This is a genomic window from Rhodobacter sp. P2_H5, from assembly GCF_056403335.1.
On sequence record NZ_JBFUFS010000027.1, the window covers coordinates 1 to 42,261 of the forward strand.

General features: G+C 64.6%; 47 protein-coding genes and 1 tRNA gene. 28 read left to right on the top strand and 20 right to left on the bottom strand.

Annotation, left to right across the window (positions count from 1 at the left end):
* The 12 genes from tuf to AC1DVR_RS21705 all read left to right on the top strand — a co-directional run.
* Positions 1-1,176 (top strand): elongation factor Tu (tuf, locus tag AC1DVR_RS21650; protein ID WP_478002697.1); only part of this gene is annotated, 1,176 nt, incomplete at its 5' end.
* Positions 1,177-1,305: 129 nt separating this feature from the next.
* Positions 1,306-1,614 (top strand): 30S ribosomal protein S10, encoded by a 309-nt coding sequence (gene rpsJ / locus AC1DVR_RS21655; protein ID WP_168776097.1) that lies wholly within the window; start codon positions 1,306-1,308, stop codon positions 1,612-1,614.
* Between the two features lie 12 nt (positions 1,615-1,626).
* Positions 1,627-2,346: a 50S ribosomal protein L3 gene (rplC, locus tag AC1DVR_RS21660; RefSeq protein ID WP_478002698.1), complete on the top strand. Its 720-nt coding sequence runs from the start codon at positions 1,627-1,629 to the stop codon at positions 2,344-2,346.
* Complete coding sequence (gene rplD, locus AC1DVR_RS21665) at positions 2,343-2,963, top strand: 50S ribosomal protein L4 (RefSeq protein WP_478002699.1); 621 nt, start codon at positions 2,343-2,345, stop codon at positions 2,961-2,963. Before rplC ends, rplD begins: the two co-directional genes overlap by 4 nt.
* The gene (locus AC1DVR_RS21670; protein WP_478002700.1) at positions 2,960-3,256 is read left to right on the top strand and encodes a 50S ribosomal protein L23; all 297 of its coding nucleotides are present in this window, start codon (positions 2,960-2,962) and stop codon (positions 3,254-3,256) included. Before rplD ends, AC1DVR_RS21670 begins: the two co-directional genes overlap by 4 nt.
* Positions 3,257-3,469: 213 nt before the next feature.
* A complete protein-coding gene (gene rplB, locus AC1DVR_RS21675; protein ID WP_478002701.1) occupies positions 3,470-4,306 on the top strand; it encodes a 50S ribosomal protein L2 in 837 nt (278 codons plus the stop codon).
* 3 nt (positions 4,307-4,309) lie between these two features.
* Positions 4,310-4,588, top strand: coding sequence for a 30S ribosomal protein S19 (gene rpsS, locus AC1DVR_RS21680; protein WP_478002702.1), 279 nt, complete (start codon positions 4,310-4,312; stop codon positions 4,586-4,588).
* 3 nt (positions 4,589-4,591) lie between these two features.
* Positions 4,592-4,972, top strand: coding sequence for a 50S ribosomal protein L22 (gene rplV / locus AC1DVR_RS21685; protein ID WP_478002703.1), 381 nt, complete (start codon positions 4,592-4,594; stop codon positions 4,970-4,972).
* Complete coding sequence (gene rpsC / locus AC1DVR_RS21690) at positions 4,972-5,682, top strand: 30S ribosomal protein S3 (RefSeq protein ID WP_478002704.1); 711 nt, start codon at positions 4,972-4,974, stop codon at positions 5,680-5,682. Before rplV ends, rpsC begins: the two co-directional genes overlap by 1 nt.
* Positions 5,683-5,694: 12 nt before the next feature.
* Entirely contained in the window at positions 5,695-6,108 is a 414-nt protein-coding gene (gene rplP, locus AC1DVR_RS21695) for a 50S ribosomal protein L16 (RefSeq protein ID WP_478002705.1), read from the top strand.
* A 99-nt stretch (positions 6,109-6,207) separates the two neighbouring features.
* Positions 6,208-6,831: a TIGR02466 family protein gene (locus AC1DVR_RS21700; protein ID WP_478002706.1), complete on the top strand. Its 624-nt coding sequence runs from the start codon at positions 6,208-6,210 to the stop codon at positions 6,829-6,831.
* 96 nt (positions 6,832-6,927) lie between these two features.
* Positions 6,928-7,968, top strand: coding sequence for an LLM class flavin-dependent oxidoreductase (locus tag AC1DVR_RS21705; protein WP_478002707.1), 1,041 nt, complete (start codon positions 6,928-6,930; stop codon positions 7,966-7,968).
* A 55-nt stretch (positions 7,969-8,023) separates the two neighbouring features.
* Here the strand turns inward: AC1DVR_RS21705 and AC1DVR_RS21710 are convergent, their stop codons facing one another.
* Positions 8,024-8,359 (bottom strand): hypothetical protein, encoded by a 336-nt coding sequence (locus AC1DVR_RS21710; RefSeq protein WP_478002708.1) that lies wholly within the window; start codon positions 8,357-8,359, stop codon positions 8,024-8,026.
* Between the two features lie 267 nt (positions 8,360-8,626).
* Between AC1DVR_RS21710 and glf the strand changes: the two genes are divergently transcribed.
* The 4 genes from glf to AC1DVR_RS21730 all read left to right on the top strand — a co-directional run bounded on the left by glf (position 8,627) and on the right by AC1DVR_RS21730 (position 14,526).
* Entirely contained in the window at positions 8,627-9,778 is a 1,152-nt protein-coding gene (glf, locus tag AC1DVR_RS21715; protein WP_478002709.1) for a UDP-galactopyranose mutase, read from the top strand.
* On the top strand, positions 9,775-10,833 hold the full coding sequence (locus AC1DVR_RS21720) for a glycosyltransferase (protein ID WP_478002710.1): 1,059 nt from the start codon (positions 9,775-9,777) through the stop codon (positions 10,831-10,833). The genes glf and AC1DVR_RS21720 overlap by 4 nt, the downstream gene beginning before the upstream one ends.
* A 202-nt stretch (positions 10,834-11,035) precedes the next feature.
* Entirely contained in the window at positions 11,036-14,104 is a 3,069-nt protein-coding gene (locus AC1DVR_RS21725; protein ID WP_478002711.1) for a hypothetical protein, read from the top strand.
* 5 nt (positions 14,105-14,109) lie between these two features.
* Positions 14,110-14,526: a MarR family winged helix-turn-helix transcriptional regulator gene (locus AC1DVR_RS21730; RefSeq protein ID WP_478002712.1), complete on the top strand. Its 417-nt coding sequence runs from the start codon at positions 14,110-14,112 to the stop codon at positions 14,524-14,526.
* Here AC1DVR_RS21730 and AC1DVR_RS21735 read toward each other — a convergent pair.
* The 6 genes from AC1DVR_RS21735 to AC1DVR_RS21760 form a co-directional block, all read right to left on the bottom strand.
* Positions 14,523-14,930 (bottom strand): ester cyclase, encoded by a 408-nt coding sequence (locus AC1DVR_RS21735; RefSeq protein ID WP_478002713.1) that lies wholly within the window; start codon positions 14,928-14,930, stop codon positions 14,523-14,525. The genes AC1DVR_RS21730 and AC1DVR_RS21735 overlap by 4 nt on opposite strands.
* Positions 14,931-14,993: 63 nt before the next feature.
* On the bottom strand, positions 14,994-15,497 hold the full coding sequence (locus tag AC1DVR_RS21740; protein ID WP_478002714.1) for an RNA pyrophosphohydrolase: 504 nt from the start codon (positions 15,495-15,497) through the stop codon (positions 14,994-14,996).
* The gene (locus tag AC1DVR_RS21745; protein ID WP_478002715.1) at positions 15,494-16,834 is read right to left on the bottom strand and encodes a S41 family peptidase; all 1,341 of its coding nucleotides are present in this window, start codon (positions 16,832-16,834) and stop codon (positions 15,494-15,496) included. The genes AC1DVR_RS21740 and AC1DVR_RS21745 overlap by 4 nt, the downstream gene beginning before the upstream one ends.
* A 6-nt stretch (positions 16,835-16,840) precedes the next feature.
* A complete protein-coding gene (locus AC1DVR_RS21750; protein ID WP_478002716.1) occupies positions 16,841-17,980 on the bottom strand; it encodes a murein hydrolase activator EnvC family protein in 1,140 nt (379 codons plus the stop codon).
* A complete protein-coding gene (gene gpmI / locus AC1DVR_RS21755) occupies positions 17,977-19,500 on the bottom strand; it encodes a 2,3-bisphosphoglycerate-independent phosphoglycerate mutase (RefSeq protein WP_478002717.1) in 1,524 nt (507 codons plus the stop codon). The genes AC1DVR_RS21750 and gpmI overlap by 4 nt, the downstream gene beginning before the upstream one ends.
* Positions 19,501-19,612: 112 nt before the next feature.
* Complete coding sequence (locus AC1DVR_RS21760) at positions 19,613-20,956, bottom strand: esterase-like activity of phytase family protein (RefSeq protein WP_478002718.1); 1,344 nt, start codon at positions 20,954-20,956, stop codon at positions 19,613-19,615.
* A gap of 45 nt (positions 20,957-21,001) precedes the next feature.
* Here AC1DVR_RS21760 and AC1DVR_RS21765 point away from each other — a divergent pair, with 45 nt between their 5' ends.
* A complete protein-coding gene (locus AC1DVR_RS21765) occupies positions 21,002-21,124 on the top strand; it encodes a hypothetical protein (RefSeq protein WP_478002719.1) in 123 nt (40 codons plus the stop codon).
* A 31-nt stretch (positions 21,125-21,155) separates the two neighbouring features.
* On the opposite strand, the gene rlmH is transcribed toward AC1DVR_RS21765, so the two are convergent.
* The 3 genes from rlmH to AC1DVR_RS21780 all read right to left on the bottom strand — a co-directional run bounded on the left by rlmH (position 21,156) and on the right by AC1DVR_RS21780 (position 23,511).
* A complete protein-coding gene (gene rlmH, locus AC1DVR_RS21770; RefSeq protein WP_478002720.1) occupies positions 21,156-21,626 on the bottom strand; it encodes a 23S rRNA (pseudouridine(1915)-N(3))-methyltransferase RlmH in 471 nt (156 codons plus the stop codon).
* Position 21,627: 1 nt separating this feature from the next.
* Positions 21,628-21,999: a ribosome silencing factor gene (rsfS, locus tag AC1DVR_RS21775; RefSeq protein ID WP_478002721.1), complete on the bottom strand. Its 372-nt coding sequence runs from the start codon at positions 21,997-21,999 to the stop codon at positions 21,628-21,630.
* A 132-nt stretch (positions 22,000-22,131) separates the two neighbouring features.
* Entirely contained in the window at positions 22,132-23,511 is a 1,380-nt protein-coding gene (locus tag AC1DVR_RS21780) for a mechanosensitive ion channel family protein (protein WP_478002722.1), read from the bottom strand.
* Between the two features lie 212 nt (positions 23,512-23,723).
* On the opposite strand from AC1DVR_RS21780, the gene AC1DVR_RS21785 reads away from it, so the two are divergent.
* The 9 genes from AC1DVR_RS21785 (at position 23,724) to AC1DVR_RS21825 (ending at position 31,456) form a co-directional block, all read left to right on the top strand.
* Entirely contained in the window at positions 23,724-23,879 is a 156-nt protein-coding gene (locus AC1DVR_RS21785) for a DUF3563 family protein (protein WP_478002723.1), read from the top strand.
* 264 nt (positions 23,880-24,143) lie between these two features.
* Positions 24,144-25,562 carry a 3-isopropylmalate dehydratase large subunit gene (leuC, locus tag AC1DVR_RS21790; RefSeq protein ID WP_478002724.1) on the top strand — a complete coding sequence of 473 codons (1,419 nt, stop codon included), beginning with the start codon at positions 24,144-24,146 and terminating at the stop codon, positions 25,560-25,562.
* A gap of 3 nt (positions 25,563-25,565) precedes the next feature.
* Complete coding sequence (locus AC1DVR_RS21795) at positions 25,566-26,084, top strand: DMP19 family protein (protein WP_478002725.1); 519 nt, start codon at positions 25,566-25,568, stop codon at positions 26,082-26,084.
* Between the two features lie 9 nt (positions 26,085-26,093).
* Positions 26,094-26,699, top strand: coding sequence for a 3-isopropylmalate dehydratase small subunit (gene leuD / locus AC1DVR_RS21800; protein ID WP_478002726.1), 606 nt, complete (start codon positions 26,094-26,096; stop codon positions 26,697-26,699).
* A 318-nt stretch (positions 26,700-27,017) separates the two neighbouring features.
* Complete coding sequence (locus AC1DVR_RS21805; protein ID WP_478002727.1) at positions 27,018-27,827, top strand: hypothetical protein; 810 nt, start codon at positions 27,018-27,020, stop codon at positions 27,825-27,827.
* 77 nt (positions 27,828-27,904) lie between these two features.
* Positions 27,905-28,894, top strand: coding sequence for an endonuclease/exonuclease/phosphatase family protein (locus AC1DVR_RS21810; RefSeq protein ID WP_478002742.1), 990 nt, complete (start codon positions 27,905-27,907; stop codon positions 28,892-28,894).
* Positions 28,895-28,998: 104 nt separating this feature from the next.
* A complete protein-coding gene (leuB, locus tag AC1DVR_RS21815; protein WP_478002728.1) occupies positions 28,999-30,105 on the top strand; it encodes a 3-isopropylmalate dehydrogenase in 1,107 nt (368 codons plus the stop codon).
* A 213-nt stretch (positions 30,106-30,318) separates the two neighbouring features.
* On the top strand, positions 30,319-31,311 hold the full coding sequence (locus AC1DVR_RS21820; RefSeq protein ID WP_478002729.1) for a DMT family transporter: 993 nt from the start codon (positions 30,319-30,321) through the stop codon (positions 31,309-31,311).
* A 68-nt stretch (positions 31,312-31,379) separates the two neighbouring features.
* Positions 31,380-31,456 (top strand) — tRNA-Pro (locus AC1DVR_RS21825).
* 22 nt (positions 31,457-31,478) lie between these two features.
* Here the strand turns inward: AC1DVR_RS21825 and glpK are convergent.
* Complete coding sequence (gene glpK / locus AC1DVR_RS21830) at positions 31,479-32,954, bottom strand: glycerol kinase GlpK (RefSeq protein WP_478002730.1); 1,476 nt, start codon at positions 32,952-32,954, stop codon at positions 31,479-31,481.
* Between the two features lie 178 nt (positions 32,955-33,132).
* Between glpK and AC1DVR_RS21835 the strand changes: the two genes are divergently transcribed.
* Positions 33,133-33,891: a DeoR/GlpR family DNA-binding transcription regulator gene (locus AC1DVR_RS21835; RefSeq protein ID WP_478002731.1), complete on the top strand. Its 759-nt coding sequence runs from the start codon at positions 33,133-33,135 to the stop codon at positions 33,889-33,891.
* A 42-nt stretch (positions 33,892-33,933) separates the two neighbouring features.
* On the opposite strand, the gene AC1DVR_RS21840 is transcribed toward AC1DVR_RS21835, so the two are convergent.
* The 9 genes from AC1DVR_RS21840 to mnmC2 all read right to left on the bottom strand — a co-directional run bounded on the left by AC1DVR_RS21840 (position 33,934) and on the right by mnmC2 (position 41,350).
* Positions 33,934-34,848: an ornithine cyclodeaminase family protein gene (locus AC1DVR_RS21840; RefSeq protein WP_478002733.1), complete on the bottom strand. Its 915-nt coding sequence runs from the start codon at positions 34,846-34,848 to the stop codon at positions 33,934-33,936.
* The gene (locus AC1DVR_RS21845) at positions 34,845-35,468 is read right to left on the bottom strand and encodes an HAD family hydrolase (protein ID WP_478002734.1); all 624 of its coding nucleotides are present in this window, start codon (positions 35,466-35,468) and stop codon (positions 34,845-34,847) included. Before AC1DVR_RS21845 ends, AC1DVR_RS21840 begins: the two co-directional genes overlap by 4 nt.
* Positions 35,458-36,459: a DMT family transporter gene (locus tag AC1DVR_RS21850; protein WP_478002735.1), complete on the bottom strand. Its 1,002-nt coding sequence runs from the start codon at positions 36,457-36,459 to the stop codon at positions 35,458-35,460. Before AC1DVR_RS21850 ends, AC1DVR_RS21845 begins: the two co-directional genes overlap by 11 nt.
* An 88-nt stretch (positions 36,460-36,547) precedes the next feature.
* Positions 36,548-36,997, bottom strand: a complete 450-nt coding sequence (locus AC1DVR_RS21855) for a YaiI/YqxD family protein (RefSeq protein WP_478002736.1) — start codon at positions 36,995-36,997, stop codon at positions 36,548-36,550.
* The gene (fghA, locus tag AC1DVR_RS21860; protein WP_478002743.1) at positions 36,994-37,824 is read right to left on the bottom strand and encodes an S-formylglutathione hydrolase; all 831 of its coding nucleotides are present in this window, start codon (positions 37,822-37,824) and stop codon (positions 36,994-36,996) included. Before fghA ends, AC1DVR_RS21855 begins: the two co-directional genes overlap by 4 nt.
* A 75-nt stretch (positions 37,825-37,899) precedes the next feature.
* A complete protein-coding gene (gene mbfA, locus AC1DVR_RS21865; RefSeq protein WP_478002737.1) occupies positions 37,900-38,877 on the bottom strand; it encodes an iron exporter MbfA in 978 nt (325 codons plus the stop codon).
* A gap of 75 nt (positions 38,878-38,952) precedes the next feature.
* Complete coding sequence (locus AC1DVR_RS21870) at positions 38,953-39,825, bottom strand: DMT family transporter (RefSeq protein ID WP_478002738.1); 873 nt, start codon at positions 39,823-39,825, stop codon at positions 38,953-38,955.
* On the bottom strand, positions 39,822-40,688 hold the full coding sequence (locus AC1DVR_RS21875; protein WP_478002739.1) for a DMT family transporter: 867 nt from the start codon (positions 40,686-40,688) through the stop codon (positions 39,822-39,824). The genes AC1DVR_RS21870 and AC1DVR_RS21875 overlap by 4 nt, the downstream gene beginning before the upstream one ends.
* Complete coding sequence (mnmC2, locus tag AC1DVR_RS21880; protein ID WP_478002740.1) at positions 40,685-41,350, bottom strand: tRNA (5-methylaminomethyl-2-thiouridine)(34)-methyltransferase MnmC2; 666 nt, start codon at positions 41,348-41,350, stop codon at positions 40,685-40,687. The genes AC1DVR_RS21875 and mnmC2 overlap by 4 nt, the downstream gene beginning before the upstream one ends.
* Before the next feature lie 46 nt (positions 41,351-41,396).
* Here mnmC2 and AC1DVR_RS21885 point away from each other — a divergent pair.
* The coding region (locus AC1DVR_RS21885; protein ID WP_478002741.1) for an NAD(P)/FAD-dependent oxidoreductase at positions 41,397-42,261 on the top strand (865 nt) is incomplete at its 3' end.

Consider the following 42,261-nt stretch of genomic DNA (forward strand, 5'->3'; position numbering starts at 1 on the left):
ATGGGTAAGGCAAAGTTTGAACGGAACAAGCCGCACGTCAACATCGGCACGATCGGCCACGTTGACCACGGCAAGACGACGCTGACCGCTGCGATCACCAAGTATTTCGGCGAATTCCGCGCTTACGACCAAATCGACGGCGCGCCGGAAGAGCGGGCCCGTGGCATCACGATCTCGACCGCCCACGTCGAATACGAGACCGAAGCCCGCCACTACGCCCACGTCGACTGCCCCGGCCACGCTGACTATGTGAAGAACATGATCACCGGCGCCGCGCAGATGGACGGCGCGATCCTGGTSTGCGCYGCCTCSGACGGCCCGATGCCGCAGACCCGCGAGCACATCCTGCTCGGCCGCCAGGTGGGTATCCCCTACATGGTCTGCTACATGAACAAGATCGACCTGGTCGACGACGAAGAACTCGTCGAACTGGTCGAGATGGAAATCCGCGARCTGTTCTCGACCTACGAATACCCGGGCGATGACATTCCGATCATCAAGGGTTCGGCGCACCAGGCGATGATGGGCACCCGCCCGGAAATCGGCGAATCGTCGATCCGCGCGCTGATGGCYGCKGTYGACWSCTACATCCCGACCCCGGCCCGCGCCGTGGACCAGCCCTTCCTGATGCCGATCGAAGACGTTTTCTCGATCTCGGGTCGTGGTACGGTTGTGACCGGCCGGATCGAGCGTGGCGTGATCAACGTCGGTGACGAAGTCGAAATCGTCGGCATCCGCGACACCAAGAAGTCGACCTGCACCGGTGTGGAAATGTTCCGCAAGCTGCTGGACCGYGGTGAGGCTGGCGACAACGTCGGCGTTCTGCTGCGCGGCATCGACCGTGAAGGCGTGGAACGTGGCCAGGTGCTGTGCAAGCCGAAGTCGGTTTCGCCCCACACCAAGTTCGAAGCCGAGGCCTATATCCTGACCAAGGAAGAAGGCGGCCGTCACACGCCGTTCTTTGCGAACTACCGTCCGCAATTCTACTTCCGCACCACCGACGTGACCGGCACTGTTGAGCTGCCGGCCGGCACCGAGATGGTGATGCCGGGCGACAACCTGAAGTTCAACGTCTCGCTGATCGCGCCGATCGCCATGGAAGAGAAGCTGCGCTTCGCTATCCGTGAAGGTGGCCGCACCGTCGGCGCCGGCGTGGTGTCGAAGATCCTCGAATAATAAACTTGCGGCGCGTCTTGCAAGGCGCGCCGCATTTCTCTACTGCGACGCAATCTACCGCCGACCAACAACACATGTGAACCTATGAGCCGGGCGCGATGCTCCGCTTACGTTCCGAAGGAAAAAGCAATGCAAGGTCAAACCATTCGCATTCGGCTCAAGGCCTTCGATTTCCGCGTTCTGGATGCCAGCACGCAAGAGATCGTGAACACGGCCAAGCGCACGGGCGCTACTGTGCGCGGGCCGATCCCGCTGCCGAATAAGATTGAGAAATTCACGGTTCTCCGTGGTCCGCACATCGACAAGAAGTCGCGCGACCAGTGGGAAATCCGTACGCACAAGCGTCTTCTCGATATCGTCGATCCGACCCCCCAGACCGTGGACGCGCTGATGAAGCTCGACCTGGCTGCCGGCGTCGACGTCGAAATCAAAGTGTAAGGAGCGAAAACCATGCGCTCTGGCGTTATTGCAAAGAAGCTGGGCATGACCCGGCTGTTCCTTGAAAACGGCACCCAGGTTCCGGTGACCGTTCTTCAGCTCGACAACCTGCAGGTCGTGGCCCAACGCACCGCTGATCGTGACGGCTACACCGCCGTTCAGCTCGGCGCCGGTACGGCCAAGGCCAAGAACACCACGCAAGCTCAGCGCGGCCACTTCGCCAAGGCCAATGTCGCGCCGAAGCGGAAGATCGCGGAATTCCGCGTGACCCCGGATTGCCTGATCGAAGTTGGCGCGGAAATCACCGCTGACCATTACCTCGCCGGTCAGTTCGTCGACATCGCCGGGACCTCCTCGGGTAAAGGCTTCCAGGGTGCCATGAAGCGGCACAACTTCGGTGGTCTGCGGGCTTCGCACGGTGTGTCGGTTTCGCACCGTTCGCACGGTTCGACCGGCCAGTGCCAGGACCCCGGCAAGGTGTTCAAGGGCAAGAAGATGGCCGGCCACATGGGTGCCGTCCGTTCGACCACCCAGAACCTGCAAGTCGTCCGCACGGATGCCGAGCGTGGTCTGCTGATGATCAAAGGCGCCGTCCCCGGTCATGCCGGCGGTTGGGTCACGATCAAGGACGCCGTGAAGAAAGCAGCTCCCGCGGGTCTGCCGATTCCGGCAGCCGTCCGGCAAGCTCAAGTTTCGGCTGCGCCTGTCGCCGCTGAAGGGGGTGAAGCATGAAACTGAACGTCATCACGCTGGATGGGGCCGCAGCTGGCACCATCGACCTGGACGAAGCGCTGTTCGGCCTTGAGCCGCGCGCCGACATCCTGCACCGCGTCGTGCGTTGGCAGCGGGCGAAGTCGCAAGCTGGTACGCACTCCACGCTGACCCGTGCTGAAGTGTCCTACTCGACCAAGAAGATCTATCGCCAGAAGGGCACCGGCGGCGCACGCCACGGTTCCAAGAAGGTCTCGACCTTCCGTCACGGTGGTACCTCCAAGGGTCCGCATCCGCACAGCCACGCGCATTCGCTGCCCAAGCAGTTCCGTGCGCTCGGTCTGCGTCATGCCCTGTCCGCCAAGGCGAAAGCCGGCGAGCTGGTGATCATCGACACGGCAAGCCTAGCGGAAGCCAAGACCGCCGTTCTCGCCAAGTCCGTGATGGAACGTGGCTGGAAGCGCGTTCTGGTCATCGACGGTGCTTCGGTCAACGAGAACTTCGCCCTGGCCGCCCGCAACATCGAAGGCCTGGATGTCCTGCCGACGATGGGCGCGAACGTCTATGATATCCTGAAGCGTGACACCCTGGTGATCACCAAAGCAGGTATCGAAGCTTTGGAGGCTCGCCTGAAATGAGCGCGAAACCCGAACACTACGACCTGATCAAGAAGCCCGTCATCACCGAAAAGGCCACCATGGCCTCGGAAAATGGCGCGGTCGTGTTCCAGGTTGCGATGGATGCCACCAAGCCGCAGATCAAGGAAGCCGTCGAGGCGATCTTCTCGGTTAAGGTGAAGGCGGTCAACACCACCATCACCAAGGGCAAGTCCAAGAAGTTCCGCGGCCGTGCCGGCGAGCGGAGCGACAAGAAAAAGGCTTATGTTACGCTCGAAGAGGGTAACACTATCGACGTCTCCACGGGCCTCTGATAGTAAGCCGCGAATCTCCATGGCCCCGGTTCTCCGGGGCCATGGATTTTTAAGGAAGACAGTCCGCGGCCCCGGTTCTCCGAAGCCAAGGACGAGCAGATCGACGGTCTGGAGCCCGGGGTTACCGCCCTGCCAGACTTACCACCGGGGAGCTTCGGCGCCCTACACACCCGGGTCTGAAACCTCAGACCCCCCTAACGGAAGACAGAGAGCATGGCACTTAAGTCGTATAAGCCGACGACGCCTGGCCAACGCGGGTTGGTTCTGATCGACCGTTCGGATCTGTTCAAAGGCCGTCCGGTCAAATCCCTTACCGAGGGTTTGACCAAGACCGGTGGCCGGAACAATACCGGACGTATTACGATGTGGCACAAGGGTGGCGGCGCCAAGCGCCTTTACCGCATCGTCGATTTCAAGCGCACGAAATTTGATATGCCGGCTGTGGTCGAGCGGATCGAGTACGATCCCAACCGCACCGCCTTCATCGCCCTGATCCGCTACGAGGACGGCGAGCAATCCTACATCCTCGCTCCGCAGCGTTTGGCCGTTGGTGACTCGGTTGTCGCCGGCGCCAAGGTTGACGTGAAGCCCGGTAACGCGATGCCCTTCTCGGGCATGCCGATCGGTGCCATCGTCCACAACGTGGAGCTGAAGCAAGGCAAGGGCGGCCAGCTGGCCCGCGCTGCCGGCACCTATGCCCAATTCGTCGGTCGCGACGGTGGCTATGCGCAGATCCGCCTGTCTTCGGGCGAGCTGCGTCTGGTCCGTCAGGAATGCATGGCCACCATCGGTGCCGTGTCCAACCCCGACAACTCCAACCAGAACTTCGGTAAAGCCGGTCGTATGCGCCACCTTGGCGTCCGCCCGACCGTCCGCGGTGTTGCAATGAACCCGATCGACCACCCGCATGGTGGTGGTGAAGGCCGTACCTCGGGTGGCCGTCACCCGGTTACGCCGTGGGGCAAAGGCACCAAGGGCAACAAGACCCGCAAGTCCAAGCACTCGGACAAGCTTATTGTCCGTTCGCGTAACGCGAAGAAAGGGCGCTGATCCATGGCACGTTCTATCTGGAAAGGCCCGTTCGTCGACGGTTACCTGCTGAAGAAGGCAGAGACCTCGAAAGCGTCGGGCAAAAACGAAGTGATCAAGATCTGGTCGCGTCGCTCCACCATCCTGCCGCAATTCGTGGGCCTGACCTTCGGCGTCTACAACGGCAAGAAGCACATTCCGGTCAACGTGACCGAAGAGATGATCGGCCAGAAGTTCGGTGAATATTCGCCGACCCGGACCTATTACGGTCACGCCGCCGACAAGAAAGCCAAGAGGAAGTAAGCCATGGGTAAGGAAAAGAATCCGCGCCGCGTGGCGGACAATGAAGCAATGGCCGTGGCGCGCATGCTGCGCACCTCGGACCAGAAGCTGAACCTCGTCGCCGGTCTGATCCGCGGCAAGAAGGTGGACAAGGCTCTGGCCGACCTCACCTTCTCCAAGCGCCGGATCGCGGGCGAAGTGAAAAAGGTTCTGCAATCGGCGATCGCCAATGCGGAAAACAACCACAGCCTCGACGTCGACCAGCTGGTCGTCGCCGAAGCCTGGGTTGGCAAGAACCTCGTCATGAAGCGGGGCCGTCCGCGGGCACGCGGCCGTTTCGGCAAGATCATGAAGCCGTTCTCTGAAATCACGATCAAGGTCCGCCAAGTCGGGGAGACTGCATAATGGGTCAGAAGGTCAATCCGATCGGCATGCGCCTGCAGGTCAACCGCACCTGGGACAGCCGCTGGTTCGCCGAGTCGAAAGACTACGGCAACCTGCTGCTGGAAGACCTGCGCATGCGCGAGTTCGTGCACAAAGAGTGCAAGGCCGCCGGCATCTCCAAGGTGATCATCGAACGTCCGCACAAGAAGTGCCGCGTGACGATCTACACCGCCCGTCCGGGCGTGATCATCGGCAAGAAAGGTGCGGACATCGAGACGCTGCGCAAGAAGCTCTCGGTCTTCACCAAGTCCGAACTGCACCTGAACATCGTCGAAGTGCGCAAGCCCGAACTGGACGCCCAACTCGTTGCCGAGTCGATCGCCCAGCAGATGGAACGCCGCGTCTCCTTCCGTCGCGCCATGAAGCGCGGCGTGCAGAACGCGATGCGCATTGGTGCCCTCGGGATCCGTGTGAACGTCGGCGGCCGTCTCGGCGGCGCTGAAATCGCCCGGACCGAATGGTACCGTGAAGGCCGCGTGCCGTTGCACACGCTGCGCGCCGACATCGATTATGCCCTGTCCGAAGCCATGACGCCCTATGGGATCATCGGTGTGAAGGTCTGGATCTTCAAAGGCGAAATCCTTGAGCATGATCCCCAGGCCCATGACCGTCGTCAGGCTGAATCGCAGGAAGGCGCCGCACCGCGCCAACCGCGCCGCGAACGCGCCTAAGGGAGAATAGACATGCTGCAACCTAAGCGCACTAAATTCCGCAAGCAGTTCAAGGGCCGCATTCATGGTGAGGCCAAGGGCGGCTTCATGCTGAACTTCGGTTCCTTCGGCCTGAAGTCCACCGAACCCGAGCGTGTGACCGCGCGGCAGATCGAAGCGGCCCGCCGCGCGATCACCCGCCACATGAAGCGCCAGGGCCGCGTCTGGATCCGGATTTTCCCGGATGTTCCGGTCTCGGCCAAGCCCGTCGAAGTTCGTATGGGTAAAGGCAAGGGCTCGATCGACTACTGGGCGGCCAAGGTGAAACCCGGCCGTATCATGTTCGAGATCGACGGCGTCTCCGAAGAGATCGCCCGTGAGGCCCTGCGCCTCGGCGCGATGAAACTGCCGGTCCTGACCCGCGTCGTGCAACGCGAAGACTGGTAAGCACGGTGCGTGCCAGCACGCACCCTACCGAAAATGGGCCCCGCCGGTGACGGTGGGGCCTTTCTTTTTGATAAAGCCCATCCCGCAAAGGATCCTGTCATGGCCGAAATATCCTCCCTCTTCGTCACCCGCCTTTATCGCGCCGCCTTGTCCGAGCTGGGCAAGAAGAAGGTCGATTACGAGGCCCTGAAAGACGCCTGCGAGGCGATTGCCGAGGATGACGAGGCGGGCCAGGCCTGGTGCGAGGAGCACGGCTATCCGGGCTACACCTCCTATGCCTCGCTCAACGACCTGCCCTGGCGCTTTCCGATCTTTGCCGATCTGGAGAAGGCGCTCGACAAGCATGTCGCGGCCTTCTGCAAGGATCTGGGCTTCGACCTTGGCGACAAGAAGCTGAAATGCGGGAGCTTCTGGATCAACATCCTGCCGCAGGGCGGCATGCATGCCAGCCACATCCACCCGCATTCGGTGATCTCCGGCACCACCTATGTCGCCATGCCCAAGGGCACCTCGGCCCTGAAGCTCGAAGATCCCCGCCTGCCGATGATGATGCACGCGCCGCTGCGCCTCAAGAAAGCCGGGCAGGATCTGCAGAGCTTTGTCTATGTCAAACCAGAGGTTGGCGAGGTCCTGCTGTGGGAAAGCTGGCTGCGCCATGAGGTGCCGATGAACCTCGCCGAAGAGGAACGCATCTCGGTCTCCTTCAACTACGAATGGGCCTGACCCCGCCTCTGCACGGATGCGCAGAAGCCCTGCGGCTTTGCGCCTTTGCCGATGGCCGGGGGAGAGGTTATCTCTGCCCCAGCAATGGAGGCTGAGATGGCTGTTGAACTTGGGCTTGATACCTTTGGCGATACCCCGCTGAACCCTGAAGGCGCGCAGAAACGGCCGGATCAGGTGCTGCGCGATGTGGTCGAGCAGGCGGTTGTGGCTGACAAGGCCGGGGTTGATTTCATCGGCCTGGGCGAACATCACCGCCCCGACTTCGCCATCTCCGCCCCCGAGATCGTGCTGGCCGCCATCGCCGGCCGCACCGAGCGGATCCGGCTTGGCACCGCCGTCACCGTTCTGTCCTCGGATGATCCGGTCCGGGTGTTCCAGCGCTTTTCCACCCTCAACGCCGTGTCGAACGGCAGGGCCGAGGTGATCCTCGGCCGCGGCAGCTTTACCGAAAGCTACCCGCTGTTTGGCTATGACATGTCGGAGTACGAGGTCCTGTTCGAGGAAAAGCTCGACCTCTTCGCCCAACTGGTGCGCGAGAAGGAGGTCACTTGGGCTGGCTCCACCCGCACCGGCCTGAACAAGGTACGCGTCCAGCCGCCGCTCGGGCCGGAAGGCATGCCGGTCTGGGTCGGCGTCGGCGGCAGCCCGGAATCGGTGGTGCGTGTGGTGCGGCAAGACCTGCAGCTGATGCTGGCGATCATCGGCGGCGACCCGCGCCGCTTCCTGCCCTATATCGACCTCTACCACCGCGCCTGTGCCCAGCTGGAAAAGCCGGTGCGCCCGGTCGGCGTGCATTCCCCCGGCTTTGTCGCCGCAACGGATGAGGAAGCGCGCGAGATCGCCTGGCCCGCCCATCAGGAAATGTACGGCCGTCTGGGCCGTGAACGCGGCTGGCCGCCCACCACCAAGGCCCGCTTCATCGACGAGATCGAGAATGGCTCGCTCTACATCGGCTCGCCCGAGACGGTGGCCCGCAAGATCGCTGCCACCGTGGCCGACCTTGGCCTTGCGCGCTTCGACATGAAATATGCCACCGGCCCGATCGATCATGGCGCGCTGGTCACCTGTGTCGGGCTCTATGGCGAAAAGGTCATTCCGATGGTGCGCGACATCCTGGCCGCGACGCCCGCCAGCTGAAACAAAAAGGGACGGAGCGGCGCTCCGTCCCTTTCCAATTCTGCCGGTCGAAAGCTCAGGCTTCGGCGCTGACCGCTTCGGCCTCGTCAGCTTCGCCCTTGGCGGCCCGCTCGGCGATGGCCATGGTCACGCCGGCGCGCTTGATCGCCGTCAGGGCCCGGCGCATGCCGCGCAGTTCGGACTCGTTGACCGCCTGACGCGTCTCCCTCCAGGCGGCGGTGCGCTCGGCGGCGGTCTTGTCGGGGTTGGCCGCCGACCATTCCTGCTGCCACAGCGCGCGGACGAGCATCCGGGCGATCTGCAGTTCGGGGCCCTTGGGGCCGGCAGCGCCTTTGCCCTTGGCCTTGCCGCGCGGTTTGTCTGCAACTTGAAGCTGAACGTCGTCTTGCATGGGGAACTCCTGTGCGATTTGCCCCGGAATATGCCCATTTGGCCCATAGTCAACCTCTTCCCCGCTGAGCTGGGCCAAGGCCAGCCAAGCTTGGCCCGCTTTGAGCAAATGATGGTCAATTCCGCAGCGCCAGACCGGAAAACTCCCGCCTGTCGAGAATATCGGCAGTTTTCCTGCGGGGGGTGATCTGGTAAGCCCGAGACGTTGGCGCTTAGGATCGGCAAATCCGGCGGGTGATGGAATTGGAACAGGACGAAGGGATTTCGAATGGCGGGCAGATACCTGATGGTGGGTGCGGGGCTTTCAGGCGCGGTGATCGGTCGCCATCTGGCCGAGCTGGGGCATGAGGTCACGATCGTTGATGCCMGTGATCATGTCGCCGGAAATTGCCATTGCGAACGTGACCCTGAAACTGGCGTCATGGTCCATATTTATGGGCCCCATATCTTCCACACCGACGATGCCGAGGTCTGGGATTATGTGAATGCCTACGAGACCTTCATGCCCTACAAGAACCGGGTGAAGACCATCTCCAAGGGCCAGGTGTTTTCCCTTCCGGTCAACCTGCACACGATCAACCAGTTCTTCCACGCCACGATGAACCCGGCCGAGGCCAAGGCCTTCCTGGAATCCAAGGCCGACACCACGATCACCGATCCCCAGACTTTCGAGGATCAGGCCCTGCGCTTTGTCGGTCAGGAGCTTTATGAGGCCTTCTTCAAGGGCTACACGCAAAAGCAATGGGGCGTGCATCCGACCGCGCTTCCCGCCTCGATCCTGAAGCGGCTGCCGGTGCGCTTCAATTATGATGACAATTACTTCTTCCACAAATTCCAGGGCATGCCGCAAAACGGTTATACCGCGATGGTGGAACGGATTCTCGACCATCCGAATATCACCGTCCATCTGTCGACCCGCTTCACCCGCGACCAGGCGGCGGCGTATGACCATGTCTTCTATTCCGGCCCGCTGGATGGCTGGTACGAATACGACATCGGCCGCCTCGGCTACCGGACGCTCGACTTTGAACGCTTCACCCATCAGGGCGATTATCAGGGCTGCGCCGTGATGAATTACGGCGAGGTCGATGTGCCCTGGACCCGGATCACCGAACACAAGCATTTCTCCCCCTGGGAGGAGCATGAGGGTTCGGTGATGTACCGCGAGTTTTCGCGGCTTTGCGGGCCGGATGACATCCCCTATTACCCGATCCGCCTGATGGAAGAGCAGGAACTGCTCAAGCAATATGTGGCCCGGGCCGAGGCCGAAACCGGCGTCACCTTCGTAGGGCGTCTGGCGACCTATCGCTATCTCGACATGGACGTCACCATCCGCGAGGCGCTGAACACCGCCCGCACCTTCGTGGAAACCTCAGCCAAGGGCGGGACCATGCCGGCTTTCGCGGTACGCCCGATATGAACCAGCAGACCGCAGACGCTCTGCCGCCCCAGGGCGCAGAGCGGGTGCGTCTGGTGGCGCTCGTCGTCACCTACAACCGACGGATCCAACTGCACCGCACCATCGACCGGCTTCTGGCCGAGGATCTCGATGCGATCCTCGTCGTCGACAATGCCTCGACCGATGACAGCACCGAGTTCCTGTTCCGGGTCAAGGACCCGCGCCTGCATGTCATCACCCTGACCGACAATGTCGGCGGGGCAGGGGGATTTGAGCAGGGCCTGCGCGTGGTGGCCGAGAAGTTCGACCCCGACTGGTGCGTGCTGATGGATGACGATGCACGCCCAGATCCCGGCGTCATGTCGCTCTTTCTTGGCCGCGCCAGTGGGTTGGAGAAACAGGGCTTCGAGGCCGTGGCCGCTGGGGTCTACTACCCCGATGGCACGATCTGCGACATGAACCGCCCCTCGCGCAACCCTTTCTGGCACATGAAGGATTTCCTGCGCACCGCCTGTGGTGGCGGACGTGGCGGCTTTCACGTCGGCGATGCCGACTATGCCACGACCGAGCCTGTGGCGATTGATGCGACCTCCTTTGTCGGCTTCTTTCTGTCGCGCAAGGGGCTGGCGCGGGCGGGTTACCCGAATGGCGATCTGTTTCTTTACGCCGATGACGTGATCTACACGCTCAAGATGACGCGGATGGGCGGCTCCATCGGCTTCGTGCCCGACCTGCGGTTCGAGCATGACTGCTCCACCTATCGGCAGGGCGGCGGCGATATCTACCGCCCGCTGTGGAAGGTCTATTACAACTACCGCAACAGCCTTCTGGCCTACCGCGTCGCCGCCGGTCCGGTGCTGTTCTGGCCGGTCCTCGTCATGGCCGTGGTCAAATGGTACCTGCGCGCCCGCCATGCCGGCTCCGACCGGCTGGCCTATATGACGCTGTTCCGCATGGCCGTCATGGATGCGCTGCGCCACAACCTGACCCGCAAGCACACCGAGATCCGCCGCATCGCCCGCCACCCCGAGACCGAACATGACCCCAAGGCGCATCCGGCGCCGCGTCCGAAGTGAGGCGGTTTGTGCCGCGGTGCAGCAACCGCAGCGCGCCACTTGGCTTGACGCGGGCCCCCGGACTGCGCATCCTTTGGACGGGGCGGGATTTCCGCCCGCCTTCGCCGTGTTTTATCCGATGATTGCCGTTGCCGCCGGGCCCCCGCTTCAGCCCAAACCGAATGTCCGCCCGATATCTGCAGCTGTCCAACCGGGGTGATCCGTGTCCGCCAAAAAAACCCAAAGCATCCCGCGCAACCCCGCCAGGCTGGTCAGCCGCAACGCCACGGCCAGCCTGACCGCTGACGCTGTGCAATCCTGGCTCACCCTGCAGACCCTGCTTCTGGCCCAACCCGGCGTCTGCACCGAAACCGAGATGTTCTACCGCGCCTTCGGCCCGGTCTATGTCAGCGAACTGAACTCCCAGCTTCTGATCGAGCCGGGCTCGGCCCTGCATTTCTCGACTGCCTACAATCTTTTGGGGCTGGAGGCGCTGGAGGCCTCCTGCCGCCTCGGGCGCCTGGCCTTTGCGCTGCGCGGCACCGGTCTGGTCGAGGTCATCGTGTTTCAGGGTCTCGCCGGGCGGTCCTGGCAAAGGCTGGTCTCCGATATCGTGATGCTCGACCCCGAGGAGGAGACGGTCCTCGATCTGGATTGCGTGGGCCTGAACCGGCGCGAGGGCGCGCTCTGGGTCGAGCTGCGCGCCGTGGACGATGCCGAGGATGTCTGCCTCCAGTCCGGCCGTTTCCTGACCGACGCCCAGCCCGATCCCGCGACCCGTCTGGCGATCTGCCGCCCGCAGCGCGCATCGGCGGCGGCCGAGGCCGGCCCTGACCGGATGTTCGACCGTCTCGCCACCTGGGCCGCAGGACAGCAGGGCAGGGCCGCGCTCTTGACCTGCGGGCCGGTGGCGCAGACCTCCCCCGCCGTCATCAGCCTGCCCGCCACCCCCGACCGCCACACCGCCCACCAGGCCATGGTGGCCGAGGCGCAGGCGCGCGGCTTCACCCATGTCCTCCTCCTCGACCCCGACACCACCCTCGGGGTGGAGATGCTGGACCGCACGCTGGCGTGTCTCTCGATCCTGCGCAGTGGCACGGTGGCGATCGGCGCCAGCCTGCTCGACGTGGCCGAAGCCTCGCAGCTCTCTGACAACGGGTTGGTGCGCAATGCCGAAGGCAAACTGACCGCCCATGCCATGCAATTCGACATGCGCGAGATCGGCTCGGTTCTGGATTCCGGCTACGAGGCGGTGTTGGACTCGCGCTCGGGCCTGATCGTCGCGCGTTCCACCTTCGTGGCCCTTCCCCTGGCGGCCCTGGGCAGCGATCCGGCCGCCGCACTCCGGCGCGAGCGGTTCGGGGTGGATGAGGTGACCTGCCTTCAGGACGGTCTCTTGCAGGTCAATCCCTTGCCCGGTGTTCTGATCCGCCGCGACACCTATGGCCGCAAGGTCACCGGCCTCTTGACCCTGCAGAACCTGATCTTCCCCGAGCAGGGCATCTGCACCGAAGGCAACATGTTCTTCCACGGCCACGGCCCGGTCGTCTATGACGAACGCGCCGGCCTGATCACCGTGGCCCAGGGGGCGACGGCGGCGTTCGACACCTATTTCAACGCGCTCTCCATCGGCAAATGGCACGAGAATTGCGCGTTGAACGGTCTCTGGCTCGGCCTGACCGGGCGCGGGCGGGTCGAGGTCAAGGTCTTCCACGCCATCCCCGACCGCTCGTGGGAACTGCTGGCCACCACCATCGTCAGCCTGTCCAAGGGCAACGAGACCCTGATCGACCTGTCGCATTACGCCGACAACGCCACGCGCGGCGTGATCTTCTACGAGGTGCAGGCCCTCAGCCAAGGTGTGGCCATCACCGCCGCCCGCTACATGACCGAGGGCGCGCCCAACCCGGATCGGCGGCTGGCCCTGTCGATCACCACCTTTAAGCGCGAGGCGCAGGTCGAAAACACCGCCCGCCGTCTGGCGCATTACTTCGAACGCGCCGATTTCGCGCCCTATATGGACTGTTTCATCGTCGACAACGGCGATTCCGCCAAGATCCTCGCCCATCCGAAGATCCGTCGCATCCCCAACGCCAACCTCGGCGGCGCCGGCGGCTTCACCCGGGGCTTGCTCGAGGCCGAGGCGGCCGGCTACTCCCATGTCCTCTTCATGGACGATGACGCCTCGATCCCGATGGAGGCCTTGCACCGCACCTATGCCTTCCTGACGCTTGCCAAGGACCCCAAGGCCGCCATCGCGGGCGCCATGATCAACAACACCGACAAATGGCGGATGTGGGAGAATGGCGCCACCTTCGACCAGCGCTGCTATCCCCTTTTCACCGGGGTGGACCTGCGCGACCGCGACGCCGTGATCGCGATGGAGAACGAAAGCGCCCTGTCGCGGTCGTCCAAGATGTACGGTGGCTGGTGGTTCTTCGCCTTCCCGGTGGCCGAGGTCAAACGCCACCCCTTCCCCTTCTTCGTGCGCGGCGACGACGTGAACTTCTCGCTCGTCAACGAATTCGCCATCACCACGCTGAACGGCGTCGTCTCCTTTGCCGATGACTTCATCGACAAGGAAAGCCCGCTGACCTGGTACCTTGACCTGCGCAGCCACATGGTCCACCACCTGACGCTGGACAAGATGGAGGTCGGGCGGCTGGCCCTGACCCGGATCGGCCTGTCCTTCTTCAAGCGCAACATCGTGAAATTCCAGTACGAGACGCTGGAAGCCGTGCTGATGGCTTGGGAACATGTGCTTCAAGGCCCGGATTTCTTCACCAAAAACGCCGACGCCTCCGGCCCCCGCGCCGCGATCAAGGCCCTGACCAAGGTCGAAAGCTGGAAGCCCGTCGCCGATATCAAGCCCGAGCACAAGGCCGGCTTCCTTGACCGCAAACTCGGCGCGCGGCGCAAGTTCTATCCCTTGTCGCTGAACGGCCACTTCCTGCCCTTCTTCCCGATCTGGGGCAGCAAGCGCGTGATCCCGGCCTGGCAGCGCGGCCATCTCGATGCGGTCTGGGGGGCGGCACAGCTGACCTTCCTCAGCTCCAACCGCGACAAGGCCTATGTCACCAAACGGTCGAACTGGAAGGCGGCGAAGCTCTTGGCGCGGCTCACCGCCCTCAGCCTGCGCACGATCCTCGGCTACGACCGCCTGCGCGCCCTCTATCACCGCCGCTATCCTGAGATCACCTCGGCCGACTACTGGACCCAGACCCTGTCGATGCCGGAGAAAGCCGCGCCCAAGACCGAGGCGGCCCCCCTCATCGCTGACACGGCGGCCTGAGCGACATGCAGGACGACCTCGCCGAAACCCTGCGTCGCGTGATCGGCGATCTGGTCCGTCTGGTGCGTGAAGAGGCTGGCACCCCCTCCTCCGCCCAGTCCGAGACCTTGGGTCTGTTGGGCCGCCATGGCGCGCAAAGCATGGCCCGTCTGGCCACCGCGCGCGGGGTGCGCCACCAAAGCATGCGGCTGGTCGTGGCGCAGATGGAGGCGGAAGGTCTGGTCCACCGCGCCCCCGACCCTGCGGACGCCCGCGGCCAGCTGGTGACGATCACCGCCGCGGGGCAGGACCGCCTGCAGGCCGGGCGCGCTGCGCGCAGCCAGTGGATCGCCGCCCGTCTGGCCCAGCTTTCCCCACCCGACCGCGCAGCACTCGCCGCCGCCATGCCGGCGCTGCAAGCCCTGTCCCGGCCCGAGGCCTAAGCGCGCAGGCCGGCCAGCACGGCGGCCAGCGTGTTGACGCCCCAATGTTCCAGATAGCGCCCGTCGCGCAAGCGGACGATATCGATCACCTGAATCTCCACCGCACGCCCGGTCGCAGCCAGACCCAGCAGCGCCCCGGTATGCCGCCCGGTGATCGACTTGCGCGTCACCACCCGGTCGCCTTCGGCCAGCTGGTCATGGATCACCACCTTCAGCCCGGACAGCGCCGGGCGCAGCACCTGATCAAAGGTGTACCACATGCCTGACGCCCCTTGCGGCGCGCCAGGCGGGACAGAGTGGTTGATGAATTCGGGGTCCATCAAGGCGGCAAAGGCCTCAGCCGAGCCGCCCTCGATCACCTCGGCGTTGAAACGGCGCACCGCCGCCTTGTGCATGTCCTGCATCTTCTGACTCCATCGGGGAATGGAGGCATATATACAGTTATGCTGTATATATCGTCAACCGGCTCAGGCCAGATGGTCGCGGAACTCCGCGATCACCTGTTCGTAAACCGCGCGCTTGAAGGGGACTATGGCGGCCAGCATCTCCTCTGCGCTGATCCAGCGCCATTCGGCAAATTCCTGATGCGGCTGCACGATGTTGACCTGATCGTCACGCCCGGTGAAAAGATAGAGGAACCAGCGCTGCTTTTGCCCGCGGTACTTGCCGCCCCAGACCTTGCCCAAAAGCTCGGGCGGCAGGTCATAGGTCAGCCAACCGGCGGATTTGGCGACAAACGCCGCCAGATCCGGGGTTACGCCGGTTTCTTCGCCCAACTCCCGCAGGGCCGCGACGCGCGGCTTTTCGCCCTCGTCGATCCCGCCCTGCGGCATCTGCCAGGCCGCAGCCCCGCCCTTGGCCTGCCCGCCATCCAGCCGCCGCCCGGCAAAGATCAACCCTTGCGGGTTGATCAGCGTGACGCCGACGCAGGGACGGTAGGGCAGATCCTCTGCCTTGACCGCCTCGCTCACGGCTTCTGGTCCACCGCGGCCAGACCGCGCAGGATGTCGACCGCATAGGCCAACTGGAAGTCGCTGTCGCGCAGCTTGGAGGCTTCTTCCGTCCGCGCGCGGTCGGCTTCCAGCTGTTTCTTCTCGTCATCGGTCATCGAGTCGTTGGACAGGATGCCGTTCAGATCGGCTTCCGAGGTCATCTTGTTCGGATCGGCATTCGGATCCTCGGGCTTGGCGTTCGGGTCCACCGGCGGCTGGTTCACCACGATATCGGGCATGACACCCAAAGCCTGGATCGACCGGCCCGACGGAGTGTAATAGCGCGCCGTCGTCAGGCGCATCGCCCCACCATCCCGCGTCGGCAGGATGGTCTGGACCGAGCCCTTGCCGAAGCTCTTGGTCCCCACAACGATGGCCCGGTGATGGTCCTGCAAGGCGCCGGTCACGATCTCCGAAGCCGAGGCCGAACCGCCATTGATCAGCACGACCATCGGCTTGCCATTGGTCAGATCACCCTTGGTCGCGTTGAAGCGCTCGTTGTCCTGCGGGTTGCGCCCGCGGGTCGAGACGATCTCGCCCTCGTTGAGGAACGCATCCGACACCTGGATCGCCTGCACCAGCAAGCCGCCAGGGTTGTTGCGCAGGTCAAGGACCACGCCATTGACCTTGTCCAGACCGCCGGCCTGATCGACCGCCTTCTTCAGCTCGGCCTGCAGGCCCGAGAAGGTCTGATCGGTGAAGGACGAAATCCGCAGGACAACCGTGCTGCCCTCCAGCCTTCCCTTGACCGCCGCCACCTTGATCGTGTCGCGGATGATCGAGACGTCGAACGGGTCCTTGGTCCCCTCGCGCACGACAGAGATCACCACTTCCGAGCCGATCGGCCCGCGCATCAGGTCCACCGCCTGATCCATCGTCAGCCCGTTGACCGACTTGCCATCGACCTTGATGATCAGATCGCCGGTCTTGATCCCGGCCTTGTCGGCCGGCGTGCCGTCGATCGGCGAGACGACCTTGATGTAACCGTCCTGCTGGGTCACCTCGATGCCGAGGCCGCCGAACTCACCCTTGGTCTGGACCTGCATCGCGGCATTGTCCTTGGGGTTCATATAGCTCGAATGCGGGTCAAGCGAGGTCAGCATGCCGTTGATCGCCGCCTCGATCAGTTTCTGGCTGTCGACCTGTTCGACATATTGGCTGCGGATGCGTTCGAAGGCATCGCCGAACAGATCCAGCTGCTGATAGACAGAGGTGTTCTTGCCGGCCTCCTCTGCGATCAGCGGCCCGGCGAATTGGGTGACAAGCAACGCTCCCGCCACCGTGCCGCCGATTGCGGCCATCAGAACCTTGTTCATGCCTTCTTATTCCTCGTTAGCGGTGAACCAGTCCGTCGGATCGATCGGCTGGCCCCCATTGCGCAATTCCACATAAAGCGTTTCGCTGTCGCCTGCACCAGAGCCGTTGTCGGCCGGACGCAGGATATCTGCGGCATTTGCCGCCGTTGCCTCCACCGATCCGCCCATCAAGCCCAAGGCATCCCCCTGCGAGACGACATCGCCCACTTCGCCATAGACCTGATCGAGCCCGGCCAAAACCAATAGATAGCCTGCTCCCGGCTCCAGGATCATCACATTTCCGTAGTCGAGCAAGGGGCCGCGGTAGCGGATCGTCGCGGCCCAAGGGGCGGTGACCAAGGCGAGTGGCCTTGTGGCCAGCGTCAGCCCCGGTTTGGTGACGCCCTTGGCATCGGTCTCGCCGGGGTGGAGGATGATATGGCCCAGAACCGGCCAGGGCAGGGCACCCTTGGCCTCGGCAAAGCCCTGCACGCTGGTGGTCTGCGGGTCGAGGCCCTTGGCAAAGGCGGCGAGCGTCTTGGCATTGGCGACCAGCGCCTGCAGGGCGGCGGGGTCTTCGGTGATCCGCTTGGGCAGGGCGGTGCGGTCCGACATCGCCTGCGACAGGTCGGTGCGGGCCAGCTGCACCTGCCGCAGCCCCTGCGCCAGCGTCGTCTGCGCCTGGGTCTGCAAGGCGCGCAGGTCGCGAAGCTCCGTCAGATCCTGCTTCAGCCCGGCGGCTTCCTTCTGCAGGGCGGGCGCCACCTCCGCCAGCACCATGCCCGACCGCACCGTGCCCAAAGGCCCATCGGGATGGAGGAGGAGGAGCGGCCCCTGCTCACTGTCCAGCCCCGCCAGCACCCCCAGAAGTTGCGAAACCTGCCCGCGCTTGGCCTGGAACTGCAAGGTCAGCGCGGTTTCGCGCAGCTGCGCCTGCCGCATCGCCTCGCGCAGGGCCAGAAGCCCGCCCTCATAGGCCTTGATCGTCTTGGTCAGCGCCGCGACCCGGTCCTTGGCCGCATCCGCCGCCTGCAGGGCCTTGACCGAGGCCTCCAGATCCGCCGAGGCCTTCTGCGCCGCCTTGGCGACACTGCCCTGCACCTCCTGCGCAAAGACCCCCGGCGCGCCGAGGGTCAGAAGCAGGGCAAGGGCGCAGGCTTTGATCATGCCAGAAGCAGGCTCTTTCCGGTCATCTCGGGCGGCTGCTCCAGCCCCATCAGCGCCAGAAGCGTCGGCGCCAGATCAGCCAACCGCCCACCCTGCCGCAGAACCGCACCCTCCGGCCCGCCGACCAGCACCACCGGCACCGGGTTGGTGGTATGCGAGGTATGCGGGCCCCCGGTCACCGGGTCCACCATCAGCTCGCAATTGCCATGGTCCGCGGTCACGATCATCGCCCCGCCCATGGCCTTCAGCGCCGCCAAGGCCCGGCCCAGCCCGATATCCACCGCCTCCACCGCCTTGATCGCGGCGGGCAGGCTGCCGGTGTGGCCCACCATGTCCGGGTTGGCGAAATTCACCACGATCAGGTCATAGCCCTTCTCGATCGCCATCACCAAATGATCCGACACCTCGACCGAGGACATCTCGGGCTGCAGATCATAGGTCGCGACCTTGGGCGACTTCGGCATGAAACGGTCCTCACCGACAAAAGGCTGCTCGCGCCCGCCGTTCAGGAAGAAGGTCACATGCGGATATTTCTCGGTCTCGGCCAGCCGGAACTGGGTCTTGCCGTGATCGGCCACCCATTCGCCGATGGTGTTGACAATCGAGCGTTTCGGATAGGCCGTCGCCATATAGGTGTTGTGGCTTTCGGAGTACTCCACCATCCCCAGCAGCGCCGCCCAGACCGGCCGCTTGCCGGCATCAAAACCGCCAAACGCCGGATCGGCCAGCGCGGCGAGGATCTCGCGCGCGCGGTCCGACCGGAAGTTCAGGCAGAAGAACCCGTCGCCATCCTTGGCCCCGGCGTAATCGCCGATCACGGTCGGCGCGATGAACTCGTCCATCTCGCCCTTGGCATAGGACTGCGCCACCGCCTCCTGCGGGGTCGCCGCCACCTCGCCCTTGGCATGAACCATGGCCTGATAGGCGCGCTCGACCCGCTCCCAACGGTTGTCGCGGTCCATCGCCCAATAGCGCCCGATCACCGTGCCAACCCTGGCCCCGAAGGGCAGCGAGACCATCAGATGTTCGACAAACTCCGCCGCCGAATTGGGCGCCACATCGCGCCCATCGGTGATCGCGTGCAAGACCACCGGCACGCCCGCCGCCGTGATCGCCCGACAAGCCGCCAGCACATGGTTGAGATGCCCATGCACCCCGCCATCCGACACCACGCCCATCAGATGCGCCACGCCACCCGAGGCGCGCATCTTGGCTACAAACTCCACCACGCCCTCGTTCTTGGCAAAAGACCCATCCTCGATCGCCAGATCAATCGCGCCCAGATCCATCGCCACCACCCGTCCCGCGCCGATATTGGTGTGGCCGACCTCGGAATTGCCCATCTGCCCGGTCGGCAGGCCCACATCCGGGCCAAAGGTGGTCAGCGTCGCATGCGGGCATTCCGCCCAGATCCGGTTGAAATTTGGCACATGGCCCTGCGCCGGGGCCGAAACCGCCGGATTGGCCCCGATCCCCCAGCCATCCAGAATGCACAGAACAACGGGTTTGAACGCGGTCATATCGGTCTCCAACTTGCTCTTGCCGTTCATATGACCGACAGGACCCAGAAACAACAACCCCAATGCAAAACGGCGAGGCCAAAGCCCCGCCGCCCTTGCAATTCAGCCGGTTTTACTTTGCCGCAAAGCCCGGCAAATCGGCATCGCTGAAGCCCACGACGTAGAACAGGTTCGGCCCGGCGGTTTCAGGCAGAAAGTCGTTGTCATTGGCAATGTACAGCGTGTGCAGAACCGTGCCGTCCAGCGTCACGTCCTCGCCAAAGGCCATGCCTTCGATCTTCGACGGCACCTTGTCCGCCGTCACACCATGCGCACCCAGCAGCGCCACAAGATCCAGCACTTCGGTTTTCTTCACGACCGCTTCAACAGCCTCCGGCCCGGCGAGCGCAGTGATGTCCTTGGCGCCCGTCAGATCGATGCGGAACAGCTTCTTGGCTTCGGCGGGCGAACCGTCGCCCAGCCCCGCGCCATCGCGTTCATCCAGCAGGAATTCATGGTCGTTGATCGCGACAATCTCGCTGACGCCCGAACCATCGGAGAGCTTGTAGCCATATTCATGCGTCTCGCCCGAGGCGAGATCGACGGTCACCAGACGAATCAGCTTCTTGCTGGCTTTGTCGCCCGCATCCTGCTCCAAAGCGGCCTGCATCACGCCGACCAGCATCTTGCCATCCGGGGTGATCGCCAGCCCCTCCATCCCCTTGTTGGTGACGCGGCCAAGGGTGTTGCCCTTGATCTCGTCATCCTTCATCGCCGAAAGCTTGCTGATGCACAGGTTCTCCGGCAGGGCAATCGCCTTGATGCGCGCGCCCGTCGCCCGGTCGAACTCATACAGATAAGGGCCATATTCGTCCGAGACATAGACCGACTTGCCATCCGCCGAGACCCGGATGCCCTCGGCATCGAAACGCCCGTTGCCCGGGTTGCAGGAGGATTTCGCCGGGTCCATCGCATCCGACCGCCCGGTGAAGTAGTTATGCCCCGCAGTATTCTCCGCCGGCACGCCCGAGCCGATGTCCAGGCCCTCGCCCGAGCCATAGACCAGCGCATCCGGGCTATAAAGCAGGGTGGTGGCGGTCAGTTCGGGCTTCATCTCGAAGGGCAGGGCGGCGCCTGCGGCGGCGGGGGTCAGCGCCAGGGTCAGCGTGTCAAAGCGCGGGATGAAGGTCACGGTGTCATCAACCTTGGGGTTGAAGGGCGTTGCATTCGGCCCGCGGTCCGGCAGGCCCAGGAAGGTGCCATTGCCCGCATAGGCCAGACCCGAACCAAGCCCGCCCAGCATCGCCTTCGGCAGACTGTTCTCCAGATTGCCTTTGAGCCCGGACATGTCCAGCCCCTCGCCCGCCGCACTTGCGGTCATCTGGCCGATGGCCAGCAACTTGGGTTCAGCGCTGGCCGCACCTGCGGCCAGAACCACAGCAACCGTCCCCAAGAACGTCGAAATACCTGAGCGCATGTCGCTCTCCCCTCATGATGTCCCCTCCGTCCTTAGGGGTGCCTCATGACGCTTCCGCGACAGATTTTCAAAGGGAGCATGACAGAGGCGCAGGCCGGAGTCCTGCGCGGGAAGATCTTAACAAAAGATGAAGAAAAAATGCAAAGTTATTTTAAATCAATGGGTTGATGTGGATTGCACGCGTGCAATCACACAGGTTTCACGCCCTGTGATAAGGCCCGCCACCGAGGATCGTCGCGGCCCGGTACAATTGCTCGGCCAGCATGACCCGGACCATCATATGCGGCCAGACCATCAGGCCGAAGCTGACCGAGGCATCGGCCTTGGCCCGAAACGCCGGATCAATCCCATCCGCCCCGCCGATCACGAAAGCCACATCCTGCCGCCCGGCATCCCTCCAGCGGGCCAACTGGGTGGCAAACTCGGGCGAGGACATGAGCTTGCCCCGTTCATCCAGCGTGACCAGAACCGCGCCCGAAGGCACGGCCCGCGCCAGAAGCTCGGCCTCGGCTGCCATCCCAAGGTTCTTCTTGTCCTCGACCTCATGTTCCAAAACCGGGCCAAGCCCCAAGGGCCGCCCGGTCCGGTCGAATCTTTGGAAGTAATCCGCCACCAGATCGCGTTCAGGTCCGGCACGAAGCCTTCCCACCGCCACCAGATGCACCCTCATCTCAGACCGCAGCGTCCGTGTCGGTCCGATGCGCCGCCGAGGGCATCCACATCTTCTCCAGCTGGTAGAAGTCGCGCACCTCGGGCCGGAAGACGTGGATGATCACGTCGCTGCCGTCGATCAGAACCCAATCGCCGGTTTCCTTGCCTTCCATCTTGGCGCCCATGCGGAACTTTTCCTTCAGCCGGTCAGACAGCTTGTCGGAAATCGAGGCGACCTGACGCGAGGAGCGGCCCGAGCAGATGACCATGTAGTCGGCCACATCCGAACGCCCGCGCAGGTCGATCTGCACGACATCTTCGGCCTTGTCGTCGTCAAGCGAGGCCAGAACCACCGCCAGCACATCTTCCGCCGTATAGTCGGGCGCAGCCATGCGCTCGGCCCGGGGCCCGACCGGAAGCCCGGTCGCAGGATCAAATTGAGACAGGACAGCGTCCTCCGGTAAGGCGCAGCGCCTGAAGGGCGGTGCGGGATGAGTTCAGACTAGCAGTAGGCGAAGGATTTCTCAACGTCCCGCAGGTGAAGCGCGCCCCATATCGGGATTTGGCGCCAAGGTCGAGTCCTCGCCTTCACCCATTTTGATCCCGCCCTTGGGCAACACATGCACCTCGCGCTGCGGGAAGGGAATCCGGAAGCCCTCGCGCTTGAAAGCATCCCACAGCGCCAGATAAACCTGCCCCCGCACATTGGTCAGCCCCTCGCGCGGGTCGCTGATCCAGAAGCGCAAGACATAGGAGACCGAGCTTTCGCCAAAGCCAGTGACATGACAGACCGGATCGTGCGATTTGAGCACGCGCGAGACCGTCCGCGCCGCATTTACCGCGACGCGCCGCACCTGATGCGGATCGTCGGCGTAAGAGATGCCAAAGGTGATATCGAGCCGCACCAGGTCATTGCTATGCGACCAGTTGACCACCTGGCCGGTGATCAGGTCCTCGTTCGGGATCAGATATTCCCGCCCGTCGCGGGTGACGACCGAGACATAGCGCGCCCCGAGCGAGGCGATCCAGCCGAAGGTATCGCCCAGGCTGATCACATCGCCCGGCTTGATGCTTTCGTCCATCAGGATGATCACGCCAGAGACGAGGTTCGACACCACCTTCTGCAAGCCAAAGCCCAGACCCACGCCGATCGCCCCGGACAGGAAGGCCAATCCGGTCAGGTCGAACCCCAGCGCCTTCAACCCCAGGAAGGCCGCTGCGGAATAGAGCACGATCTGCACCAGCTTGACCGCCAGCACGCCCACCGAGGGCGAGATGTCGTCATTCTTGGCCAGCCGTCGCGTGATGGCTTGAGTCAACAGCCGCCCCGCCGAGATCAGCACCGCCGTCACCACCAGCGCCCGCACCACCCCCAAGGCCGTGATCCGCACATCGCCCAGCGTGATCCCGAGCGAGTCCAGAAAGTCGGTCGCCGCCGCCAGAAACCCCATGTATTGCAGGGTCACATAGATCCACCCCGCCCAGGCCACGACCCGGCGCAGGAAAGGGTTGCGGATCAGCCGCGCCACCAGCCCGATCAGCACCCAGGCCGAGGCGACCGTGGCCGCGATCACCACCAGATAGCGCCGCGAGGGATAGATCGAGATCTGCTCGATCACCCCGACCGCAATCCAGGTCAGTGCGACAAAGCTGATGCCCCGGATGCGCCGCTTCAGAATCGCGTAAAACCGCATGCGTTGCGGCGGAACGCCCTCCAACCTGCGCAGATAGGCGTCCACGCGCGGCTCGGCATAGTAACGGATCAGGGCGGCGACCCCGAAGAGCACGACCACCAGCACCACCTGCAACAGCCGCGACGGCAAAAGCAGCGACTGCAGAAAGGTCGAGATCTGCGTCGCCAGATCCTGCGCGCTGGCCAGAATGTCGGGGTCTATGGTGTCCATGGAACGAATCTGTCGCATGACGCGCCCCGCAAAGCAAATCCCGCGCGTCAGGCGCCGGATGGGAACTCCGGTCCCGCGAGCCATGCGGCTGGCGCAAGGGTGCCTCTCTGGCGTCATGCATCAGGTGCAAAGCGCCATCCCGCAAACGGGGCTGGCTCGGATTGCTGCGTTGCGGCATAAGGGCGTCAGGGAGGATATCAGGAGTTAGAACCATGAAACCCACGATTTCCCGCCTGTTCCACCGCCTCTTTCCGATGATTCCCAGCCGTGCGGACCGTGAACTTGCCTATCTCTGCGGATCGGTCAGCCGTTATGACCTTGAATCCCGCGAGCGCGAGATCAGCCGGGGCAAATTCGCCGCCTACTGATCGTCTTTGCTGAAATAAGCCTGCAATTCGGGGCTTCGGCCCCGATTGGCACCACGCTCCCGGCTTGATTGCGCGGCCCGATCGGCATATCTAGCCCTCCATGGATCGTTTCTTCGACATCGCGGATCACGCACGTCTGCCCTGGCGCTTTACGCAGCGCCTGCGGTCTGTCCTCGCACGAATTTGACTGTCGCGTCTTAGACGCGCCCCGCGCCTCGGCGCGGCTTTTGTCCATTCCCGAACCACAGCTGAAGTGAGAGAGCCATGACCGCTCGTACCCTGTATGACAAGATCTGGGATGACCATCTGGTTGACCAAGCCGAAGACGGCACCTGCCTGCTCTATATCGACCGCCACCTAGTCCATGAAGTGACCAGCCCGCAGGCCTTTGAAGGGCTGCGCATGACGAACCGCAAGGTCCGCGCGCCTGAGAAGACCATCGCCGTGCCCGATCACAACGTGCCGACCACGCTGGACCGCGCCAATGCCGCCACGATGACCGAGGATTCGCGGATCCAGGTCGCCGCTTTGGACAAGAACGCCAAGGATTTCGGCATCAACTACTATCCGGTGTCGGATGTTCGCCAAGGCATCGTCCACATCGTCGGCCCGGAACAGGGCTGGACCCTGCCCGGCATGACCGTGGTCTGTGGTGACAGCCACACCGCGACCCATGGCGCCTTTGGTTCGCTGGCGCATGGCATCGGCACCTCGGAAGTGGAACATGTGCTGGCGACGCAAACGCTGATCCAGCGCAAGGCCAAGAACTTCAAGGTGGAAATCACCGGAAGCCTGCGCCCGGGCGTCACCGCCAAGGACATCACCCTGTCCGTCATCGGCGCCACCGGCACCGCCGGCGGCACCGGCTATGTCATCGAATACTGCGGCCAGGCGATCCGCGAACTGTCGATGGAAGGCCGGATGACCGTCTGCAACATGGCGATCGAGGGCGGCGCCCGCGCTGGCCTGATCGCCCCCGATGAGAAGACCTTCGCCTATTGCATGGGCCGCCCGCACGCGCCGAAAGGTGCGGCCTGGGAGGCTGCGGTGGCCTATTGGAAGACCCTGTTCAGCGACGCCGACGCCCATTGGGACAAGGTCATCACGCTGAAGGGCGAGGATATCGCCCCGGTCGTCACCTGGGGCACCTCTCCCGAGGACGTGCTGCCGATCACCGGCGTCGTGCCGAACCCGTCCGATTTCCACGGTGGCAAGGTCGAGGCCGTGCAGCGCTCGCTGGATTACATGGGCCTGACGCCGGGCCAGAAACTGTCGGACATCACGATCGACACCGTCTTCATCGGGTCCTGCACCAACGGAAGGATCGAGGATCTGCGGGCGGCTGCGGCCATCCTGAAGGGCAAGAAGAAGAAAGACGGTCTGCGCGCCATGGTCGTCCCGGGTTCGGGTCTGGTCCGCGCCCAGGCCGAGGAAGAGGGCCTGGCCCAGATCTTCATCGACGCGGGCTTTGAATGGCGTCTGGCCGGCTGCTCGATGTGCCTGGCGATGAACCCCGACCAGCTCTCGCCGGGCGAGCGTTGCGCGGCGACCTCCAACCGCAACTTCGAAGGCCGTCAGGGCCGCGGGGGGCGCACCCACCTCCTGAGCCCCGCCATGGCCGCCGCCGCCGCGATCACCGGTCACCTGACCGATGTGCGCGAGCTGATGAGTGAGACGGTCTGAGGCATGCGTCTCGACACAAAGGATGACTTCCATCGGGAGAGTGAGAGGCGGCTGGAAGCTGTCCTTGCCAAGTCGGATGTCACCTTTGTGTCGGGTTATACCGACGTCCTGATCGGCTGCGAGCAAGCCTTCGGAGAGCGAGCCCTCATGCGAGAGGAGAGGTTGTTGGCTTCCGCCATGGCTTGTGACACCTGCATTCAGTCAGGCGGGCTGGCAAGTTGCTTCGAATACGCTTCTCCCCACCTTCTGCGGGGAGATGCCGCCATGACCCTGATCGCCTTGCCTTCTCAAGCGAAGATACTGCGCAAGGCCGTGGACACATCAGATCTTGGCGATGCAGCAACGTCTTCAGCCTTGCAGGCTGTCTTCTTCGCCAGAAATGGCGACGATCTTGACAAATGGATCGAGAGGCTCGCGCCGCTTGAGGCCGCCTATTACGAACTTGGGCTGGGGACGGTCAGTGCGGCCGTCCTTGCCTTTATTCAGGAACATCATCGGGCGCTGCGGCGACCCTCCTTGTAGGAAACGAAGATGGAAAAATTCACCAAACTGACCGGCATCGCGGCGCCCATGCCCTTGGTCAACATCGACACCGACATGATCATCCCCAAGCAGTTCCTCAAGACCATCAAGCGGTCGGGGCTGGGGGTGAACCTGTTTGACGAGATGCGCTACAACCTCGACGGCTCGGAAATCCCGGAGTTCGTGCTGAACCAGCCGGCTTACCGTCATTCGCAGATCCTGATCGCGGGCGACAACTTCGGCTGCGGCTCGTCGCGCGAACATGCGCCTTGGGCGCTGTTGGACTTTGGCATCCGCTGCGTGATCTCGACCTCTTTCGCCGACATCTTCTTCAACAACTGCTTCAAGAACGGCATCCTGCCGATCGTGATGCCGCAAGACGTGGTCGACGTGCTGATGGAGGACGCCAAGAAGGGCGCCAATGCCCGGCAGACCGTGGATCTGGAGGCGCAGACCGTCACCACCTCGGATGGCCAGGTTTTCCCGTTTGAGGTCGACAGCCACTCCAAGCACTGCCTGATCAACGGCCTGGATGACATCGGTCTGACCCTCGTCAAGGCCTCTGCCATCGATTCGTTTGAGAAAAAGGCAGCGACGCTGCGGCCCTGGGCCTGATCCCGACCCTATCGCTAGAAAATAAAACCTAGCAGCTACAACATCTTGCGCCGTCCGGTTTATTACCTACCGGGCGGCCATTTTTTTAACGCAAAATTGATTCAATCCTGCAACACCCGAACCGTGAAAGCGCCGCTTTGGCCGGGTCTTGTGGCCGTGACGGTTGCAGTGTTGCGGGAAAGAAGGCACAATTTGGGCAAGATTGAGGCAATCCGCCGCAATGTGCGGAAAATCGCTGGAACAAGGGCCTGGCAAAGCATCAGGACCGTCTGGCAGAGGGGTGCAGGAGCAGTGATTTCGCGGCTGACAGGCGCGGCGATGCGGGCTGTGTTGGTGATGCTTGTCGTCGCCACGCCGACCGTTCTTTTGGCCGATCCGCGGGCCGACAGCCAGCAGATGGTGGCGCTTGTCGCGCTGTTTCTGGGCGTGCTGACCTTTGTCGAATACAACTCCGTCTACCCCGGCCTGGTCGAGTTCCGCGATGCGCCGCCCTTCAACCGCATCCGCTTTCTGATGCTGTTCGCCACGGTGTTCTGCCTTTCGGTGATCGAACGCGGCCGGGTGCATCCCTCGACCATGACCGAACTGGTCCATGCCGTGGGCGCGCTGATCGGCCTGTCGATGGATTTCCCCTATAGTCCGGTGCGGCTGGCCACGCTGATGATGTCGGCGGGATCGACCAGCGCCCAGGTCGGCGCGGTGCGGACGGCGGCGGGGATGTCTTACCTGATCTCTTTGATCTCGCTCGCGATTTTTGTGATCATGATGCGGATGGGTGGCTGGCCCCGGCGGGACCGGCCCTTCAACGTCTGGGTCAATCTGCCAACCTTCGACCCGACTTCGGGCGGGGATGTGGTGGTCCGTCTGACCCGCGATGCGCGGATCAACATCGCGCTCGGCTTCCTGTTGCCCTTCATCACCCCCGCCGTGGTCGAGATCGCCTCCTGGGGCTTTGCCCCGATGGCGCTGACCTCGCCGCAGACGATGATCTGGACCATGACGCTGTGGGCCTTCCTGCCCGCCAGCCTGTTCATGCGCGGCATCGCGATGGGCCGGGTCGCCGCGATGATCCTGAGCCGCCGTCAGGCGCGGGGCGGCGAGGCGGGTGCGCAATACGCGCCGGTCTGATCCTCTGGCTACTGTTCGGCCTGCTGCCGGGTCCGGCGGCGGCGCAAAGCCTTCTGGTGGCGACCTATGACAGCGGCATGGCGCAGGCCGGTCCCGGGCTGTTGCTGCAGCACCTGATCAAGGCCGACGACCCGCAGATCGAGGCGGGCATCGTGGTCCTGCTGGCGCTGAAGGCCGATCTGCTCGTCCTGACCGATTTCGATTATGACCATGATGGCGCAGCCCTGGCGGCCCTGCAGGCGCGGCTGCGCGCCGCAGGCCTGGACTACCCCGAGGCTCTGGCCCTGCGCCCCAACACCGGCATTCCAACCGGGCTGGACCTTGACCATGACGGCGCTCTCGCCGGGCCACGCGATGCGCAGGCCTATGGCCGCTTTGCCGGGCAAGCTGCCATGGCGATCCTGTCGAAGCTGCCGATCGACCGCGATCATGTGACGGATTACTCGGGCCTGCTGTGGCGCGATCTGCCCGGCGCCAACCTGCCGCCCGACCTTGCGCCCGAGGCCGCCGCCCTGCAGCGCCTGTCCACCGCCGGGCATTATGCCGTGCCGGTAACCTATGCCCCGGGCAAGGCGCTGACCCTGCTGGTCTGGTCCGCCACCCCGCCGATCTTTGACGGACCCGAGGACCGCAATGGCCGCCGCAACGCCGACGAGACCGCCCTCTGGCTGCGCCTGTTGGACGGCAAGCTGCCCAAGCCCCCCGATCCCGGCTTTCACCCCGCTCCGCGCCCGCCCTTCCTGCTGATGGGGGAGCCGAACCTCGACCCTCAGGATGGCGACGGCTTGCCCGAAAACCTCCGCGCCCTGATGGCGCGCCCCGAGTTGCAGGACCCGATGCCGCGCGGCACCGCGGGGCGGGCGGATCACGGGGCGGGCGATCCGCGCCTCGACACCGCGGTCTTCAAGACCGGCTGGGGGCTACGGCTCGACATGATCCTGCCCTCCCGCGATCTGGGCGTCGTGGCCGCTGGCGTGCTCTGGCCGCCGGACAGTGACCCGCTCGCCCTGACCCTCGCCACGGCAAGTCGGCACCGCCCGGTGTGGCTGCGGCTGACCCTGCCCTGAAAGGCGGGAAATCCTTGCGATACAACGCGGCGCGCCCCTGTGCCGCTTGACCCCGCGCGCCCCAGCCGCTAGGCCAACCGCGACCAATTCAGCAGGAGCGCCCCATGGCCAATCCCTCAATCCTCATCCTCGCCGGTGACGGCATCGGCCCGGAAGTCATGGGCGAGGTCAAAAAGATCATCTCCTGGTTCGACACCAAGCGGGGCATCAAATTCGACGTCTCCGAGGATCTGGTCGGCGGCTGCGCCTATGACGCGCATGGCACGCCCCTGACCGACGCCACAATGGCCAAGGCGCAGGAAGTGGACTGCGTTCTGCTGGGCGCCGTCGGCGGCCCGAAATACGACAAGCTGGACTTCTCGGTGAAGCCCGAGCGCGGCCTGCTGCGCCTGCGCAAGGAGATGGACCTGTTTTCCAACCTGCGCCCGGCGCAGTGCTTTGACGCTTTGGCCGACTTCTCCTCGCTGAAGAAAGAGGTCGTGGCCGGCCTGGACATCGTCATCGTGCGCGAGCTGACCTCGGGCGTCTATTTCGGCGAGCCGCGCGGCATTTTCGTTGAAGGCAACGAGCGGGTTGGCATCAACACCCAGCGCTATACCGAATCCGAGATCGCCCGCGTGGCGCGTTCGGCTTTCGAGCTGGCCCGCAAACGCAACAACAAGGTCTGCTCGATGGAGAAGGCCAATGTGATGGAATCGGGCATCCTGTGGCGCGACGTGGTGCAGGAAATCCACGACAAGGAATATCCCGACGTCCAGCTTTCGCACATGTACGCCGACGCCGGCGCCATGCAGCTGTGCCGCTGGCCCAAGCAGTTCGACGTCATCGTGACCGACAACCTGTTCGGCGATATCCTGTCCGACATGGCGGCGATGCTGACCGGCTCCTTGGGCATGCTGCCCTCGGCCAGCCTCGGCCTGCCGCAGATGAACGGCCGCCCGAAGGCGCTGTATGAGCCCGTCCACGGTTCGGCCCCCGATATCGCGGGGCAAGGCAAGGCCAATCCGATCGCCTGCATCCTGTCCTTCGCCATGGCGCTGCGCTATTCGTTCGACCTCGGCGACGAGGCCACCCGCGTCGAGAAGGCCATCGAGAAGGTCCTGGCCGACGGTCTGCGCACCGCCGACCTGATGGGCCCCGAGGGCGGCACCCCGATCTCGACCAGCCAGATGGGCGATGCGGTCATCGCGGCGCTGGACGCCAGCCTTTAAGCCTCCAACCCTTTGGCAACGCGCCCGGTGACAGCCGGGCGCGTTTTGCTTTGCGCCTCCGGCAAAATGCCGCCGAAGATTGCGCTTCCGGGACCCTGGTTTTCATTTCGCCGAAATTCCCCGGTAGCGCTCACAAATGGCCCTTGAAATCCCGGCGCTTTGGCGCAAGGGAGGGGGCTGGCACCTTGCCCAAACTCCCACATCAGGTCTGTCATGCCCGCCCGCCAATCCAATCTGAACGGAGCGCTTCTGGGGCTTTTGTCCTTCGCGATCTACGCCACCAGTGACGTCATCGTGAAATACATGGGGGCGAGTTACAGCCCCTTCCAGAACATCTTCTTCAACGGGCTGTTCGGCTTTCCCCTCGTCGCGATCATGCTGATGGGCGATCAGCGCTCGGGCACGCTGATCCCGAAAAAGAAGGCGATGACGCTGATCCGCGCGGTTTTCGTCGTGCTGAACTCACTCCTCGGGTTCTACGCCTTCTCGGCGCTGCCCCTGTCCGAGGCCTATCCGATCTTCTTCTCCTCCCCGATCCTGATCACGCTCCTGGCCATCCCGCTTCTGGGCGAGAAGGTCGGGCTGCACCGGGGCATCGCCATTGTCGTGGGCCTTCTGGGCGTCATCGTCGTCCTGCGGCCCGGGCAGTCGCATCTGGGGCTGGGGCATCTGGCGGCAATCGGCGCCTCGCTGGTCTTTGCGATGAGCTCGATCCTGGTGCGGATGTCGGGCTCGTCGGAGCGGTCTGTGGTCATCATGCTTTACCCGATGATCGCGAACTTCGTCGTCTCGGGGCTTGCGCTTCCCTTTGTCTACAAGCCCTTGCCGGTGGAACATCTTGGCCTTCTGGCCGCGATGTCGGCCTTGAGCTTCGTGGCCGGGCTTCTCAGCATCGCCGCCTATCGCCGCGCGCAGGCGGCCATCATCGCGCCGATGCAATATTCACAGATCATCTGGGCCTCGATCTACGGCAGCATGATCTTTCACGAATCCAGCGACCTCTGGACGCTGGTCGGCACCGGGATCATCATCGCCTCGGGCATCTACATCGTCATGCGCGAGGGCACGCCGACCGTCTCGGCCAACCGCCCGGTGACCGAGTCGCGCCTGCGGTTCGAGCTGGGGGTGATGCCGCGCCTGACCTCCTGGTTCAAGTTCTTCGAAAGCCGGGGCCCGAAGCCGCCGGAACGTGACGATCTGCAGTGACTTGGCAGAGAATCCGCGTGGCACCCCTTGCAAACCCCGGCGCCACGCGGTAACTCCCCGCCCACGGTCGGAGCGTAGCGCAGTCTGGTAGCGCACCTGCTTCGGGAGCAGGGGGTCGGAGGTTCGAATCCTCTCGCTCCGACCAATTTCCCGAACCCCTTTCCCCTTCAGAACTGCATCGTCGCGGCCACCGCGCGTTGCCAGCGGGCATAGCGGGCGTCGGCGTCGACCTTCAGCATCTTGGGTTCAAAGCGGCGGTCCAGCGCCCAGGTCCGGCCAAACTCGGCAGGTTCGGGGCAAAGCCCGCGCGCGAGGCCGGCGAGGTAGGCGGCACCCAGCGCCGTCGTCTCCGGCGTCACCGGGCGGTCGACCGGGGCGCCGATGATGTCGGCCAGGAATTGCATCGCCCAGGACGAGGCCGCCATGCCGCCATCGACGCGCAGGATGCCGGCCGTCGCCGCTTTCCAGTCGGCGCGCATCGCCTCCAGAAGGTCGCGGGTCTGGTAGCCGACGCTTTCCAATGCGGCGCGTGCCATCTCGGCCGGGCCGGTGCTGCGGGTCAGGCCAAAGATCGCGCCGCGGCTTTCAGGCTGCCAATAGGGCGCGCCAAGGCCGGTGAAGGCAGGGACCAGCACCACGCCCTGCGCAGGGTCCGCGGCCTCGGCCAAGGCTTGCGTCGCATCGGCGCGGTCGATGATCTTCAGCCCGTCGCGCAGCCATTGCACCACCGCTCCGGCCATGAAGATCGAACCTTCCAGCGCAAAGGTCGTCTGCCCCTTCAGCCGGTAGGCGATGGTCGTCAACATCCGGGTCGAGGAGGTGACCCGCTCGGTCCCGGTGTTCAGCAGGGCAAAGCAGCCGGTGCCATAGGTGGCCTTCATCATGCCAGGGGCAAAGCAGGCCTGGCCCACGGTGGCGGCCTGCTGGTCGCCTGCCACGCCGCAGATTGGGATCTCGGCCTCGAACAGGCCCGGCGCGGTGGTGCCGAAATCGTCGGCGCTGTCGCGGACCTCGGGGAGAAGTTCCATCGGGATGTCGAGCGCGGCGCAGATCTCGGCATCCCATTCATTGCGGCTGATGTCGAACAGAAGGGTGCGGGCGGCATTGGTGGCGTCGGTGGCGTGGACGCGGCCGCCGGTCAGCCGCCAGATCAGGAAACTGTCCACCGTGCCGAAGGCGAGCTTGCCGGCCCGGGCCCGCGCGCGCGCGCCGGGGATCTGGTCCAGAAGCCATTTCACCTTGGTGCCCGAAAAATAGGGATCCAGAAGCAGCCCGGTGCGCTGCGTTATGAGGGGTGCCAGGCCCTGCGCTTGCAGGTCGGCGCACATGTCCGCGGTGCGGCGGTCTTGCCAGACGATGGCGCGGTGCAGGGGCAGGCCGGTCTCGCGGTCCCACAGAAGGGTGGTCTCGCGCTGGTTGGTGATGCCGATGGCGGCGGGCAGATGGCCGCCCTTGGCAATTGCCTCGCGCGCGCAGGTCAGTGTGGTCTGCCACAGATCCTCGGGCTCGTGCTCGACCCAGCCCGAGGCCGGGAAATGCTGGGGAAACTCGCGTTGGGCGCTGACCACCGGGCGCAGCGCGGCATCGAAAAGGATCGCCCGGGTCGAGGTCGTGCCCTGGTCGATCGCAAGGATATGGTGCATTGAATTCTCCTCCGTTTTGGTCAGGCTGACAGGAAAGCCGGTGCGGGCAAAGCGCCATTTTGCGGGAAAACGCCGCACGCTCGCGCCGGCACAACCAGAAAGGCAGTGACAGCCGCAATTTCCCGTGTCAGAAAAAAATACTATTAAAGTGACGCAGTTAAAGTGAAGGATTGGTGCTTTGGTACTGAGTTTCCGGCAGGCCGAGATACTGGAGCTCGCGCGTGCCGAAGGTCGCGTGACCGTTGATGCCCTCGCCCGCAAATTTGCGGTGACCCTGCAGACGATCCGCAGGGATCTTGCCGACCTGGGGGATCTGGGGCTGTTGGACCGGGTGCATGGCGGGGCCGTGCTGCGGGTCGTGGCGGCCAGTCAGGGCTATGAGCAGCGCAGGCATGCCAATGAACAGGCCAAGGCCGCGATTGCCCGGGCCTGTGCTGCGGCGATCCCGGACAAATCCTCGATCATCCTGAACCTCGGCACCACGACCGAGGCGGTGGCGCGCGAGCTGCTGCACCACAAGAACATCACCGTCATCACCAACAACATGAATGTGGCCAACACGCTGGTCGCCAATGCCGATTGCGAGGTCGTGCTGGCCGGCGGGGCGCTGCGGCGGTCCGATGGCGGGCTGGTGGGCGATATGACGCCGCAATTCTTCAGCCAGTTCAAGGTGGATTTCGCCGTGATGGGCTGTTCGGCGATAGATGCCGATGGCGACCTTCTGGATTTCGATCTGGCCGAGGCGCGGGTCTACCGGACCATCGTTGGCCAGGCGCGGCACAGTTTCCTCGTGGCTGACCACAGCAAATTTGCCCGCTCGGCCCCGGCGAGGCTGGCTTCGCTGGCCGATCTGTCGGCCTTCTTCACCAACGCGCCCCTGCCCGAGCCGCTGGCGGCCAAATGTCTGGCCTGGGGCACCGAGGTGCATGTCGTCTGAGCGCCCTCCGCGCGGTGGCAGGGCCCGCTTCCCGGGCGGCGGTCAGCCCTTGGCCCAGCAATCCAGCACATAGGCCGCCGTCATCAGGTCCAGATGCGCGCCGCCGCCGTTCTTGGCGATGGTGATCTCTTCCGCGTTTTGCCGCGTATAAAGGCCCGCGGCAAGGTCGTAGAAATCCGCCCGGATATCGGCCTCGGTGATCGCGCCGCTGGCGATCGGGTCGATCAGCTCACCGATGTGGTGGATCGTTGTGGCCCTGGAATCGACAAAGATGCTGGCGCGCTGCATCGCGTGGTCATCCACTTCGCGCATCTTCGGGTTATATGCCCCGATCAGGTCCAGATGCTGGCCCGGCTGCAGCCATTCCCCCTTCAACACCGGGGCCGAGGCCATGGTGGCCGTGCAGATCACATCCGCCGCCTTGACCGCGGCCTCCAGATCCTCGGCCACCGCCAGGCCCGGCACCTCAGCCGCCATCTTCGCGGCCCCCGCCGGGCTGCGGTTCCAGACGGTGAAGCGCGCCTCGGGCCAGAGGCTGGAATAGGCCTCGATCATCGAGCGCGCCACGGTGCCCGCCCCCACCAGCAGGAAATGACGCGCGTCCTTGCGGGCGAGTTTGGAGGCTGCCAGCAGGCTGTCGCCCGCCGTCTTCCACTTGGTCACCAGATGGAAATCGACAAAGGCCTTGGGCAGGCCGGTGGCATCGTCAAACAGCGCCACCACGCCATTGACCGTGGGCAGGCCCGAAGCGGCGTTGCCGGGATGCACCGTCGCCACCTTGACCAGCGAGCCGAGGCCGGTGATCCAGGCCGCCCGGTCCAGCATGACATCGCGGTCGCGGTAAAGGAACAGATCGGCGATCTCAGCCCGGGGCAGGCGGTGCCCGGCCTCGAAAGCCGCCAGCAGGCCCCGCCAGCTCATCTTGGCCTCGGCCTCGCGCCCGATGAAGGTGATCATAGCCCGGCTTCCTTTCTTGTCAGCAATCCTTCGGCAACCAGGCGCGCCGCCCAGCCTTGCCAGTCTTCAAAGTGATGGGTGCGCCAGCCGCGCGCCGCCGCCGCCGCGATATTCTCGGGCCGGTCGTCGGTGAACAGCAGCCGCTCGGGCGCAATCGCGCAATCCGCCTCGACCATGGCATAGATGCGCGGATCGGGCTTGATCACCCCCATCCGGCCTGAGACATAGTGGCGGTCGAATTCGGCGAGGAAATCCAGCTTGGGCATGGCCTCCTCAAAGGAGTGGCGGCCAAAGTTGGTCAGGGCAAAGACCGGAACACCCTTGGCCCGCAAGGCGCGTTGCAAGGCGATGGAGCCTTCGATGCGCGGCGAGGCCAGCTCGATCCAGCGGTCGTACCACATGCGGATCTCGGGCGCCCAATCGGGGTGGCGCTCGGCCCAGTCATAGATCGTCTCGCGGAAGAGGGCCCCGGCGTCTATCAGCTCGTTCATGTGGTGCAGATCCACGGCGTCGAACAGGGCACGCCGCCGCGCCTCGCCCAGCACGCGGTCATAGAAGGCCTCGGGCTGCCAGCGGGTCAGCACATTGCCGATGTCGAAAAGGACCGCCTCAACCACCATGCCTGCGCCTCAATGTTTCCCGGTATAGCGTATAAAGCCCGGCCCCGATGATCAGCGCAATCCCGATCCAGCCTTGCAGGTCGGGGAAGGTGCCAAAGAACAAAAGCCCCCAGAGCACGGCCAGCGGCATCGAGGTATATTCGAAAGGCGCCACCAGCGCCGCCTCGTTCATCCGGTAGGCCTGGCTCATCAACAACCCGCCGATGGCGACCGACAGGCCGGTGCCGAGGAAATAGATCCAGTCCTGCATCGGCGGGACGACCCAGGTCCGGAACAGAAAGGCCAGCGAGGCATCCGACGACCCCGCCAGATGCCCGTCGCCCACGAAAACCCCCATGGCACCCGAGACGATCACGAAAGCGATCTGGGTGTAAAAGCCGAAGGTGACCGCACTTTCCGTCTCGCGCATCATCCGGGTCATGGTCTGGGTGATGGCATAACAAAGGGCTGAGGCCAGGACGAGGATCGCCGCCCATTTCACCTGCCCCTCGGGCCGCAGCATGACGACGACCCCGATCAGCCCCACCACCACAGCACCCCAGCGGTGCCAGCCGACCTTCTCGCGCAGGAAGACGACCGAAAGCATGGTCAGAAGCAGGGGCGCCACAAAGCCGATCGCCGCCGCATCGGCCAGCGGCAGGGCGGCGAGGCCGAGGAAATAGGTGACATTGGACAGCATCACGATGGTGGCCCGCAGGAAGTGCATCACGGGGCGTTTCGTGTGCCAGATCCGCCTCTGCCGCGAGACGGCCGCAAAGCCTACGATAAAGGCGATGCCGATGAAGGCGCGCACCAGAATGACCTGATGCAGCGCATAGGTTCCCGACAAATGCTTGATGCACAGGTCATTCAGCGAAAACACCGCCGACCCCGACATGGCCGCGAGGATGCCGAGCAGCACATGCCGCCCCCCGGGCGCGGGCGTCTTGGGCAGAACCCCGCCGGCGAGCGACGGGCCTTCCAGCGGTGTGGCGGGGGGCTGAAGTTTCATGCCCCTGCATAGCAAGAGCCTGCCCCCCGATTCTGTCCCGCCCGCGACACCGCAGGGCAAAGCACGGACGGCCTGCCACAAAGCCGTCTCAGCCCGCCTGAGCCGCCCTCAGCATCCGGTCCAGCACATCCAGAAACCGCGAGCGGTCGGCCTTGGAGAACATCTTGCCCCCGCCCTGCCGGAAGGGATCGGCGCTGCGCAGGTCGGCCATCAGGTCGCGGGTCGCCAGCACCAATCCGATATTGGCGCGGTTCAGCTCCTCGCCATTGTGCTTCAGGACCCGCGCCCCGGCCTCGACACAGCGCGCGGCAAGGGGGATATCGCCGGTCACCACCACATCGCCCGGGCCGGAGCGTTCGGCGATCCACTTGTCGGCCTCGTCCGGGCCCTGGGCGACAAAGACGCTTTCCACCCAGGGGTTGGCCGAGGGGCGGATGCCGCCGTTCGACACCAGCACCATCTTGACCTTCAGCCTTGTCGCGACCCTCTCGGCCTCTTCCTTGACCGGGCAGGCATCGGCGTCGATGTAGAGCGTCACGCTTTCAAGGCCCTGGCGTGGAAGGCCAAATGATCCTCCATGAAGCTTGCGACGAAGAAATAGCTGTGGTCGTAGCCCTCGTGCATCCGGTAGGTGCCGCGGGTGTGGGTCTCGGCAATCGCGGCCTCAAGGGCGGCGGGCATCAGCAGGTCCAGAAACTTGTCCGCGCCGCCCTGGTCGATCAGCAGGGGCCGGTCAAAGCCGCTCTTGCGCAGCAGTTCGGTCGCATCATGCGCGGCCCATGCGGCCTCATCGGCCCCCAGATAGGCCGTGAACTGCTTGCGCCCCCAGTCGGATTGAGAGGGGTTGCAGATCGGCGCAAAGGCCGAGACGGAGCGGAAGCGCTCCGGATGGCGCAGCGCCACGGTCAGGGCGCCATGGCCGCCCATCGAATGCCCGGTGATCGCCTGCCGCGCCGGGTCCAGGGGAAAGCTGGCAAACAACAGCGCCGGCAGTTCCTGCGTCACATAGGTCCACATCTTGAAATGCGCGGCCCAGGGCGCCTCGGTCGCATCGACGTAAAACCCCGCCCCCTGACCCAGATCATAGGCCGCATCATCCGCCACGCCCTCGCCGCGCGGCGAGGTATCGGGGAACACCAGCGCCACGCCCTCGCGCGCCGCCCAGGCCTGCGCGCCCGCCTTGACCATCGCATTCTCATGCGTGCAGGTCAGCCCCGACAGATACCACAGCACCGGCACCGCCCCGCGCGCGGCCTCCTTCGGCAAGAACAGCCCCAGCGTCATGTCGCAGGCGCAGGCCTCCGACGCATGGGCAAGCACCAACTGCCGCCCGTCAAAAGCCTTGTTCTCCGAGACGATCTGCATCTTTTCCACTTTCATTGGTCCATAAATATCCCGGGGGTGCGGGGGCTGGCCCCCGCTTCCGCCGCAGCCAGCGCCTCAACCGCCGCCGATCAAGACCCCGGCGGCAAAGACCAGAGCACCGCCGACCACGACCTGCAGCGCCGCCCGCAGGAACGGCGTTTCCATATACCGATTCTGGATCCAGGCAATCGCCCAAAGTTCAAAGAACACCACAACCATGGCCACAATCGTCGCGGTCCAGAAATCCGCCAGCAGATAGGGCAGGGCATGGCCGAGGCCGCCCAATGCCGTCATGGTCCCGCTCGCCAGCCCGCGTTTGAAGGGGCTGCCGCGCCCCGACAGCACGCCGTCGTCATGCGCGGCCTCGGTGAAGCCCATCGAGATGCCGGCCCCCACCGCCGCCGCCGTGCCGACCAGAAGCGTCGTATGGCTGTTCTGCGTCGCGAAAGCCGTCGCGAAAATCGGCGCGAGGGTGGAGACCGAGCCATCCATCAGCCCCGCGAGCCCCGGCTGCACCCAGGTCAGGATGAACTGCTTGCGCGCGCCTGCGTCCTCGGTTTCGCGCACGTCACCGGGCAGGTATTTCGCCTCCAGCCGCTCGGCGGTCTTCTCATGGCCCGCCTCGGCGGCGGCGAGGTCGCCCAGCAGGCTGCGGGTTGCGGCATCCGAGGTATTGGCGGCAGCCAGGCGATAGAACTTCTCGGCCTGAACCTCCATCCCGGCGGCTTCGGACCGTATCGCCTCCAGCGACAGGTTGCGGGTCAGCCAGACCGGGCGGCGGGCATAGAACCCTGCTACATGTTCGCGCCGGATCAAGGGGATCACATCGCCAAAGCGGCTCTGGTGCATCTCGATCAGGCGGCGGCGGTGGCCGTCTTCCTCCAGCGCCATGCCGTCGAAGACCTCGGCCGAGGCGGGATATTCGGCCCGCAGCATCTGCGCAAAGCTGCGATAGATCCGCGCGTCGTCCTCCTCCGAGGAGATCGCAAGTGCCAGCACCTCCTGCTCGCTGAGATCCTTGAAGCGGCGGCGCTGGGTAAAGCTGGAGATCATCGGAGGGCCTCAAAATTGGAATCATTCTAATATGCCAAAGCCATCCCGGATTGCAAACCGGAATAGCGCACCCGTCTAGCCGCGCCCGGTGACCCTCTGCCGCCACAGCGTGAACAGCCCCGACGCGATCACGATGGCAGATCCGAAGATGACGCTGACCCTCAGGGTCTCGTCAAACACCAGGATTCCGAGGATCGCGATGAAGACGATCTGCAGATAGGCAAAGGGCTGGATCGCCGAGGCCTCGGCCAGATCATAGGCCCGGATCAGGAAGTAATGGCCCGAGCACGAGGTGCAGCACAGAAGGAGCATCCAGAACCAGTCCTGCCCCGCCATGTTGGTCCAGACCGGCAGGCCCAGAAAGGTCATGCCCACGGCCCCCACGATCCCGGTCCAGAAAAAGCTGACCTGCGCGCTGTCGCGCCGCGCGGCATAGCGGGTGAGAAGGGCGTAAAGCGCAAAGATCAGCGCGGCCAGCAGGGGCAGCATCGACCAGAAGGACAGGATCGACGTCCCCGGCCGCAGCATGACCAGCACCCCGAGGAAGCCCAGCACGATCGCCGTCCAGCGCCGCCAGCCCACCTTCTCGCCCAGCACCGGGCCGGAGAGGGCTGCCACCATCAAGGGATAGCTGGTGAGCAAAGCATGCGTCTCGATCAGCCCGTTATGGGCGAAGGCGAGGCCGACGATGCTGATCTGGAACACCAGCAGCAGGCCGCGAACAATGTGCAACCCGATCTGCCGCGTCGGCACGGTAGAGCGCAGACCGCCGGGCTGGCGCGACTGCAGCCAGATCACGAAGAGCGCAAAGAACCAGAAGCGCAGCATCACGACCATCTGCACCGGGTACAGAACGGTCAGATGCCGGGTGATGCCATCCTGTGCTGAAAAGATGATGACGGCGGTCAGCATCATCCAGATGCCGCGCCGGGTGTTCTGTTCGGTCACGCTTTCGCTTCTTTCCGCGCCACGGTCAGGGCATAAAGCCCCGCCAGCACAACAAGCCCGGCGCCTATGGCGACTTCAACCCGCAGCACCTCGCCATAGACCACAATCCCGATCACGGTGACGAAAACGATCTGCAAATAGGCAAAGGGCTGCACGACCGAAGCCTCCGCCGCCTCGTAAGTCTTTTGCAAGAGCCAGTTGGACGCGACCGAGATCGCGGCATAGGCCATCAGATAGACCCAATCCACAGGCGCCACGCTTTGCCAGTGCGGCAGGCCGACAAAGGTCATCAGCACCGCCCCGATGATCGGCGGCCAGAAGAAGGCGGCGAAGAAGGGTTCGTCCCGCGTCGTCAGCCGGGTCAGCACCGAATAAAGCGCAAACATCAGGGCCGAGGCCAAGGGCAGCAGCGCCGCCCAGCTGAACACCCCCGCCCCCGGCCGCAGAATGACCAGCACCCCCATGCAGCCGATGCCCACCGCGAGCCAGCGTTTCAGGCTCATCCGCTCGCCCAGGATCGGGCCGGACATCGCCACCACCAGCAGGGGGCAGACGGTAAAGATCGCCAGGCTCTGGATCAGGCCGATCTTGGTATAGGCATAGACCATGACGCAGATCTCGGCCACCAAGAGGACCGCGCGCAGCACATGCCAGTGCAAGCGGCGCGAGCGGATCGCGGTCAGACCCTCGGGCCGGCGCGCGGCCAGCATCAGGACGAAGGCGGCAAAGACCCAGTAGCGGACCATCACCACCATCTGGGTGTTGTAGGTCTCGGCCAGATGGCGCGAGAAGCCGTCCTGCGCCGAAAAGGTGAAAACCGCGGCGATCATCAGCCAGATGCCACGTGTCGGATTGCGGCTCATGCCCGGACTCCGGTGCTCATGTGGCGCTTGGTGCCATAGCCCTGCGCGCGTGTGACGGCAAAGCCTGCCGCCGCCAGCGCCCGCCGGACATGGCCCGCCGCGGTGTAAGTGGCAAAACTGCCGCCCGGCGCGGTGTGGCGGCCGACCTCGGCCATCAGATCCTCGCCCCAAAGCTCGGGGTTCTTGGCGGGAGAGAAGCCGTCGAGATACCAGGCATCGGCCCGGCCTTGCCACAGGGGCAGGGCGTCGCGGGCATCGGCCTCGATCACCTCGACCGCGATCATCCCCAGGGTGAAACGGCGCAGGCCCTGCGCCCAGGCCGCCACCAGGGGGCCCGCCACCGCCGCCGCCTCTGGGAAGGCGGCATGGCTGCGCGCCATTTCCTCGGCGGTGATCGGAAAGGCCTCGAAACTCGTGTAAACCAGCGGCATTTCGGGGGCCAGAAGGTGGGTCGCCAGCAGGTTCAACCCGGTGCCAAAGCCCAGTTCCGCGATGTGAAACCCCGGCCGCAGCCGCTCGGGCAGGCCGTTGCCGGTCAGAAACACATGCCGCGTCTCCGCCAGCCCGCCTGCCAGCGAGAAATAGGGGTCGTCAAAGCGGCGCGAGACCGGCACCTGACCGTCCCGCCACTCCAACCCTTCTGCCTGTTCACCGACTGCCATTTGGATTAGCCCTTTGCGGCGCGGACCATGGGCAAGGGCAGCAGGAATGACAAGGGTCGATCTGACGGTACGGGGCGGCGGGATCTTCGGCCTTTCGGTGGCCTGGGAGGCGGTGCAGCGCGGCGCCCGCGTCCGCCTGATCGAGGCGCGCCGGATCGGCGCCGGCGCCAGCGGCGGCCTCGTCGGCGCCCTGTCGCCCCACACGCCCGAGGGCTGGAACCCGGTCAAGGCGCTGCAACTGGCCAACCTCCTTGGGGCAGAGGAGTGGTGGGCCGCGGTCGATGCGACCTCGGGCCTGTCCAGCGGCTACGCCCGCGTCGGCCGCCTGCAACCCTTGGCCGATGCCGCCGCCATCGCCCTGGCGCAAACCCGCGCCGCCCAGGCCGCGACCCTCTGGCAGGGGCGGGCGACCTGGACCGTGATCCCTGCCACGGGTGCGGCATGGGAGCCCGCCTCGCCCACCGGCCTCCTGATCCACGACACGCTGTCGGCCCGCCTCCATCCCCAACAGGCGCTGGCCAGCCTCGCTGCGGCCTTGCGGATCAAGGGGGCCGATCTGGTGATCGGTGACGCGGCGGAGGAAGGTCCGGTGATCTGGGCCACCGGCGCCGCCGGGCTGGCGGATCTGACCCGCGCGCTCGGCCACAAGGCCGGGCAGGGCGTCAAGGGTCAGGCCATCGCGGTCCGCCTGCAGGGCTTTGAGGATCAGCCGCAGCTGTTCTGCGACGGGCTCCACATCGTGCCCCATGCCGATGGCACGGTGGCGATCGGCTCGACCACCGAAAACCAATGGACTCACCTCGACACCGACGCGCAGGCCGACGCCCTCCTGACCCGCGCCCGCGCCGCCCTCCCGGCGCTGCGCCACGCGCCCGAGGTCGCGCGCTGGGCCGGCCTGCGCCCTCGCGCCC

Excerpts from the sequence above, each read along its gene's own strand:
- rpsJ (WP_168776097.1), top strand. The coding sequence starts at position 1,306 with ATGCAAGGTCAAACCATTCGCATTCGGCTCAAGGCCTTCGATTTCCGC.
- rplC (WP_478002698.1), top strand. The coding sequence starts at position 1,627 with ATGCGCTCTGGCGTTATTGCAAAGAAGCTGGGCATGACCCGGCTGTTC.
- rplD (WP_478002699.1), top strand. The coding sequence starts at position 2,343 with ATGAAACTGAACGTCATCACGCTGGATGGGGCCGCAGCTGGCACCATC.
- AC1DVR_RS21670 (WP_478002700.1), top strand. The coding sequence starts at position 2,960 with ATGAGCGCGAAACCCGAACACTACGACCTGATCAAGAAGCCCGTCATC.
- rplB (WP_478002701.1), top strand. The coding sequence starts at position 3,470 with ATGGCACTTAAGTCGTATAAGCCGACGACGCCTGGCCAACGCGGGTTG.
- rpsS (WP_478002702.1), top strand. The coding sequence starts at position 4,310 with ATGGCACGTTCTATCTGGAAAGGCCCGTTCGTCGACGGTTACCTGCTG.
- rplV (WP_478002703.1), top strand. The coding sequence starts at position 4,592 with ATGGGTAAGGAAAAGAATCCGCGCCGCGTGGCGGACAATGAAGCAATG.
- rpsC (WP_478002704.1), top strand. The coding sequence starts at position 4,972 with ATGGGTCAGAAGGTCAATCCGATCGGCATGCGCCTGCAGGTCAACCGC.
- rplP (WP_478002705.1), top strand. The coding sequence starts at position 5,695 with ATGCTGCAACCTAAGCGCACTAAATTCCGCAAGCAGTTCAAGGGCCGC.
- AC1DVR_RS21700 (WP_478002706.1), top strand. The coding sequence starts at position 6,208 with ATGGCCGAAATATCCTCCCTCTTCGTCACCCGCCTTTATCGCGCCGCC.
- AC1DVR_RS21705 (WP_478002707.1), top strand. The coding sequence starts at position 6,928 with ATGGCTGTTGAACTTGGGCTTGATACCTTTGGCGATACCCCGCTGAAC.
- AC1DVR_RS21710 (WP_478002708.1), bottom strand. The coding sequence starts at position 8,359 with ATGCAAGACGACGTTCAGCTTCAAGTTGCAGACAAACCGCGCGGCAAG.
- AC1DVR_RS21720 (WP_478002710.1), top strand. The coding sequence starts at position 9,775 with ATGAACCAGCAGACCGCAGACGCTCTGCCGCCCCAGGGCGCAGAGCGG.
- AC1DVR_RS21730 (WP_478002712.1), top strand. The coding sequence starts at position 14,110 with ATGCAGGACGACCTCGCCGAAACCCTGCGTCGCGTGATCGGCGATCTG.
- AC1DVR_RS21735 (WP_478002713.1), bottom strand. The coding sequence starts at position 14,930 with ATGCAGGACATGCACAAGGCGGCGGTGCGCCGTTTCAACGCCGAGGTG.
- AC1DVR_RS21745 (WP_478002715.1), bottom strand. The coding sequence starts at position 16,834 with ATGAACAAGGTTCTGATGGCCGCAATCGGCGGCACGGTGGCGGGAGCG.
- AC1DVR_RS21750 (WP_478002716.1), bottom strand. The coding sequence starts at position 17,980 with ATGATCAAAGCCTGCGCCCTTGCCCTGCTTCTGACCCTCGGCGCGCCG.
- gpmI (WP_478002717.1), bottom strand. The coding sequence starts at position 19,500 with ATGACCGCGTTCAAACCCGTTGTTCTGTGCATTCTGGATGGCTGGGGG.
- AC1DVR_RS21760 (WP_478002718.1), bottom strand. The coding sequence starts at position 20,956 with ATGCGCTCAGGTATTTCGACGTTCTTGGGGACGGTTGCTGTGGTTCTG.
- AC1DVR_RS21765 (WP_478002719.1), top strand. The coding sequence starts at position 21,002 with ATGACGCTTCCGCGACAGATTTTCAAAGGGAGCATGACAGAGGCGCAG.
- rlmH (WP_478002720.1), bottom strand. The coding sequence starts at position 21,626 with ATGAGGGTGCATCTGGTGGCGGTGGGAAGGCTTCGTGCCGGACCTGAA.
- rsfS (WP_478002721.1), bottom strand. The coding sequence starts at position 21,999 with ATGGCTGCGCCCGACTATACGGCGGAAGATGTGCTGGCGGTGGTTCTG.
- AC1DVR_RS21780 (WP_478002722.1), bottom strand. The coding sequence starts at position 23,511 with ATGGACACCATAGACCCCGACATTCTGGCCAGCGCGCAGGATCTGGCG.
- AC1DVR_RS21785 (WP_478002723.1), top strand. The coding sequence starts at position 23,724 with ATGAAACCCACGATTTCCCGCCTGTTCCACCGCCTCTTTCCGATGATT.
- leuC (WP_478002724.1), top strand. The coding sequence starts at position 24,144 with ATGACCGCTCGTACCCTGTATGACAAGATCTGGGATGACCATCTGGTT.
- AC1DVR_RS21795 (WP_478002725.1), top strand. The coding sequence starts at position 25,566 with ATGCGTCTCGACACAAAGGATGACTTCCATCGGGAGAGTGAGAGGCGG.
- leuD (WP_478002726.1), top strand. The coding sequence starts at position 26,094 with ATGGAAAAATTCACCAAACTGACCGGCATCGCGGCGCCCATGCCCTTG.
- AC1DVR_RS21805 (WP_478002727.1), top strand. The coding sequence starts at position 27,018 with ATGCGGGCTGTGTTGGTGATGCTTGTCGTCGCCACGCCGACCGTTCTT.
- AC1DVR_RS21810 (WP_478002742.1), top strand. The coding sequence starts at position 27,905 with ATGGCGCAGGCCGGTCCCGGGCTGTTGCTGCAGCACCTGATCAAGGCC.
- leuB (WP_478002728.1), top strand. The coding sequence starts at position 28,999 with ATGGCCAATCCCTCAATCCTCATCCTCGCCGGTGACGGCATCGGCCCG.
- AC1DVR_RS21820 (WP_478002729.1), top strand. The coding sequence starts at position 30,319 with ATGCCCGCCCGCCAATCCAATCTGAACGGAGCGCTTCTGGGGCTTTTG.
- glpK (WP_478002730.1), bottom strand. The coding sequence starts at position 32,954 with ATGCACCATATCCTTGCGATCGACCAGGGCACGACCTCGACCCGGGCG.
- AC1DVR_RS21840 (WP_478002733.1), bottom strand. The coding sequence starts at position 34,848 with ATGATCACCTTCATCGGGCGCGAGGCCGAGGCCAAGATGAGCTGGCGG.
- AC1DVR_RS21845 (WP_478002734.1), bottom strand. The coding sequence starts at position 35,468 with ATGGTGGTTGAGGCGGTCCTTTTCGACATCGGCAATGTGCTGACCCGC.
- AC1DVR_RS21850 (WP_478002735.1), bottom strand. The coding sequence starts at position 36,459 with ATGAAACTTCAGCCCCCCGCCACACCGCTGGAAGGCCCGTCGCTCGCC.
- fghA (WP_478002743.1), bottom strand. The coding sequence starts at position 37,824 with ATGCAGATCGTCTCGGAGAACAAGGCTTTTGACGGGCGGCAGTTGGTG.
- mbfA (WP_478002737.1), bottom strand. The coding sequence starts at position 38,877 with ATGATCTCCAGCTTTACCCAGCGCCGCCGCTTCAAGGATCTCAGCGAG.
- AC1DVR_RS21875 (WP_478002739.1), bottom strand. The coding sequence starts at position 40,688 with ATGAGCCGCAATCCGACACGTGGCATCTGGCTGATGATCGCCGCGGTT.
- mnmC2 (WP_478002740.1), bottom strand. The coding sequence starts at position 41,350 with ATGGCAGTCGGTGAACAGGCAGAAGGGTTGGAGTGGCGGGACGGTCAG.